General features: G+C 63.1%; 60 protein-coding genes, 1 tRNA gene and 1 other RNA gene (1 of these 62 running past the window's edge). 36 read left to right on the top strand and 26 right to left on the bottom strand.

Annotation, left to right across the window (positions count from 1 at the left end):
• Positions 1-533, bottom strand: partial view of an FAD-binding oxidoreductase gene (locus tag RLDS_RS34225; RefSeq protein WP_021224948.1) — the start only. The gene continues 907 nt to the left of window position 1, outside the view; 533 of the gene's 1,440 nt are visible here — the first part of the coding sequence; it begins with the start codon at positions 531-533; its stop codon lies beyond the left edge, outside the window.
• A gap of 78 nt (positions 534-611) precedes the next feature.
• Between RLDS_RS34225 and RLDS_RS34220 the strand changes: the two genes are divergently transcribed.
• The 8 genes from RLDS_RS34220 to RLDS_RS34185 all read left to right on the top strand — a co-directional run bounded on the left by RLDS_RS34220 (position 612) and on the right by RLDS_RS34185 (position 8,166).
• Positions 612-1,046 carry a hypothetical protein gene (locus tag RLDS_RS34220; protein ID WP_021224947.1) on the top strand — a complete coding sequence of 145 codons (435 nt, stop codon included), beginning with the start codon at positions 612-614 and terminating at the stop codon, positions 1,044-1,046.
• Between the two features lie 122 nt (positions 1,047-1,168).
• Positions 1,169-2,524, top strand: a complete 1,356-nt coding sequence (locus RLDS_RS34215) for a DEAD/DEAH box helicase (protein ID WP_021224945.1) — start codon at positions 1,169-1,171, stop codon at positions 2,522-2,524.
• A 112-nt stretch (positions 2,525-2,636) separates the two neighbouring features.
• Positions 2,637-3,512, top strand: coding sequence for a UDP-2,3-diacylglucosamine diphosphatase (locus RLDS_RS34210; RefSeq protein WP_021224944.1), 876 nt, complete (start codon positions 2,637-2,639; stop codon positions 3,510-3,512).
• Between the two features lie 11 nt (positions 3,513-3,523).
• The gene (locus tag RLDS_RS34205) at positions 3,524-4,552 is read left to right on the top strand and encodes a glycosyltransferase family 4 protein (RefSeq protein ID WP_031297555.1); all 1,029 of its coding nucleotides are present in this window, start codon (positions 3,524-3,526) and stop codon (positions 4,550-4,552) included.
• 127 nt (positions 4,553-4,679) lie between these two features.
• Complete coding sequence (locus tag RLDS_RS34200) at positions 4,680-5,363, top strand: DUF1013 domain-containing protein (RefSeq protein ID WP_021224942.1); 684 nt, start codon at positions 4,680-4,682, stop codon at positions 5,361-5,363.
• A gap of 137 nt (positions 5,364-5,500) precedes the next feature.
• The gene (locus RLDS_RS34195; protein ID WP_021224941.1) at positions 5,501-7,207 is read left to right on the top strand and encodes a long-chain-fatty-acid--CoA ligase; all 1,707 of its coding nucleotides are present in this window, start codon (positions 5,501-5,503) and stop codon (positions 7,205-7,207) included.
• Positions 7,208-7,250: 43 nt separating this feature from the next.
• Complete coding sequence (gene msrA, locus RLDS_RS34190) at positions 7,251-7,784, top strand: peptide-methionine (S)-S-oxide reductase MsrA (RefSeq protein WP_021224940.1); 534 nt, start codon at positions 7,251-7,253, stop codon at positions 7,782-7,784.
• 118 nt (positions 7,785-7,902) lie between these two features.
• A complete protein-coding gene (locus RLDS_RS34185) occupies positions 7,903-8,166 on the top strand; it encodes a hypothetical protein (RefSeq protein ID WP_021224939.1) in 264 nt (87 codons plus the stop codon).
• A 51-nt stretch (positions 8,167-8,217) separates the two neighbouring features.
• Here the strand turns inward: RLDS_RS34185 and RLDS_RS34180 are convergent, their stop codons facing one another.
• A complete protein-coding gene (locus RLDS_RS34180) occupies positions 8,218-9,174 on the bottom strand; it encodes an L-threonylcarbamoyladenylate synthase (protein WP_021224938.1) in 957 nt (318 codons plus the stop codon).
• A 113-nt stretch (positions 9,175-9,287) separates the two neighbouring features.
• On the opposite strand from RLDS_RS34180, the gene RLDS_RS34175 reads away from it, so the two are divergent.
• Entirely contained in the window at positions 9,288-10,106 is an 819-nt protein-coding gene (locus RLDS_RS34175) for an ATP-binding protein (RefSeq protein WP_021224937.1), read from the top strand.
• 16 nt (positions 10,107-10,122) lie between these two features.
• On the opposite strand, the gene RLDS_RS34170 is transcribed toward RLDS_RS34175, so the two are convergent.
• Both RLDS_RS34170 and RLDS_RS56455 read right to left on the bottom strand, forming a co-directional pair.
• Positions 10,123-11,448: a PQQ-dependent sugar dehydrogenase gene (locus tag RLDS_RS34170; protein ID WP_021224936.1), complete on the bottom strand. Its 1,326-nt coding sequence runs from the start codon at positions 11,446-11,448 to the stop codon at positions 10,123-10,125.
• 61 nt (positions 11,449-11,509) lie between these two features.
• The gene (locus RLDS_RS56455; RefSeq protein ID WP_021224935.1) at positions 11,510-11,683 is read right to left on the bottom strand and encodes a hypothetical protein; all 174 of its coding nucleotides are present in this window, start codon (positions 11,681-11,683) and stop codon (positions 11,510-11,512) included.
• A gap of 215 nt (positions 11,684-11,898) precedes the next feature.
• Between RLDS_RS56455 and RLDS_RS34165 the strand changes: the two genes are divergently transcribed.
• Positions 11,899-12,108, top strand: coding sequence for a hypothetical protein (locus RLDS_RS34165; protein WP_021224934.1), 210 nt, complete (start codon positions 11,899-11,901; stop codon positions 12,106-12,108).
• A gap of 7 nt (positions 12,109-12,115) precedes the next feature.
• Here RLDS_RS34165 and argC read toward each other — a convergent pair whose 3' ends face one another.
• The 4 genes from argC to RLDS_RS34145 are packed head-to-tail and all read right to left on the bottom strand — an operon-like array spanning position 12,116 to position 15,780.
• Positions 12,116-13,051, bottom strand: a complete 936-nt coding sequence (gene argC, locus RLDS_RS34160) for an N-acetyl-gamma-glutamyl-phosphate reductase (RefSeq protein ID WP_021224933.1) — start codon at positions 13,049-13,051, stop codon at positions 12,116-12,118.
• Positions 13,048-13,956: a C40 family peptidase gene (locus RLDS_RS34155; protein ID WP_021224932.1), complete on the bottom strand. Its 909-nt coding sequence runs from the start codon at positions 13,954-13,956 to the stop codon at positions 13,048-13,050. The genes argC and RLDS_RS34155 overlap by 4 nt, the downstream gene beginning before the upstream one ends.
• Positions 13,916-14,323, bottom strand: coding sequence for a MarR family winged helix-turn-helix transcriptional regulator (locus RLDS_RS34150; protein WP_021224931.1), 408 nt, complete (start codon positions 14,321-14,323; stop codon positions 13,916-13,918). Before RLDS_RS34150 ends, RLDS_RS34155 begins: the two co-directional genes overlap by 41 nt.
• 59 nt (positions 14,324-14,382) lie before the next feature.
• Complete coding sequence (locus RLDS_RS34145; protein ID WP_021224930.1) at positions 14,383-15,780, bottom strand: leucyl aminopeptidase family protein; 1,398 nt, start codon at positions 15,778-15,780, stop codon at positions 14,383-14,385.
• A 141-nt stretch (positions 15,781-15,921) separates the two neighbouring features.
• Here RLDS_RS34145 and RLDS_RS34140 point away from each other — a divergent pair, with 141 nt between their 5' ends.
• Together RLDS_RS34140 and RLDS_RS34135 are read left to right on the top strand one after the other, a co-directional pair.
• Entirely contained in the window at positions 15,922-16,128 is a 207-nt protein-coding gene (locus RLDS_RS34140; protein WP_021224929.1) for a hypothetical protein, read from the top strand.
• A complete protein-coding gene (locus RLDS_RS34135) occupies positions 16,128-16,949 on the top strand; it encodes a PdaC/SigV domain-containing protein (protein WP_021224928.1) in 822 nt (273 codons plus the stop codon). The genes RLDS_RS34140 and RLDS_RS34135 overlap by 1 nt, the downstream gene beginning before the upstream one ends.
• Positions 16,950-16,986: 37 nt before the next feature.
• Here the strand turns inward: RLDS_RS34135 and rimO are convergent, their stop codons facing one another.
• The 4 genes from rimO to serS all read right to left on the bottom strand — a co-directional run bounded on the left by rimO (position 16,987) and on the right by serS (position 21,882).
• Positions 16,987-18,369, bottom strand: coding sequence for a 30S ribosomal protein S12 methylthiotransferase RimO (gene rimO / locus RLDS_RS34130; protein WP_021224927.1), 1,383 nt, complete (start codon positions 18,367-18,369; stop codon positions 16,987-16,989).
• Between the two features lie 34 nt (positions 18,370-18,403).
• On the bottom strand, positions 18,404-19,462 hold the full coding sequence (locus RLDS_RS34125) for a potassium channel family protein (protein WP_021224926.1): 1,059 nt from the start codon (positions 19,460-19,462) through the stop codon (positions 18,404-18,406).
• Complete coding sequence (locus RLDS_RS34120; RefSeq protein ID WP_021224925.1) at positions 19,459-20,517, bottom strand: peptidoglycan DD-metalloendopeptidase family protein; 1,059 nt, start codon at positions 20,515-20,517, stop codon at positions 19,459-19,461. Before RLDS_RS34120 ends, RLDS_RS34125 begins: the two co-directional genes overlap by 4 nt.
• Positions 20,518-20,604: 87 nt before the next feature.
• Positions 20,605-21,882, bottom strand: coding sequence for a serine--tRNA ligase (gene serS / locus RLDS_RS34115; RefSeq protein WP_021224924.1), 1,278 nt, complete (start codon positions 21,880-21,882; stop codon positions 20,605-20,607).
• Positions 21,883-21,975: 93 nt separating this feature from the next.
• Here serS and RLDS_RS34110 point away from each other — a divergent pair, with 93 nt between their 5' ends.
• Complete coding sequence (locus RLDS_RS34110; protein WP_021224923.1) at positions 21,976-22,416, top strand: host attachment family protein; 441 nt, start codon at positions 21,976-21,978, stop codon at positions 22,414-22,416.
• Between the two features lie 65 nt (positions 22,417-22,481).
• Here RLDS_RS34110 and RLDS_RS55835 read toward each other — a convergent pair whose 3' ends face one another.
• Positions 22,482-22,580, bottom strand: a complete 99-nt coding sequence (locus tag RLDS_RS55835) for a PEP-CTERM sorting domain-containing protein (protein ID WP_152528002.1) — start codon at positions 22,578-22,580, stop codon at positions 22,482-22,484.
• A gap of 4 nt (positions 22,581-22,584) precedes the next feature.
• On the opposite strand from RLDS_RS55835, the gene RLDS_RS56885 reads away from it, so the two are divergent.
• The 4 genes from RLDS_RS56885 (at position 22,585) to RLDS_RS34090 (ending at position 24,657) form a co-directional block, all read left to right on the top strand.
• Positions 22,585-22,794 (top strand): hypothetical protein, encoded by a 210-nt coding sequence (locus RLDS_RS56885; RefSeq protein ID WP_021224922.1) that lies wholly within the window; start codon positions 22,585-22,587, stop codon positions 22,792-22,794.
• A gap of 6 nt (positions 22,795-22,800) precedes the next feature.
• Entirely contained in the window at positions 22,801-23,208 is a 408-nt protein-coding gene (locus tag RLDS_RS34100; RefSeq protein WP_021224921.1) for a hypothetical protein, read from the top strand.
• A 552-nt stretch (positions 23,209-23,760) separates the two neighbouring features.
• Entirely contained in the window at positions 23,761-24,225 is a 465-nt protein-coding gene (gene dksA / locus RLDS_RS34095) for an RNA polymerase-binding protein DksA (protein ID WP_031297551.1), read from the top strand.
• Between the two features lie 63 nt (positions 24,226-24,288).
• Complete coding sequence (locus RLDS_RS34090; protein ID WP_021224919.1) at positions 24,289-24,657, top strand: PilZ domain-containing protein; 369 nt, start codon at positions 24,289-24,291, stop codon at positions 24,655-24,657.
• 111 nt (positions 24,658-24,768) lie between these two features.
• On the opposite strand, the gene RLDS_RS55145 is transcribed toward RLDS_RS34090, so the two are convergent.
• A complete protein-coding gene (locus tag RLDS_RS55145; RefSeq protein WP_021224918.1) occupies positions 24,769-24,927 on the bottom strand; it encodes a YdcH family protein in 159 nt (52 codons plus the stop codon).
• 187 nt (positions 24,928-25,114) lie between these two features.
• Between RLDS_RS55145 and RLDS_RS0127755 the strand changes: the two genes are divergently transcribed.
• From RLDS_RS0127755 to RLDS_RS34065, 6 genes are all read left to right on the top strand, one after another.
• Entirely contained in the window at positions 25,115-25,294 is a 180-nt protein-coding gene (locus RLDS_RS0127755; protein WP_031297550.1) for a YdcH family protein, read from the top strand.
• 111 nt (positions 25,295-25,405) lie between these two features.
• Positions 25,406-25,885 carry a DUF1465 family protein gene (locus RLDS_RS34085; protein WP_021224916.1) on the top strand — a complete coding sequence of 160 codons (480 nt, stop codon included), beginning with the start codon at positions 25,406-25,408 and terminating at the stop codon, positions 25,883-25,885.
• A gap of 77 nt (positions 25,886-25,962) precedes the next feature.
• Positions 25,963-27,999, top strand: a complete 2,037-nt coding sequence (locus tag RLDS_RS34080) for an autotransporter assembly complex protein TamA (RefSeq protein ID WP_021224915.1) — start codon at positions 25,963-25,965, stop codon at positions 27,997-27,999.
• Complete coding sequence (locus RLDS_RS34075; RefSeq protein ID WP_021224914.1) at positions 27,999-32,195, top strand: translocation/assembly module TamB domain-containing protein; 4,197 nt, start codon at positions 27,999-28,001, stop codon at positions 32,193-32,195. The genes RLDS_RS34080 and RLDS_RS34075 overlap by 1 nt, the downstream gene beginning before the upstream one ends.
• 2 nt (positions 32,196-32,197) lie before the next feature.
• A complete protein-coding gene (locus RLDS_RS34070) occupies positions 32,198-33,592 on the top strand; it encodes an L-serine ammonia-lyase (RefSeq protein WP_031297549.1) in 1,395 nt (464 codons plus the stop codon).
• 176 nt (positions 33,593-33,768) lie between these two features.
• Positions 33,769-34,422, top strand: coding sequence for an outer membrane protein (locus RLDS_RS34065; RefSeq protein ID WP_021224912.1), 654 nt, complete (start codon positions 33,769-33,771; stop codon positions 34,420-34,422).
• A gap of 102 nt (positions 34,423-34,524) precedes the next feature.
• Here the strand turns inward: RLDS_RS34065 and RLDS_RS56235 are convergent, their stop codons facing one another.
• Complete coding sequence (locus RLDS_RS56235; protein WP_161626714.1) at positions 34,525-34,689, bottom strand: hypothetical protein; 165 nt, start codon at positions 34,687-34,689, stop codon at positions 34,525-34,527.
• Between the two features lie 210 nt (positions 34,690-34,899).
• On the opposite strand from RLDS_RS56235, the gene RLDS_RS34055 reads away from it, so the two are divergent.
• From RLDS_RS34055 to RLDS_RS34020, 10 genes are all read left to right on the top strand, one after another.
• Complete coding sequence (locus tag RLDS_RS34055; RefSeq protein ID WP_021224910.1) at positions 34,900-35,313, top strand: acyl-CoA thioesterase; 414 nt, start codon at positions 34,900-34,902, stop codon at positions 35,311-35,313.
• 69 nt (positions 35,314-35,382) lie between these two features.
• Positions 35,383-35,480: signal recognition particle sRNA small type (ffs, locus tag RLDS_RS55140), an RNA gene on the top strand.
• Between the two features lie 47 nt (positions 35,481-35,527).
• Positions 35,528-37,144, top strand: a complete 1,617-nt coding sequence (locus RLDS_RS34050) for a DNA polymerase III subunit gamma/tau (RefSeq protein WP_021224909.1) — start codon at positions 35,528-35,530, stop codon at positions 37,142-37,144.
• Positions 37,141-37,464, top strand: coding sequence for a YbaB/EbfC family nucleoid-associated protein (locus RLDS_RS34045; protein ID WP_021224908.1), 324 nt, complete (start codon positions 37,141-37,143; stop codon positions 37,462-37,464). The genes RLDS_RS34050 and RLDS_RS34045 overlap by 4 nt, the downstream gene beginning before the upstream one ends.
• 135 nt (positions 37,465-37,599) lie before the next feature.
• Positions 37,600-39,996 (top strand): endopeptidase La, encoded by a 2,397-nt coding sequence (gene lon / locus RLDS_RS34040; protein WP_021224907.1) that lies wholly within the window; start codon positions 37,600-37,602, stop codon positions 39,994-39,996.
• 189 nt (positions 39,997-40,185) lie between these two features.
• On the top strand, positions 40,186-40,458 hold the full coding sequence (locus RLDS_RS34035; RefSeq protein ID WP_009821372.1) for an HU family DNA-binding protein: 273 nt from the start codon (positions 40,186-40,188) through the stop codon (positions 40,456-40,458).
• Between the two features lie 213 nt (positions 40,459-40,671).
• Entirely contained in the window at positions 40,672-41,235 is a 564-nt protein-coding gene (locus tag RLDS_RS34030) for a septal ring lytic transglycosylase RlpA family protein (RefSeq protein ID WP_052034087.1), read from the top strand.
• Positions 41,236-41,319: 84 nt separating this feature from the next.
• Positions 41,320-41,396, top strand: a tRNA-His gene (locus RLDS_RS34025).
• A 63-nt stretch (positions 41,397-41,459) separates the two neighbouring features.
• Positions 41,460-41,831 carry a phosphoribosyl-AMP cyclohydrolase gene (hisI, locus tag RLDS_RS0127750; protein ID WP_031297545.1) on the top strand — a complete coding sequence of 124 codons (372 nt, stop codon included), beginning with the start codon at positions 41,460-41,462 and terminating at the stop codon, positions 41,829-41,831.
• The gene (locus tag RLDS_RS34020; RefSeq protein ID WP_021224905.1) at positions 41,818-42,348 is read left to right on the top strand and encodes a hypothetical protein; all 531 of its coding nucleotides are present in this window, start codon (positions 41,818-41,820) and stop codon (positions 42,346-42,348) included. Before hisI ends, RLDS_RS34020 begins: the two co-directional genes overlap by 14 nt.
• On the opposite strand, the gene RLDS_RS34015 is transcribed toward RLDS_RS34020, so the two are convergent.
• From RLDS_RS34015 to RLDS_RS33995, 6 genes are all read right to left on the bottom strand, one after another.
• On the bottom strand, positions 42,345-42,971 hold the full coding sequence (locus RLDS_RS34015; protein ID WP_031297544.1) for a YitT family protein: 627 nt from the start codon (positions 42,969-42,971) through the stop codon (positions 42,345-42,347). The genes RLDS_RS34020 and RLDS_RS34015 overlap by 4 nt on opposite strands.
• 156 nt (positions 42,972-43,127) lie before the next feature.
• A complete protein-coding gene (locus RLDS_RS34010) occupies positions 43,128-44,120 on the bottom strand; it encodes an RcnB family protein (RefSeq protein WP_021224903.1) in 993 nt (330 codons plus the stop codon).
• Between the two features lie 138 nt (positions 44,121-44,258).
• On the bottom strand, positions 44,259-44,744 hold the full coding sequence (locus RLDS_RS34005) for a GAF domain-containing protein (protein WP_021224902.1): 486 nt from the start codon (positions 44,742-44,744) through the stop codon (positions 44,259-44,261).
• Positions 44,737-45,936, bottom strand: a complete 1,200-nt coding sequence (locus tag RLDS_RS55135) for a glycosyltransferase family 87 protein (RefSeq protein WP_084514683.1) — start codon at positions 45,934-45,936, stop codon at positions 44,737-44,739. Before RLDS_RS55135 ends, RLDS_RS34005 begins: the two co-directional genes overlap by 8 nt.
• 58 nt (positions 45,937-45,994) lie before the next feature.
• Positions 45,995-46,399, bottom strand: a complete 405-nt coding sequence (gene arfB / locus RLDS_RS34000; RefSeq protein WP_021224901.1) for an alternative ribosome rescue aminoacyl-tRNA hydrolase ArfB — start codon at positions 46,397-46,399, stop codon at positions 45,995-45,997.
• Positions 46,386-47,063, bottom strand: a complete 678-nt coding sequence (locus RLDS_RS33995) for an RluA family pseudouridine synthase (protein WP_021224900.1) — start codon at positions 47,061-47,063, stop codon at positions 46,386-46,388. Before RLDS_RS33995 ends, arfB begins: the two co-directional genes overlap by 14 nt.
• 72 nt (positions 47,064-47,135) lie before the next feature.
• Here RLDS_RS33995 and RLDS_RS33990 point away from each other — a divergent pair, with 72 nt between their 5' ends.
• A complete protein-coding gene (locus tag RLDS_RS33990) occupies positions 47,136-48,092 on the top strand; it encodes an acyltransferase family protein (RefSeq protein WP_021224899.1) in 957 nt (318 codons plus the stop codon).
• Positions 48,093-48,095: 3 nt separating this feature from the next.
• Here RLDS_RS33990 and RLDS_RS33985 read toward each other — a convergent pair whose 3' ends face one another.
• The 4 genes from RLDS_RS33985 to RLDS_RS33970 all read right to left on the bottom strand — a co-directional run bounded on the left by RLDS_RS33985 (position 48,096) and on the right by RLDS_RS33970 (position 52,632).
• On the bottom strand, positions 48,096-48,959 hold the full coding sequence (locus tag RLDS_RS33985; protein WP_021224898.1) for a sigma-70 family RNA polymerase sigma factor: 864 nt from the start codon (positions 48,957-48,959) through the stop codon (positions 48,096-48,098).
• A complete protein-coding gene (locus tag RLDS_RS33980; protein WP_021224897.1) occupies positions 48,959-49,441 on the bottom strand; it encodes a carboxymuconolactone decarboxylase family protein in 483 nt (160 codons plus the stop codon). The genes RLDS_RS33985 and RLDS_RS33980 overlap by 1 nt, the downstream gene beginning before the upstream one ends.
• 506 nt (positions 49,442-49,947) lie before the next feature.
• Entirely contained in the window at positions 49,948-52,278 is a 2,331-nt protein-coding gene (gene clpA / locus RLDS_RS33975) for an ATP-dependent Clp protease ATP-binding subunit ClpA (RefSeq protein WP_021224896.1), read from the bottom strand.
• 156 nt (positions 52,279-52,434) lie between these two features.
• Positions 52,435-52,632, bottom strand: a complete 198-nt coding sequence (locus RLDS_RS33970; protein WP_031297540.1) for a DUF1192 domain-containing protein — start codon at positions 52,630-52,632, stop codon at positions 52,435-52,437.
• Positions 52,633-52,737: 105 nt separating this feature from the next.
• On the opposite strand from RLDS_RS33970, the gene RLDS_RS33965 reads away from it, so the two are divergent.
• Entirely contained in the window at positions 52,738-53,742 is a 1,005-nt protein-coding gene (locus RLDS_RS33965; RefSeq protein ID WP_021224894.1) for an NAD(P)H-quinone oxidoreductase, read from the top strand.
• Positions 53,743-53,757: 15 nt separating this feature from the next.
• Here RLDS_RS33965 and radC read toward each other — a convergent pair whose 3' ends face one another.
• Complete coding sequence (gene radC, locus RLDS_RS33960; RefSeq protein WP_021224893.1) at positions 53,758-54,453, bottom strand: RadC family protein; 696 nt, start codon at positions 54,451-54,453, stop codon at positions 53,758-53,760.
• Positions 54,454-54,589: 136 nt separating this feature from the next.
• On the opposite strand from radC, the gene RLDS_RS0127745 reads away from it, so the two are divergent.
• The coding region (locus tag RLDS_RS0127745) for an intermembrane phospholipid transport protein YdbH family protein (protein WP_456242886.1) at positions 54,590-55,346 on the top strand (757 nt) is incomplete at its 3' end.

Genomic DNA, 55,346 nt, shown 5'->3' with positions numbered 1-55,346 from the left:
ATGCTGCCGTCGGGCAGTACCGCCTCCAGCCCGTCCACCAGTGCGCGCATCGTGCCATGGCGCAGCACCTGCGTCCCGCCGGCGTTGGTGGATATGAGGCCACCGATCGTCGCGGAGCCTTTGGCGCCCAGGCTCAAGGGGAAACGCCGTCCTTGGGCCTGCGCGGCATCATGCAGCACGCTCAATATCACCCCGGCTTCGCAGACAGCGAGGTTATCCTGTGCGGAAAGGCTGCGAATCCGGTTCATCCGGCGTAGCGACAGGATGAGGGCGGAGCCATCGGACGGCGGGGTCGCGCCGCCGACCATGGACGTATTGCCGCCCTGCGGCACCAGCGGCACGCCCAGTTCGGCCGCGAGTTTCACGGTTTCGGATATAAGGCGCGTCGAATCAGGCGACAGGATCGCGGCGGCCGCGCCGTGATAGCGCCCGCGCCAGTCGCTGACCCAAGGCGCAATGTCGTCTGGGTTGGTGGTGACGCCCTTGGGTCCGAGCAGCGCCGTGAAGCGATCTATGATGTCTTGTCCAATCATGGGATAGGCTATGCCCCGGAATTCATCGACTGTTCAACCATCGCGCGCTAGCGTCCCCATCCCATAAAGGGGTTCGACTTGCTTCATTCCGTGTTGCTGCTTCTTGCTGCGCCTGCCGCTCAGCCCGTGCAATGGGCGCAGATGACGATCGAGCGCCGCGTCATCATCCGGGTGCCGATGGCGCGCAAGGGCAAGGCGCCGCCCCGCGCCAATCCGAACGCGCGAGACGATTGGGAGGAAAAGAAGGGGCCGCGCTGCATCGCGCTGCGCTCCATTCGCGGTGCCAGCATCGTCGTGCGCGAAGGCGTCGACCTATTGCTGGCGGACGACCATCGCTATCGCGCCCGGCTGGAGCGGGGATGCGATTCGGCGGGATTTTATTCCGGCTTCTATGTTGAGCCGCATGATGACGGGTCCTTGTGTTCGGGACGCGATGAATTGCAGGCACGCAACGGCATGAGTTGTGAGATCAACGATTTCCGGCGGCTCGTGGCCGCAGATGACGACGATTAACTTTTCGTCCGGGCGCGATGCGCCTGAATTTCTTGACATTGGTGCGATATTTCCGCAATGCGCGGCCGATTTCCGTGCTGCGGACGCGCAGCGCGCACTTTCCTCCTGTCCCGGGCTTTTGAATGACTTTTGCCGATCTCGGCCTATCCGACGAATTATTGAAGGCCGTGACCGAATCCGGTTACGACACGCCGACACCCATCCAGGCGCAGGCGATTCCGTCGGTGCTGATGATGAAGGACATTATCGGCATCGCGCAGACCGGCACGGGCAAGACCGCCAGTTTCGTGCTGCCGATGATCGACATATTGGCCCATGGCCGCGCCCGCGCGCTGATGCCGCGTAGCCTGATCCTGGAGCCGACGCGCGAGCTGGCGGCGCAGGTGGCCGAGAATTTCGAGAAATACGGCAAATATCACAAGCTTTCGATGGCGTTGCTGATCGGCGGCGTCCAGATGGGCGATCAAGTCAAGGCGCTGGAAAAGGGCGTCGACGTGCTGATCGCCACGCCTGGACGCCTGATGGATTTGTTCGAGCGGGGCAAGATCCTGCTCAACGGCTGCAACATGCTGGTGATCGACGAAGCGGATCGGATGCTCGACATGGGGTTCATTCCCGACATCGAGCATATCTGCACCAAATTGCCCGCGCAGCGGCAGACGCTGCTCTTTTCAGCGACCATGCCGCCCGTCATCAAGAAACTGGCGGATCGCTTCCTCAGCAATCCCAAGTCGATCGAGGTCGCGCGCCCGGCGACTGCGTCGACCAATATCGCGCAGCATCTGGTGAAAGTGGATGCGCGCAAGAAGCGCGAGGCGCTGCGCGCCCTGCTCGACGGGCAAAAGGTGCAGAGCGCTGTCATCTTCTGCAATCGCAAGACGACCGTGCGCGAACTCAACAAGAGCCTGCAACGCCACGGATATAAGTCCGGCGAGATTCACGGGGACATCGACCAGGCGTCGCGGATCGCGGAACTTGAGCGGTTCCGCGACGGCACGGTCAACATCCTGGTCGCATCGGACGTGGCTGCGCGCGGCCTTGATATCAAGGGCGTCAGCCATGTCTTCAATTTCGATGCGCCCTGGCATCCCGACGATTATGTCCATCGCATCGGTCGCACTGGTCGCGCGGGCGCGAAGGGGGTGGCCTACACCTTCGTTACCAAGGATGATGCCGAAGCGATCGACAATATCCAGAAGCTGATCGGCACGAAGATCGACTATGCCGATTTGCCCGGCGAGACGAAGGATGCCGAGCCAAAGGCTGAGGACAAGCCGGCGCCGACCAAGGCGCGCCGGCCGGAGCGGTCTCCGGATCGATCGCCAGATCGATCGAACGAGAAGCGGACTGACCGCCGCAGTGACGATCGCAAGCCCGCATCACGGCCTTCTCGCCAGTCGGCCACGCACGACGATGGCCCCGACGAGGGATGGAACGGCCCCGTTCCGGAATTTCTGTCCGTGGGCTTCAACGGTTGATCGCGGCGTGATACTGCCTGAACGGTAGTATTTCCGTCATATTCGGTGCGGACTTGTAACAATGCGGCGCTAAGGATTCGGTCCCAAGGACAGAGTTTCCGGGGACCGTAACATGAACGCCATCACGCGCTTGCCCTTCCTTGGCAATCTGGAACAGGGGGCGGACGACCCATTCCACATCCCTGAACGGGAAGGGGAGCGTCGCCGCTATCGCACCATCTGGATTTCGGACATCCACCTAGGCACGCGCGGCTGTAACGCGACGATGCTGATCGATTTCCTCGACAGCGTCGACAGCGAAACCATCTACCTGGTCGGCGACATCATCGATGGCTGGCGGCTTAAAAAGCGTTTCTACTGGCCGCAGGCACATAATGACGTGGTGTGGCGCATCATGAAGCGCGCCAAGCGCGGCACGCGCGTCGTCTATATTCCCGGCAATCACGACGAAATGTTCCGCCAGTTCACCGGCATGAATTTTGGCGGTGTCGAAATCCGGCGCAAGGCGATCCACGTCACCGCCGATGGGCGCAAGCTGCTGGTGCTGCACGGCGATGAATTCGACACGATCATGCTCGCGCACCGCTGGCTCGCCTTCGTCGGGGACGCGGCCTATACGTTGATGATGCGCCTGAATGTCGTCGTGAATGCGGTGCGACAGCGTATGGGGCTTCCTTATTGGTCGCTGAGCAAAATGGCCAAGCACAAGGTCAAGAATGCCGTCGAATTCATTTCCAAGTTCGAGGATGTGGTCGCGCATGAAGCCGCCACGCGTGGTGTCGATGGCGTGGTCTGCGGGCATATTCACAACGCCGAGATGCGCCAGATCGCTGGTGTAGACTATTATAATGACGGTGACTGGGTCGAAGGCTGCACAGCCCTGGTCGAGCATTTCGATGGCCGAATGGAAGTGCTGCACTGGGCGGACGAAATTGCCGCCCGAGCCGCCAAGGAGGCGGCGCGCGACTCCTCCCGGCTTGCCGCTTGACGGAGGAAAGCGTGCGGATCGCGATCGTCACCGATGCCTGGTCGCCGCAAGTCAACGGCGTCGTGCGGACGCTTCAGACAATCGAGGGCGAACTGACGCGGATGGGCCATCCGGTCAAAGTGATCTCGCCCGACCTTTACGGGTCGATCCCGTGCCCGACCTATCCCGAAATCCGGCTTGCCCTGGTGCGGTCGAGCGTCGTGGGACAGGATATTGCCGCCTTTCGCCCCGATGCGGTGCATCTGGCGACCGAAGGCCCCCTGTGCGTGGCCGCGCGCCGCTGGTGCCTGCGCAGCGGCGTGCCCTTCACAACCGCCTATCATACGCATTTCCCCGACTATGTGTCGCAGCGCACGGGCCTGCCGGCCGCCTGGTTCTGGCGCTATATCCGCTGGTTCCATGGCCCTGCGCAGGCGGTGCTGGTGTCGACGCGATCGGTTCGCGAGCAGTTGCGCGCCCATGGCATCGCCAATGTGCGGCCATGGGGCAGGGGGGTGGACCTTGCCGCTTTCACGCCCGACGCCGCCATGCCGGCGCAATTTGCCGATCTGCCGCGTCCGATCATGCTTTATGTCGGCCGCGTCGCGGTGGAGAAGAATCTGGAGGCGTACCTCGCCGCCGACCATCCCGGCACCAAGGTCGTCGTCGGTGACGGTCCCGCGCGCGCGGCACTTGAACGAGTCTGGCCGCAGGTGCGCTTTGTCGGGCCATTGTTCGGCAAGCATCTGGCGGGCGCCTACGCCAATGCCGACGTGTTCGTCTTTCCCAGCCGCACCGACACGTTCGGCCTTGTCATGATAGAGGCGCTGGCGTGCGGGACGCCCGTCGCGGCTTTCCCCGTGACCGGCCCGGTCGATATCGTGACCCAGGAAACAGGCGCCCTGTCGGACGATCTTGGCCAGGCCATCGCCGCAGCCTTGCAGCGCGACCGGGCGGCGTGCGCGGCCTATGGGCGCAGTTTTTCGTGGGACCGCAGCGCCAGGGAATTTCTCGCCGGCCTCCATGCGATCGACCCGGACGTGATCGAAAGCGCCGCCTGACGCAACGCACGCCGGATTGTCTTGCCGGAACCGGCGGGATAGACTATCTCTGCTCCGTCGTGGCCGCCCTGCTTGGGCGGCCCTTATCGTTTTTACGTGCCGGAGAAGTCCCGTGTCCCAGCCTCTCATGCCCCATGCGACCGCCAGCTGGCTGGTCGACAATACCGCGCTGAGCTTTGACCAGATCGCGGAATTCTGCGGGCTGCATATCCTTGAAGTGCAGGCGATCGCCGATGATACCGCCAGCATCAAATATACCGGGCGCGATCCTGTGCGCGCGCATGAAATCACCATGGAGGAAATCCATAAGGGTGAGGCGAACCCCGACTATAAGCTCAAGATGCTGAAAGGGCCGGAGCCTGTGCGCCGGACTAAGGGGCCGCGCTATACGCCGGTCAGCAAGCGGCAGGATAAGCCCGATGGCATCGCTTGGATCTTGCGCAACCATCCTGAAATCTCGGACGGCGCGATCGGCAAGCTGATCGGCACCACCCGCACCACCATTGCCGCCATCCGCGACCGCACCCACTGGAACATCAGCAACATCACGCCCAAGGATCCGGTGACGCTGGGCCTGTGTTCACAGCGCGAACTGGACGCGCTGGTCGTGCGGGCGGCGAAGAAGGCCGGCATCGAAGCGCCCACCGATTCGCGTCTGGACGGCGACCGCGAGGCGCTGATCGAGGAGTTGCGGCGCGAGCGGGAAGACGCCGTTCGCCGTGCTGAAGAGGCGCTTAAGAGCGAGTCCGACTTCATTTCCAGCGCCGCCACGATCATCGATCCTTTCAGCAGCAACAAGGGCGAGGTGTGATGCCGTAGCGTCAGCGGCGTTCCTGTTGCTGACGTTGCAAACTCAAGGTTTCCCAAGGGCTGCGTCCGCAAGGGACGTGGCCCTTTTTCATTGGTTGACGCTTGCGTAAAGTGCGGCTGCGCCATACACTCCTTGGCATGGAGAGCATCGAAAAGATCCTGAAGGACAAGTATCGCCATCCCACCCAGTGGGATCAAACCTTCCCGCCGATGTCGATGGGGCAGATGGTGACGGACAGCGCGCTGGCGCATCCCGACGCCCATATGGTCGACTTCATGGGGCGCAAATTCACCTATGGCGACATGTATGACCAGATCCGCCGGGTGGCGTGCGGGCTGCAGGCCATGGGCGTGCAGAAAGGGGACCGGGTTGGCCTCTATCTGCCCAACACCCCCCATTATGTCGCGGCCTATTATGGCGCGCTGATGGCCGGCGCGATCGTCGTCAATTTCTCCCCCCTCTATACCGCGGCCGAGCTGGAGCATCAGGTCGAGGATAGCGGGACGAAAATTCTCTTCACCCTGTCGGCAAAGGCTTTGCTGCCTACCGCCATGGAGGTGCTGGAGCACAGCACGCTCGAAACTCTGATCGTCGGATCGGTCGCCGAAGTGCTGCCGCCGGTCAAGTCGCTGCTGTTCCGCTGGTTCAAGGCAAGCGAGAGCGTGGCCATCCCCGATGATCCGCGGATCATCCGCTATGACCGGTTCATGACCAACAAGGGCGATTGCGCCGTGGCGCAGATCGACCCGGTCAATGACGTCGCGCTGCTGCAATATACCGGTGGCACGACCGGCACGCCCAAGGGTGCGATGCTGACGCACCAGAATCTGACCGCGAACGCCCGCCAGGCGCAGGCGATCGATCCGCGCCAGCATGAGCCTGATCGTATCATTGCGGTCCTGCCGTTTTTCCATGTGTTCGCCAATACCTGCACGCTCAATCGCACCGTGGTGAATGGTGGCGAGATGGTGATGCTGCCCCGCTTCGACGCGGCGCAGGTGCTGGCCGCCATTCAGCGCGTCAAGGCGACATCCCTGCCGGGCGTGCCGACCATGTTCCAGGCGCTGCTGGATCATCCCGCGATCCGCAATATCGACTTTTCGTCGCTGCGTGCCTGCATCTCCGGCGGTGCGCCCTTGCCGCTGGAACTCAAGCAGAAGTTCGAGGCGGCGACGGGCGCGCATCTGATCGAAGGCTATGGCCTGACCGAAACCAGCCCCATCGTCTGCACCAACCCCTATGAGGGGCTGAACAAGAGCGGCACCGTGGGTCAGCCGGTTCCCGCGACCCGCGTGAAGCTGGTCGATCGCGAGGACCCGACGCGGCCGCCGCCGCAAGGCGAGCCGGGCGAGCTTCTGTTTGCGGGACCGCAGATCATGAAGGGCTATTGGAACCGCCCTGACGCCGACGCGCAGGTTTTCGTCGGCGACTATATCCGCACGGGCGACGTCGGCATCATCGACGAAGATGGCTATGTGAAGATCGTCGACCGGTTGAAGGACATGATCGCGGTCGGCGGGTTCAAGGTGTTCCCAAGCCAGGTCGAATCCGTCCTCTATCATCACCCGGCCGTCAAGGAGGCGCTGGTGATCGGTGTGCCCGACCATTATCGCGGTGAGCAGCCAAAGGCGTTCGTGACCCTGAATGAGGGGCACGAGATTGATGGCCCTGCGCTCCGGGATTGGGTCAATCCGCAGCTCGGCAAGCATGAGCGTGTCTGCGATGTGGAGGTTCGCCTCAACCTGCCAAAGACGCTGGTTGGCAAGCTGTCGCGCAAGGAACTGGTGGCCGAGGAACGGGCGAAGGCGCAGGCCGCCGCGCTGGAGTCTGGAACCCCGGCCTGATCCTTCCTATCTCAACGCTTCACATAGTTGAGGAATGACAGGAATGACGGAAGAAGTCGCAACGCTGGCCGGCGGATGCTTCTGGTGCACCGAAGCGGTGTATCAGAATCTGAAAGGCGTGAAGTCGGTCGAAAGCGGCTATATCGGCGGCACGGTGCCCGATCCGACCTATGAACAGGTCTGTTCGGGCAACACGGGTCATGCCGAAGCCATCCGCATCACCTTCGATCCCGACGTCATTTCCTATGGCGATCTGCTCGACATCTTTTTCGCCACGCATGATCCGACGACACTCAACCGTCAGGGTAATGACATCGGCACCCAATATCGGTCCGCGATCTTTCCCCATTCTCCCGAGCAGGAGGAGGAAGCGCGCGCGGGCATTGAGCGCGCGCAGGAAGATCAGTCCGCGCCGATCGTGACGGCGATCGAGTCGGAAGCCCCCTGGTATCCGGCGGAGGATTATCATCAGAAATATTGGGACAGGGTCGGCGACAGGAATCCCTATTGCATGGCGGTCATTCCGCCTAAGCTGGCGAAATTGCGCAAGGGCTTTGGCGAACGGCTGGACGCCTGAACCTCGTCCGAGTGTCCCGCGCCCTAGCTCCAAGACGGCGCCGCCCCTCGGGTGGCGTCTGTCGGGCATATCCTCTATGGGCGACAGGCACGCAACGGCAATTGGCGAGGACGGGACGATGAAGAAGGCGATGATCTTGGCTGGGCCGTTGCTGATGCTGGGGCTGACGGGATGCGTTCGCACCGTCGCCAGCGTCGTCACCGCGCCGGTTCGGGCAGGCTCGCAGGTTGCCGACTGGGCGACCACCAGCCAGGATGAGGCCGATCGCAATTACGGCCGCAAGATGCGCGAAAAGGAAGCGCGCGAAGGCCGGGAAGCGAAAAAGGCCGAAAAGGCGCGGCGCAAACAATGTCGCGAGGCGGGGTATCAGGATTGCGGCTGAGGTTTGACGCTGGCGTGGTTTCCGGCCTGCGCTAGGTTGGCCATTGAACGATCAGGCGGCCGCACGCCTCAAGCGGTCGTTGATCGCGGCCCCTATGCCCTCCATCGGGATCGGCGCCACGGCGATCCGTTCTGCGGCGCTTGCATCGGCCATGTGCAACGCTGCGAAGAGATTGGCGCCTGCTTCGCGCAGATCGGCCTCGGGGCTGAGGTTGATGTGGCAGGGCATCAGGCCAAACCCGATCAGATATTCGTTCGTTTCGGCGCGCAGCGCGTCGAGGCGAACCGGCTTGGCTGGCGCATAATGGCTTTCAAGCTGGCCCGGCGCTTCGATCGCGGCATCCGCTTTCGCTGCGACCACGGGCAGCCCAGTCGCCTCCCCCAGCATGGCGGCGATGATCGGTCCCGGCCGCAATAGCCGTATCCGGTCCATTTCCGGCGCGGCGATGGTCGATTCCAGTCCCTCGCTCGTTGGCCCTTCGTCCAGCACCATGCGCACCTTGCCATTCAGGCTCGCCAGCACATGCTCCGCCCGCGTCGGGCTTATCGAGCCGCTGCGATTGGCCGAAGGCGCTGCCAGCGGGCGGCCGCTTTCGCGGATCAGCGCGCGCATCGCGGGATGAGCCGGCACCCGCAGCGCGACGGTCGGCAAGCCGGCCGTCACCAGATGCGACAAACCGCTATCGGCGCGCACCGGCAGCACCATGGTCAAAGGCCCAGGCCAGAAACGCTCGGCAAGCCTGTCTGCCGTCGCGGAGAAATGCGCAAGCGTACGCGCCATGTCCATATGCGCGACATGCACGATCAGCGGGTTGAAGCTGGGACGTCCCTTCGCACTATAGATCGCGGCGACGGCATGGGTGTCGGTGGCGTCCGCTGCCAGGCCATAGACTGTCTCGGTTGGCACCGCGACAGGCTCGCCCGCGCGGATCAGCAATGCCGCTTCTCTCAGCGCTTCGGCGCCATAGCGGCAGGATCGTGTGGAATAGACTGGATTTGCGATTGTCACGGCCCCCACGCTATAGTCCCCAAGCTGAGCGAGTAAAAGGCCATTGCGTCAGCACAATGACAGGACGTTCGCCGCGCTTTCCCTCCACTGCGGAAATGATCTAAGGGCAGGAAATGAACGATGCCCTTTTGACCCGCATTGCCGAAGCGCTGGAGCGGATGGCGCCGCCTCCGGCTTCTCCCGCTGACCTGTCGACTGCGTCGGCTTACGTCTGGGACGGTCATGTCGTCCACCCGGTCGAGGATTTTGCGCCAGTCGATTACGACTTGCTGACCGGGATCGACGCGCAGAAGGAGGCGCTGCTCGCCAATAGCCGTCGTCTGGCTGATGGCTATGCCGCGCATGACGTGCTGTTATGGGGGGCGCGCGGGACTGGCAAATCCGCGGCGGTGGCCGCTGTCGTCGGCAAATTGCAGCGGGAAGGGCGTGACATCGCCCTGATGCAATGCGCCATCGACCAGTTGGCCAGCCTGCCATCGCTGTTCGCGCTGCTGCGGGGCAGCGAGCGTCCTTTCATACTGTTCCTCGACGATCTGGGCTTTGATGAGCAGGGGGCTGGTGACGCCCGCGCGCTGCGATCGCTGTTGCAAGGCGGGACGGCCGCTCGGCCGGCCAATGTGCGGCTATATGTCACGTCCAATCGCCGGCACATCGTGCCCCGCCACCTGGCCGAGCAGGATGATCCTATCAATCCGCGCGACGTGATAGACGACAAGATGGCGCTGTCGGATCGCTTCGGTCTCAGCCTTGGCTTTCATGCGATCGATCAGGACGCTTATGTCGCGATTGTTGAGGGCTATGCGCAAACGCTGGGGCTCCCCGTCGATCGGCTGGAAGCGATTCAATGGGCGACGCAGCGCGGCAGCCGGTCGGGCCGCGTCGCCTGGCAATATGTCGTGGAACTGGCCGGCAGGAACGGGCTGACGATCTGATCGCCAGCCTTGCCGCTCATTGTGCCATGGTGACGCGCCAGACGATCCCGCCGACATCGTCGCTCACCAGCAACGCGCCCTGCGCATCGGCCGTCACGTCGACAGGGCGGCCGTGGGCGTCGCCATCCTCGTCCAGGAATCCGGTCAGCACATCGACCGGCTTCGCCTTGCCGGCCTCCCCGTCATCGAAGCCGACGAACACCACCTTGTAACCGGAGGCGGGCTTGCGGTTCCAGCTGCCATGGAGGCCGACGAAGGCGCCGTCGGTGAAGGGTGCGCCCAGTTTCATCTTGTCGGCAAAGGTCAGGCCGAGCGGCGCGACATGGTTGCCCAGCGCATAATCTGGCCGCTTGGTATATTCGCGAATTTCCGGGCGCTGCGGCTGGACACGACGGTCCTCATACCCGCCCCAATAATTCCACGGCCAGCCATAGAAGGCGCCAAATTCGATCCGCGTCAGATAATCGGGAACCAGGTCCGCGCCCAGCATGTCGCGTTCGTTGACGACACCCCAGAGCGCGCCGCTCTTGGGTTCGAAGGCAAGGCCCACAGGGTTGCGCAAGCCCGAGGCGAAGACGCGCTTATACCCGTTCCTGGGGTTCACTTCGAACACGACCGCGCGGTTGCGCTCGCGCTCCAGCCCATTTTCGCCGATATTGCTGTTCGATCCGACGCCGATGTACAGCAGCCCGTCGGGCGACGCGACCATGCTCTTGGTCCAATGCTGGTTGGGCGATTGGGCGGGCAGGTCGATGATCTTGCGCCCGGCGGCGCTGATCTTCGTGTCGCCTTCCTTATACGGGAAAGCCATCAGCGCATCGGTGTTGGCGACGTAAAGCGTGTCGCCGATCAGGGCCATGCCATAGGGGGAATTGAGCCCAGTCAGAAAGGCCGTCTTCGTGTCGGCCCGGCCGTCCTTGTCGGTGTCGCGCAGCAGTGTGATGCGGTTGGCGGAGGGAACGCCGGCGCCTGCCTTGTCCATCAGGTAATTCATTACCCGCTGGACAATGCCGTCCTTGGGACGCGGCGGGCTGTTGGTTTCCGCGACCAATATGTCGCCATTGGGCAGCCGCAACATGGATCGCGGATGCGCCAGGCCTTCGGCGAAGCGCTCAACCGCCAGCCCCTTAGCGGCGACAGGTTTTTCACCCGCTTTCCACGGCTTCACCTCGGCGATGTTGACGGTCGGGATCATCTCGCTGCGGGGGCTGGTGAAGACCGGTTCCCGGCCCGTATCCGCGCCTGCGGGCAATCGGGCCGTGTCGCCCTGCGCCAGATAGAGAAAACCACCGCCAACGAGCGCGATGGCGACAAGGGGCAGGATGATGAAATGCTTGTTCATGCGCCAACATCTATGCGGCGATCGGGTTTCGGGCAAGGTGATTGCCCGTCTGCGCCGCCGCTTATTTGCCGCGTTCGCCCAGATAAATCAGCAGAGCGATGATGATGCCCAGCGCGAGTCCGCTCAGCAGTCCGATCGTCGGCTGACCCAGCAGTCCGCCGCCGATCGTGCCGACGAGAATCAGCAGCGCGATGATGGCGCCCGATCCGGTCGGGGTGGAGCGACGATCCTTCATGGGGTGGTCCTTGCCATGCTATGCCCGGCGACGCCAGCGCCTTTGCGCCATTGTCCGAAATGGATCGAAGCGTCCTGAAACGGGATATTCGTCTCAGCGCGGGACATGCCTAAGGGCGTCTTCATCATGCTGTTCCAGCCTCTCGGCCAATCCGTATCTTTGGCACGATTCTTGGGTCGATATGGTCTCAACGATACGGGGAGCGGGGGCGCGCCATGCAATTGCCATATCTGTCGGACCGGAAAAGCATCGACGACGCGGCTGAACTGATCAGCCAATTTGGCGCCAATGCCGGCTATGAAGCGGCCGCTCGCGCCGGCCGAAGCCTCGACCAGGGCAACCATATCCATTTCTGCCACTGGCGGCAGATCGAACGTCTCATCATATTGCTGGCCGTCGACCAACCGACAGGCACCGTCCACTGATGTCAGCTTAAAGGCGTAGCCCCGCGGTTTCGGGCAATCCGGCGAGGATGTTGAGATTTTGCACCGCCGCGCCGGCCGCGCCCTTGCCCAGATTGTCGAGCGCGGCGACCAGCCGGGCCTGGCCGGTGTCCGGATTGCCGAACAGGAACAAGGCCAGACGGTCGCTCGCACCGACATATTCCAGTGGCACGCCCGACATGGCGGCGCTGTCTTCCAGCGTGACGATCGGGGACCCGGCATAGGCCGATGCCAACACATCGTGAATATCTGCGAGCGATGGCGCGCCGGGCATGGCGCGCAACTGCAACGGCACCTCCACGATCATCCCGCGATAGGCGTTGGCGACGGCGGGTGCGAAGAGGGGCGGGTGCGTCAGCCCGGAATAGCGTGTCATTTCCGGCACATGCTTATGCGTGAGATTCAGCCCATAGGGCCGGAACGCGCTGGGCTGCGCTGCTGACGCTTCATAGTCGGCGATCATCGTCTTGCCACCGCCCGAATAGCCTGATGCCCCCGATACGGTGACAGGCCAGTCGGCAGGAATCAGGCCCGCAAGCACCAGCGGGCGCATCAATGCCAGAAAGCCCGTGGGCCAGCAGCCCGGATTGGCGACATAGCGACTGGCCGCCAGGCGTTCCCGGTGGCCCGGTTCCAGTTCGGGAAATCCGTAGGTCCATCCATCAGCGACGCGATGGGCGGTGGAGGCGTCGATGACTCGCGTATGGTCATTGTCGATGAGCGCCACTGACTCGCGCGCGGCGTCGTCGGGCAGGCACAGGATGACGACGTCCGCAGCGTTCAGCGCGTCGCGCCGGGCGGCGGCGTTTCTGCGATCCTCAATGTCGAGCGCAATCAGCGAGAGTTCCGGGCGCCCGGCCAGCCGCTCGGCGATTTCGATCCCGGTCGTTCCATGACCACCGTCAATGAAAACCTTGGTCGTCATAAGCTTACCCTGCGCCGCGCGATGATAGGTGTGGGGTGGTCAGCCGCCAGGCGCGCGACGACGTCGGCCAGCGGTTCCTTGACCACGGCCATCCAATGGGCGTTGGCATGCAAGAGGGTGCTGCCGTCTGTCATGATGCCGACATGGCCGGGGAAGAAAATAAGATCTCCCCGCTCCAGCTTTGCGTCGCTGTCGATGGGCGTCCCGATCCCTTCACACTGCAAATCCGTGTCCCGGGGCACGCTCAGTCCCGCGCGGCCCAGTGCGACCTGGACCAGCCCGGAACAATCGATACCGCGATGTCCGCGTCCGCCCCACACATAGGGTTTGCCAAGATGGTCCTCGGCTACCGCAACCCAGTCTGACACAGGCGCGTCGATCGGCTCGATATGGCGCATATGCACGAAGCCTTCGGCGCAGGCCGCAAAGGCGCCGTCCATGTCACCGGCGAATATGGCGCCGAGCGGCCAATAATCCGCGATCGTCGACTTGATGTCGGGCGCGCTGAACAGGGGGGCAGTCAGGGCGGTTATCCGGTGGGTTGGCTGCTCTTCGGCATCGAGCGCGTCGCGCCGGATGTAGCCGACATAGCCATCATGCCCGCAAAATCCCCAGGCCCAATCGGTGGTCACGTCCAGAGCGTGAAATATTTCACCACGCACCAACTCGCTCACCGCTTCGGCCGTGGGGGACGCTGCCGCCAGCAAGGGAGTGCCGGGCGCGACGCAAGTCAGCGCGACGGCGCGCGCATAATGAGCCGAAAAAAGCGTGCCGGCCAGTGAGAGATCGGCAAGGTCGCCGCGCGCGGCATGAACGCGCCGGTCCAGCGCAACCGAACGGCCTTGCAGCCTGAACCGGGTTCTTTCAGGCGGAGCGCTCCGCAGCGGGGGTGTCAGTCCGTTCATCGCGCGCGGTTCCTGCGATGAAAAGGTTAAAGGCGTCAAGAAATTCCGCGCCCTTGGGGGTTCGCGTGATGAAAATATTGCGGCGGTCCGCAACATCGCGCTCCCGCCGCAGATAGCCGAGCGCCGACAATTTATTGAGCGCGCGGGTGATGACCGGCTTCGACACATGCAGCGTTTCGGCAAGGCCACGCACGGTATGCGGCCCGGAACTGATATACACGGTCATCATCAACGCCATCTGGCGATTGGTCAGGTCTGGTTTGCCCGAACGCACATAATCGACCAGCGTCGACATCCATTGACGCAGCGACGGGATGCCCGGGCGGTTGATCTCGGCGGCGGAGTGACTGGCTGAAAGGGCGTTCATGCCCGCTTAACGCGCGATGGCCAATCCGGTTGCGTAACGGATAGGCCTTTGTAAATGCGTCATCGTTGGGGGCGATAGCGCTCCTGAAGCAACTGGAATATGGCGCGCATGCCCAGCGCCTCTCCGCCCTTGGGCCGGCCTGGTTTTGCCGCCGGACGCCAGGCAAATGTGTCGAGGTGGAGCCAGGGTATATTGTCCGGGACAAAGCGTTTCAGGAACAAGGCTGCGGTGATCGCGCCGGCAAAGCCGCCGTCTCCGGCATTGTTGATATCGGCCAAGTCAGATTTCAGCATATCGGCATAGGGGTCCCACAAAGGCAACCGCCAGAGCGGGTCCTCAACGGCGGCGCCATGCGCCAAAGCCTGCGCGGCCAGCGCATCATCGTTGCAGAATAAGGCCGGCAGATCGGGCCCGACCGCGACGCGCGCCGCCCCAGTCAACGTCGCGAAATCTATCACCAGGTCTGGCTTTTCCTCGCCAGCGCGGGTGAGGGCGTCCCCCAGGACAAGGCGGCCTTCCGCATCGGTGTTGCCGATTTCGACGGTCAGGCCCTTGCGGCTGCGCAATATGTCGCCAGGGCGAAAGGCGTTGGCGCCAATGGCGTTTTCGGCCGCAGCGATCAGCAGGTGCAGCCGGACCGGCAGGCGGCTTGACATGATCAATTTCGCCAGGCCCAGCGCGTGGGCGGCCCCGCCCATGTCCTTCTTCATCAGGCGCATGCCCGATGACGGTTTGATGTCCAGCCCGCCGCTGTCAAAGCAGATGCCCTTGCCCGCCAGCGCTAGACGAGGGTGGGACGGGTCGCCCCATTCCAATTCTATCAGGCGCGGGGCGAAACTGCGGTCGGCCGCCTTGCCGACGGCGTGGATCATCGGAAAGCCCTGTTCCAGCGCGTCGCCCCGCGTTGTAGTGACGTGCGCTCCAAACAGTTGCGCGACGCGTTGCACCGCCTGCTCCAGGTCGGGCGGCCCCATGTCGGCGGCCGGGATATTGACCAGATCGCGCACCAAGGCGGTCGCGCGGGCCAGATGCAGCATCGGTTCGATGCGAGCGACGTCCTGGGTCAAAAGCACCCTGGCGCTCGTGCCATTGTCGTCCTGGCGATAACGATCGAAACGATAGTGCGCCAACAGCCAGCCAAGCGCCGCCTCACCCGCCCGTCCGTCGGCGAGGCGATATTGGCCTTCCGGCAGGGCTTCGGCCAGCTTGGCGAGGCACCATGGCCCCATTTTCTCCCGATCAGGCACGACGGCGACGACTGACCAGTCCTGCTGGCCTTCACCCCACAACAGCGCATGGTCGCCAATCTTGCCGCGAAACTTCTGTGCGGAAAGCATGCTGCGAATTGAGGCAGATTGCTCGCTGCTCCAGCCTTCGTAGCTGCCCGGATCCAGTAATTGGATCATGTGCGCTGGCTGTTGGTTGTCTGGCTTGAGCAGGTCGGAAAAGTCGATCATGCTGCCGGTGTAAGGGAAACTCCCCGAGGAGGGGAAGAGGCAATTTCCCGTCGCGCGCGCGGCACGGCCGACCCAATGTGACTTTGCCTCGCAAGGCCGATGGGCCTAAAAGGAACGCCAGAAGAAACAAGGAGATGGACGATGACTTATGCAGATGACCGCAGCCTGCAGGCGGCTCGCGCCAGGGCCTATGCGCTCGCCGAAACCGGTCGCTTCGACAATGGCAATGCCGTTCAGCAGGCTTTGATCGCCGAAGGCTGGTCCAATGCCGGACGCGCCCTGGAAAGCGACTATGCGCGCAAGGCCATTGGTGAGCGCTGCCGCGCCGCACAGGCGCAGGCTCACTGATGCGCGGCGGCGGGATGATCGCGGCGGCGGCGCTGCTTGCGGTGGCATGCTCGCCCACCGGCGACGAGGCTGCCGGCAATGCGGTGTCCAGCGCAGCAGCCACGCAATTCGCCAATAACATGGCGGGCGCGACGCCGCCGCCGTCATCCCCCGCAGCGCCCTTTTCACAGAGCGACAAGAGCGAACTGCTCGAATTTGCCTATTCTTATCCTGCGGAAGCCGCAGCCATCCCCGCTTTGGTCAACACGTTTCGCAAAGCAATGGAGAGCAGCAAGGCCGACGCGCTCAAAATGGCGCAGGAAGATAGCGCGTCGGCCAAGGCGTCCGGCTATCCGTTCCGGCCCCATAGTCTGGAGACGGAATGGACGGTGGCGGCCGATACGCCGCGATTCCTGTCCTTGCGATCGCAGACCTATGTCTATTCGGGCGGTGCCCATGGCATGACCGGCTATGACGTGGTTCTGTGGGACAAGGTCCGCCAGCGCGAAACCAGCGTCAAGGCGTTGATGACATCGCCCACGGCCTTTGCCGCCGCCATCCGGGACCGTTTCTGCGCGGAACTCGACAAGCAGCGTGCGGAAAAGCGCGGGGAGCCGGTCGTGGCCGGGGATGATGAATTCACCAAATGCATTGACCCGATGGAGCAAGTGCTCGTCCCCACCTCGAAAGACGGCAAGCTGATCGACAGCATGACCGTCATCATCGGTCCCTATAGCGCCGGCCCTTATGCCGAAGGCACCTATGAGGTCACGCTGCCGGTGGACGCCGCCATGCGCAAAGCCATCAAGACCGAATATCAGGACGCGTTCGCAAAGCCCTGATCGTCATGCGCAAGGTTTTGGCGGGACGGCCCGTGGTTCAGGCCGGAACGCCATAGAGATCGTGATCGTCGGCATCCTCGACCAGAATGTCGACGATGTCGCCGGCCCGGCGTCCCTCACCCACGTCGCGCAAAAAGACGTTGCCGTCGATCTCCGGCGCGTCGGCCTGCGAGCGCGCGGTCGCGCCGACGGAGCCGTCCTCCTCGTCGGGCTCGCCCACTTCGTCGATGATGACGGGCAGTATGCGGCCGATCTTCGCCTGCAATTTCGCGGCGCTGATCGCGGCGGTCTTTTCCATGATCCGCTGGTAACGTTCTTCCTTTACCTCTTCGGGCACGGCATCGGGCAGGGCATTGGCCGCCGCGCCCTCCACGGGTTCGAAGCGGAACGCGCCGACGCGGTCGAGCTGCGCTTCGTCCAGCCAGTCGAGCAGATATTGGAAATCGGCTTCCGTTTCACCCGGAAAGCCCACCACGAAGGATGACCGGATCGCGATATCGGGACAGATGGCGCGCCATTTGCGGATGCGATCGAGCACCTTGGCCTCATTGGCCGGCCGCTTCATCGCCTTGAGCACATTCGGTGCGGCGTGCTGGAAGGGGATGTCGAGATAGGGCGTCAGCAGGCCGTCCGCCATTAGCGGAATGACCTGATCGACATGGGGATAAGGATAGACATAGTGGAGCCGAACCCAGGGCGCGCGGCCTTCCGTCGTGCGCAATTGCCCCAGTTCGCGAGCGAGGTCCGTCATGTGCGCGCGGATATCGCGGCCCTTCCACTGGCGCACGTCATGCCGGGTATCGACGCCATAGGCGGACGTATCCTGGCTGATGACCAGCAATTCCTTCGTCCCCGCCGCGACCAGCTTTTCCGCTTCCCGGAGCACGGCATCAATGCGGCGGCTGACCAGATCGCCGCGGATCGAGGGGATGATGCAGAAGGAACAGCGGTGGTTGCAGCCTTCGCTGATCTTCAGATAGCTGTAATGGCGCGGCGTCAGCTTCAGGCCACCTTCGGGCACCAGGTCGACAAAGGCGTTGGGAATGGGCGGGGAGGCGTCATGTACGGCATTGACCACCTGCTCATATTGATGTGCGCCCGTGACGGCGAGCACTTGGGGGAATTTCGCGCGGATGACGTCGGCCTCGTCACCCATGCAGCCGGTCACGATAACGCGGCCATTTTCCGCGATCGCTTCGCCGATCGCTTCGAGCGATTCTTCCTTGGCCGAATCCAGAAAGCCGCAAGTGTTGACGAGCACGACGTCAGCGCCCGCATAATCTGCGGACATCTGATAGCCGTCGGATCGCAGCTTGGTCAGGATACGCTCGGAATCGACCAGATTTTTGGGACAGCCGAGCGACACCATGCCGATTTTCGGCGCGTCTGGAATTTTGGTTGCCATGATCGGCGCGCACATAGGGATTTTTGGCGCGAATGTCACGGGAAACGAATCAGACCGGGGGCAGGGTGTTCCCATGGCCGTCGCCTTCGGCGATTTCGATGATGACATCGCCTGTCTGCAACTGCTTGGAATCCTCCTCCCAGAAACCGATGGGGCGGTTGCCCCGATACACCCTCACACCAAGGCCGGTTCGGATGGCGGACAGCGGCTGGCCAATTTCCTGCGGCAGCACCGCCCGTTCGATCAGTTTCACCCGGCCCCCGGACGCGGCCAGATCCGCCATGTAATCGGCAATATGTTCGCCGGTCGTGCTGCCGGCCAGCAGCAGCCCGGCGAAACTTACGGGATTAATGACCGTCGTCGCGCCGGCCTGTCGCGCGGGCACTTCATTATCCTCGTTCCGCACGACGATGCTGATTGGCAGGCGAGGGGCCAGATGGCGGGCCGTCAGGGTGATCAGGATCGACGTGTCGTCACGCCCCGCAGACACGATCATGCTGCGCGCGCGGTGAATCGCGACATCCTTCAATGTCTTGTCGCGCGTCGAATCGCCGCACAATATGTTGCAGCCATGGGCTTCGGCCAGTTCCAGCGCCTTTTCGCTGCCATCGATGACGACGATTTCGCGCGGATCGGTGCCACGCGCCAGCAGTTCATGCACGGCTTCCTGCCCGCTGGTGCCGAAACCGGTGACGATGATGTGATTGTGCAGATCGGCCTGGATGCGTGCCATGCGCCACCTGTAAAAAATGTTGCGGAGAAAGAGATTATACGCCGTGCCGAGGAAGATCAGCCAGACAAAGAGCCGGATCGGCGTCACGAACAGGGCCTCGAACAGGCGAGCTTCCGGCGTGATCGGGACGATGTCGCCATAGCCCACGGTCGTGACGGTGACGGTCGTGAAATATAGCACGTCGATGAAGCTGATCTGGTTGTCGAGATTATCCTTCAGCCCGTCCCGCCCGATCCAGTGTAGAAGCAGGACCAGCGAGATGAGGCCGAAGAGGAGCAGGACGCGCCAGGTCAGGTCCATCCACATCGGCATGGACGATCTGCGTCGCAGAAAGCCCGCCATGGCCGACGGGGCGTTTGCCTTGTCGATCCTCATGCCGGGGGCAGCTTGCCAAGCGGGTCGACCGGCGCGCGGTCCTTGCGCAATTCGAAATGCAATTTGGGCTTGCTGGCGTAGCCGGTATCGCCCGACAGGCCGATCACCTGCCCCTTGGTCACTTTCTGTCCGCGCACCACGTCGACGCGGCTGGCATGGCCATAGGCGCTGACCCATCCGCTGCCATGGTTGATCAGCACCAGTCCGCCAAACACGGCCACCTTATCGCCGGCATAGGCGACGACGCCATCGGCTGATGCGCGGATCGGCGTGCCGGCCGGGGCGGCGATGTCGATGCCATTATTTCTGGACCCGCTTTGGCCCGGCCCGAAGCGGGAGAGGATGGTCCCGCGCAGCGGCCAGGCAAAGCTGCCCGCGAACGCCGTCGGCTGGGCGATCGGCGCATTGGAGGGGAGGGGCCTGGGCCTGCTGGACGCGGCCATCACGGGCGCATTGTCCCGCGCGGCAGGCTGGCCGCCGGTCAGCACATCGTCAATGTCGATGCGGAATGCAGCCGCTCGCTGCTCCAGCGATCGTGCATCGCCAGCCGGAGCATCGGGCAGCAACAGGCGCTGCCCGCGCCGCAGGACATAGGGTTCCTCCAGGCCGTTCGCCTCGACGATGCGCCTCCACGGGACGGCATAGGCTGCGGCGATGGCAATCCCTGTCTCCCCTTCAGCGACGAGGTGATAACGGCCACCGGGTATCGCGAGCGTTTGCCCGACGCGCAGGGCGTAGGGTGGTGACAGGTCATTGGCCTTCGCGATCATTTCCGATCCGGCCCCGGTGCGATTGCCGACCCCGCGCAGCGTGTCGCCCGGATGCACGACATAGCTGGACTCTGCGACAATGCGGGCGTTGGGGACGACCTGCTGCGCGGTCCAGACCGGCTCTGGTTCGGCCAGCCGCGCCGTGGTAGCATCCGCGCCAAGGTCGGGAGGCGGCGTCGGCGTGGATATCGCGGCGGTATCCCGCTCAGCCTGCTGCGGGATGCAGGCAGTGAGCGGTAGCAGCAGGCTGAGGGCGCAAACAAGCAGGCGGGGGGAAACAGGCATCCCTTTCTGTGTATCGCATCAGAGCCAGCTTTCCAGCCCTCATGCCACCTTCTTCATCAGGCGCCGAAGCCAAGACAGAAAAAGCCCCTATCGCGGCTCCAGCGTCGTAACCCCGCCCATATAGGGCGCCAAGGCATCGGGAATGATCACGCTGCCGTCGGCTTGCTGGTAATTTTCCAGTACGGCGACCAATGTCCGCCCGACCGCCAGGCCCGATCCATTCAGCGTATGTAGAAACATCGTCTGCTTTCCGCCGTCGGGCCGCATGCGGGCATTCATCCGCCGCGCCTGAAAGTCACCGCAATTGGAAACCGAACTGATTTCCCGATAGGTTTTCTGGCTGGGCAACCAGACTTCCAGATCATAGGTCTTGCGCGCGCCAAAGCCCATGTCGCCCGTGCAGAGCAGCATCTTGCGATAGGGCAGGGCAAGCGCCTGGAGAATGCCCTCCGCCGCCGCGACCATGCGCTCATGCTCGGCCTCCGATTCTTCGGGCCGGCAAATCGCCACCAGTTCGACCTTTTCGAACTGGTGCTGGCGGATGAAGCCGCGTGTGTCGCGGCCGGCCGATCCGGCTTCGGAGCGGAAACAGGGCGTGAGCGCGGTCAGGCGTAGCGGCAGGCGGTCTTCCGGCACGATCTGATCGGCGACCAGATTGGTCAGCGACACCTCGGCAGTGGGAATGAGCCAGCGGCCGTCTGTCGTCTGGAACAGGTCTTCGGCAAATTTGGGCAATTGCCCCGTCCCGAACAGCGCCGCATCCTTGACGAGCAGCGGGACGATCGCTTCTTCATAGCCGTTCGCCGTCGTCTGCTGATCGAGCATGAACTGGGCGAGCGCGCGGTGCAGTCGGGCCATCTGACCACGCAGCGCCGTGAAGCGCGCGCCCGACAGGGCGGCCCCGCCTTCAAAATCGAGGCCGAGCGCCGGGCCGAAATCGGCATGATCCTGCGGCTGAAACGCAAAGTCGCGCGGCGTGCCCCAACGGCTCAGTTCGACATTGTCCGTTTCGTCCGCGCCATCGGGCACATCGTCCGCCGGCAGGTTGGGAATGGCGGCCAGCAGCGCGGTCAATTGCTCCCCGATCGCGCGCTCTTCGCTCTCCAGCGCTGGCATGCTGTCTTTAAGGCGCGCGACTTCGGCTTTGAGCGCCTCGGCGGTATCGCTGTCCTTTGCGGCCATGGCCTGACCGATGGCCTTGCTCGCTTCATTGCGGCGCGCCTGCGCCTGCTGCCACTCCGTTTTGAGCGCGCGGCTTTTCTCGTCCAGCGCGATGATGTCTGAAGCCAGCGCATCCAGTCCCCGGCGCTTGAGGGCGGCGTCGAAAGCGGCAGGGTTTTCGCGGATGAAGCGTATGTCGTGCATGGCGCAAGCCTATGCCGCCAGCCTGCCGCTCGCGCAACCCCAGGCCCCGTCATCCGTTAGCGTTACGTCAGCCAATAACAAAGGAGACAGGCGATGCAGATCGAACATGATACGATGGTGCTGGTGGCCGATGGTCGCAAGATGTTGTTCTTCCGGAACAAGGGCGACGCGGCCTATCCCAATCTGGAAGCGGAAACGGTCAAGGAGCAGGACAATCCCGCCGACCGCGAACAGGCGACCGATGCGCCGGGCCGATCGCACAATTCGGTCGGCAGCCATCGCAGCGCCATGGACGAAGTGAACTTCCATGATCTGGAGGAGGCGCGCTTCGCAGCCGATGCCGCCGATATGCTGAAACGCCGTGCCTTGGCGCAGGAATTTGAAAAGCTGATCATCGTCGCGCCGCCGACTGCGCTCGGCGAAATGCGCAAGCATCTGCACAAGGAAGTGCAGAACCGCCTGATCGGAGAGATTGCCAAGGACCTGACCAATCACCCCGTGCCGGAAATCGAAAAAGTCATCGCCGCCAGTTGAGGCGGCAAAAAAAGGGGTGGCCCCCCGGAGCCACCCCTCGCATGCCCCCTTTGAGGGGAAAAGGGTCAGGCTGCTGCCTGCGCCTTGCGTTCGGCAAAGCGCCGGCGAGCGACCAGTGCCACGGCGGCCGCACCGAAGAGCAGAACCATAGGCGGCGCGGGCACGTCCGTGCCGCCGCTGCTGGTGCTCGATCCGCCCGTCGAGCTGCTGGTCGAAGAACTGGTGGACGACGAACTGCTGGTCGAAGACGACGTCGACGAACTGCCGCTGCTGCCCGTGCTGCCGAAGCTGGACGACGAACTGCTCGACGATGAACTGGACGAGCTGGACGAAGACGACGAACTGCTGCCGGACGAACCACCGGTCGAACCGGGATGATCGGGCTTGTCGGGTTTGCCCGGTTTCCCGCCGCTCGAACTGCTCGAAGACGAGCTGGACGACGAAGAGGAGGAGGACGAGCTGGAGCTGGATGAGGATGAGCTACTGGTCGCGCCGGATGACGTCGACGTGCTGATACCGCCGGTCGAGCTGCTGGTCGATGAGATCACCACGGACCCACCGCTGCTGCCACCGCCGCCGAAGAACCCGCCGATGAAACCGCCGCCGCCAAATCCGCCGCCGCCCATGACGATCGGCACTGCGCCGCCGCCGCCTGACATCATCGGCATTTCAGCTGGCGGCAAAGGCGCAGGCAGTGGAACGGGCGCGGGCTGGCTGGTGACAGTCACCGTTTGCGGTGCGCAGGCCACGGCGGTCTTGACGACCTTCCTCTTCACGGTGCGGACGGCATAGCGCTTCTTAGGCGCGGCCTTCGTGCTCTTGCTGCTATGAACGACAGCAGGGCGCGCGCTTTCGGCCACATGCACCGCGCCGCCACCGATGATCGCGCCACCGCAGGTGCAAGCGCATAGTTTAGCCAGGGCCATCCGAACCGACATAGGAATCCACTCTTGTCTTGTCGCCATCCGATCCGGGTTGGAACGGGTCAGGCTGCCTTTTCATAAAAGCGCAGAAGAAAAGGTTAACCGCAAGGTCGTTAACTCTGAATCCTGCCGACAAGTCCACCAAATTCAGGCCGTAGCGTCAGCGATCATGGTTAACGTCCCACTATGATACGACCCGGCGCCATAGGGTAAAGCGCTACTCGATCCGGCGCGGCAGTGCGTCCCGTTGCGAGTCGCGGCTGCCGCTTCGGCGGGGACTCGGTCGTGTGGCGGAAAACCCACCTTGCCGACGCCAATGTCCGCTTGTGTCGTTCCGCGCCGATGGCTATGAGGCGCCCTCAATGAAAAGTCATTGGTGCCCGGGAGCTTGAAGCACCGGGCCAACGAGTCGGAGAGCCAGATGGCGTCGGTGCTGAATTCCGATAAAGACGGCGTAAAGCCGCCCAAATCGTCGATAACCCTGCCTGTCGATTATCGCCCATCGGCCGACGAGGAGTTCATGAATCCGCTGCAACAGGAATATTTCCGGCAGCGGCTTTGGGACTGGAAAAAGCAGATCCTTGCCGAGGCGGAAGGGACGCTGGCGGTTCTTCAGAATGAGCCCCTGCGCGAACCCGACCTCAATGATCGCGCATCGAGCGAAACCGATTGGTCGATCGAGTTGCGCACGCGCGACCGCCAACGCAAACTCATTTCAAAGATCGATGCGGCCTTGCGCCGTATCGACGATGGCGAATATGGATATTGCGAAGTGACAGGTGAGCCAATCTCGCTCGGCCGCCTGGAGGCGCGCCCAATCGCCACCATGACCGTCGAGGCGCAGGAGCGTCACGAACGACAGGAAAAAATCTCGCGCGACGATTAACGGTTTTTCCATCGCCTGGAATTAGTGTCCGCGACGGAACACACTAGATTTTGCGGGTATGGAATGGACGACGAGCAGGGCATTTCGGATCGGGGACCGGCGCGATCGTCACCGCGCGACAGCCTGTTCCTGATGGCCAGCCTGCTTGCTCCCGACGGACGGTCGCTGGGCCGCGCACGCATCCGCAACTTGTCGGCTACTGGCTTGATGGCGGATTGTGAAATGCCGCTCGCGGCCGGGCAGAAGGTCGCGCTGGACTTGCGCGGCGTCGGCCGCATCTCCGGCACGATTGCCTGGTCGCGCGACAGCAAAATCGGCTTGGCTTTTGATGAGGTTATCGACCCGCAATTGGCGCGCAAACCCGTGTCTTCTGGCTCAGCACAGACCATGCCGGATTATCTGAGGGCGCCGCGCGCAGGCCGCTTGCGCTGACCGTCACGACATCGGTCACGGTATGTGGACATCCTGACACATCGATGGTGACGGGACGGGTCGGACCGACGCCATTGCGCCGGTCCGCACCCTGTATGGAGGCGCTTGCGCTTAATGCTGCGCAGCCATCTCTTCCTTCAGCCGCAATTTCTGCTTTTTGAGCGAGGCAACCAGGGTCGTGTCCGGCATGGGACGACTCGTCTCCGCCTTGATCCGGGCGTCGAGTCCTGCGTGCTTGGCCGAAAGAGCTGAGATGTGGCTGTTTTCCATGACATTCTCCTTACGAGGGCGATGGATTTCCGATTAGATCATGAAAGATGGCCCTTGTCTCGCGATGATTCCGCCTTTGCGATGGGCCGTTTGCAAATTTGCGGTGGCCCGCGCGAGCATCGGGCGCTACCACCGGTCGCACGATGTACAGGGGGTGCGAACAGCGACGGTGAGCCGGGAAGATATCATGCGCCGTCTGGAGTTGCTTCGGGTCGAACATCGCGATCTCGATAGTGCGATCGCGGCTCTGGTCGATGCGGGAAGCAGCGATCAGATGCAGATCGCGCGGCTGAAAAAGCGCAAGCTGCGCCTGAAGGATGAGATCAGCGCGCTGGAAGATGAACTGGTCCCCGACATCATCGCCTGAGTGCCAGCCAACGCTCTTGCCACAAGTGCGGCTCCGTAATGGGACATCGGGCGTCCATTCTTGCTGTCTTGCCCCGCTGACAAAGCCGTCAATCTGTGTCAGTCAGTGGCCATGCGTTATGCAGCGTCTCTGGATCCCGGCCTTCATCGCCGACTGGTCGATGGCCTTTACCTCGAAGCCATGATGATGGCCGATGAGGCGCGGGCTTATTTTGACGGTGACGTTCTGGGACGCGGCGAAGCGGTCGACCCTCTGCGCCGCGTATCCTTCGCCTGCGAATCGCTCAAGGTGACGACCCGGCTGATGCATGTCATCGCCTGGCTCCTCAGCCAGCGCGCCTGGCAGCGCGGGGAAATCAGCGATGCCGATCTGGGCGATGAGAAATATCGCCTGGGCCGCGCCAGCCTGACCGACGCCACGCTGACGGAGGGATTTCCCTTCGAGGCCCGCGCCCTGATCGAGGGCAGTCAGGATCTTTATGATCGGGTCGCGCGGCTGGAGGACCGGCTGGGGCATATGGGCAATGATCCGAAGGGCCATGACGCCGGCCCGGCGCGCGCCCTGCTGGATCGCCTCAACACGGCTTTCTGACATTTTGCCGAACAGCCCCTGATTGCCATGATGTTCGGTACTGGCGCTTTGCGCCATAGTTGGTCTAGACCGGCGCCATGACCCATGGTTTGCGGACCCGATGCCGCGCTTCCGGCCGACCGCATACCCGGCTGCTTCTCGCGCCGTTGCTGCTGCTTGCCCCTTGTCCGGCGCTGGCGCAGGGTGGAACCGCGCCGGCGCTGCCCGATGCCGACGCGCCATTGGACGCCATGCCCGACATCGGCCTCGACTGGCCCGACATGGATCAGCCCGATAATGTCGCGCCGCTCGTCCCCGATCCTGCCGATCAGGCGGGCGCTCCGGCCGAAGACTTCGACACCGCGCCGACCGATCTGGCCGAGGCCGTCGCGGCGTTCGCCGATGCGGGCGAGGAGCGCCGCTATACGGTGAATCTGACAGGGTTGGACGGCATCGCCGATACGACCTTCCGCCAGCGCTTCGACGAATTGTCCGTTCTGCATCAGGGCGAGGACAAGGCGGCGAACCTCGCGCAGATAAATCGTCGCATCGCCGAGGATCGCGAATTGCTCGACCGGCTGCTGCGGGCAAAGGGCTATTACGCCGCGCGGGTGCGCGGAAATGTTGCCGCCCCCGCGCCGGGGAGCGACCGGCTGGCGGTGACGTTTATCATCACGCCGGGCACCCGTTACCTCCTGTCTTCGGTCGACGTGACCGGTCTTGCCGAAACCGGCGAGCGGGAAGCAAAGCTGCGCGCCGCCTTTCCGCCCAAAGTGGGTGATCCGGTCGATGCGGACGCCATTATCGCCGGCCAGGGGCAGTTGGAAACGGCACTGGCCGAAAACGGATTTCCGTTCGCCAAGGTCGATGAGCCGGAAGTGCGGATCGACCATGAAGAGCGTAAGGGCGACCTGGATATCATAGTCGCGCCGGGAGGATATCGGCGCTTCGGGGCGATCCGCATGGATGACGAACGCCTGTTCGACGCCCATCATGTCCAGGAAATCGCGCGCTTCGACCCTGACGACACGTACATGGCGTCGGATGTCGAGGATCTGCGGCGAGCGATCGTCGCAACCGGTCTGGTGTCGTCCGTGTCGCTGACGCCGCGCGATGCAGGCGATGGCGAGCATGTCGACCTTGACGTCGATGTGCGCCCTGCGCCGCTGCGGACGATCGCCGGCGAACTGGGTTATGGCACCGGCGAAGGCTATCGCGCGGAAGTCAGCTGGCAGCACCGCAATCTTTTTCCGCCCGAAGGCGCCGTCACCGTGCGCGGTGTGGTCGGCACACAGGAACAGACCGCGTCCTTCACCTATCGCCGCAACAATTTTCACCGGCGTGACAATGTGCTGACCGGTCTGCTGTCCGTCAGCAATATTCGCCGCGATGCCTATGACGCCCGCACCATCACCCTGGCCGGTGCGCTGGAGCGGCAGACCAACATCCTGTTTCAGAAGAACTGGGTCTGGCGCGTTGGCGCGGAATTGATCGCGTCGGACGAAGCGGACGCCTTTTCCGGGGGCGCGCGGCGTACCTTCCTGATCGGCGCCGTTCCGCTCAGCCTGACCTATGACGGGAGCGATGATCTGCTCAATCCGACCAAGGGCTTTCGCCTGGGCGGACGGATCAGCCCGGAACTGTCTTTCCAGAACAAGACGTTCGGATATACGAAGGTGCAGCTGGACGGCAGTGCCTATCAGCCGGTGGGAGAGCGCGTCGTCGTCGCCGCGCGCGCGCGCTTCGGCACCATCCTTGGTTCGACCGTCGATCAGATTGCCCCGTCCCGCCGCTTCTATGCCGGTGGCGGCGCGTCGGTGCGCGGCTATGGCTATCAGGCGATCGGTCCGCGCTATGGCGAGGATGACGATCCGGTCGGGGGCAAAAGCCTGGCCGAATTTTCGCTGGAAGGCCGCATCCGTTTCGGCAATTTCGGCGTCGTGCCTTTTGTCGACGCGGGTAATATCTCCACCAGCTTCCTGCCCCGATTCCGCGACCTGCGCGTCGGCGCGGGCATGGGCGTGCGCTATTACAGCAATTTCGGGCCAATCCGCGTGGATGTCGGCACCCCGCTCAACCCGCAAGCGGGTGATCCCAAGATCGCAGTTTATGTCTCGCTGGGTCAGGCCTTCTGATGGCGGAGGATACGCCCCCGCCGCCCGTCATCCCGCCGCCTGCCAAGGCCGCGCCGCGCCGCGCCTGGGATGGTCGTTGGCAGCGTTGGGTGGCGGGGGTGCTCGCCGCCGTCTTCCTGATCATGGCGGGCGCGCTGACATGGCTTGATACCGATGGCGGGCATCGCTTTCTGACCAGCCGGATTGCCGCGATCCAGTCCGCCTCCGGGCTGCGCATTCACGTTGGTGCGATCGAAGGCAGCATTTATCGCAAGGCGGTATTGCGCGATCTCACCCTGTCGGACCCTACTGGCCCTTTCTTCCATGCACCCCGCGTAGAGCTGGATTGGTGGCCCTTCGCATGGCTGTCCAACCGGCTCGACATTGATCGCCTTTCCATCCCGCAGGCGCAACTGCGCAAGCTGCCCAAGCTCAATCCCACACAGCGGCGCGGGCCGATCCTGCCGGGCTTCGACATAAGGCTGATGCAATTTTCGGTCGGTCGCCTGTCCATCGCGCCCGCCATCACCGGACGTGCGCAGACAGCGACAATGGCGGGGGACGCGGATATTCGCGGGGGTCGCGCCATTATTGATCTGTCCGCCCGCACGATTGATGGCAGCGACGTCCTCACCATCGCTCTGGACAGCCGACCCGACGATGATCGGTTCAAGCTCGACGTGACGGTCAACGCCCCCAGCAAGGGGCTTCTGGCGACGATGGCCGGGCTGCGGCAGGACGCCAATCTGCGCATCAGCGGCAAGGGCAGCTGGAGCCAATGGGATGGCCGGCTGGACGCGACGCTGGACGGTGCGCCGGCGGCCGATCTGGTTCTGGCGGCGCGCAGCGGCGCCTATTCGGCGCGCGGCACGATCGAGGGACGGGCAATGGCAGGCGGCAGTCTTGTCAAGCGCCTGGCCGATCCGCGCCTGTCCGTGCGCGCCGACGGCCGCTTTGAAAACCGCATCATCGACGGCAAGCTGATGCTACGCTCGGCAGCCCTTGACCTCAGCGCAGATGGCGCGATCGACCTGCGCAACAATGCGCTCGACAATATGCTGGTGGAAGTGGCGCTCGCACGTCCCCAGGCGCTGGTCCGCACGATGGGCGGGCGGGACATTCAGGCCAAGATACGGCTTGACGGGCCGCTCGACCGGCTGGGCTTTGATTATCTGCTGACGGCGCAACAGCTGACATTCGACAAGACCGTGATTGCCGATGTTCGCGCCGAAGGCAGCGGACGGGGGGCGGGCAGTGGACCCTTGTTGATCCCTGTCAAACTGCGGGCGAGCAGGCTTGATGGTCATGGCGACCTGGTCGGCACCATCGCTCGCAATTTCGCGCTGGACGGCGTCCTTCAACTGAAGGGCCAGCAGCTCGTCAGCAATCCCATGCAGGTCCGGTCGGACAAGCTGCAGGGCAGGCTGGTGATGCTGCTCGACCTGAAGAGCGGTCGCTATGATTTTGGGCTGGATGGCCAGATTCGCAGCCTGTTCATCCGCGGCCTGGGCATCGTCGACCTGACGTCCAAGCTGCGCGCGACGCCGCGCCGGGATGGCGGCTTTGGCCTTAACGGCAGCGCAATGGCGCAGATGCGACGGCTGGATAACGGGTTTCTCAGTAGCCTTGGCGGCGGATTGCCGGTCGCCCGCAGCAACCTGGAATTGCAGCCCGACGGCCAATTGGCGTTCAAGGACCTCACCCTCCAATCGCCGCTGCTGACCCTCCGGGCGAACGGCATGAGGCGCCGCGACGGGAGTTTCCATTTCGAAGGCAGCGGCGAGCATGATCGCTACGGCCCGCTTCAACTCGTCCTTGACGGGCGGATCGAGCGCCCCACGATCGACCTTGTTCTGGAGCGGCCGCTCGATGCCCTGGGCCTGCGGGACGTGAAGGCGCATCTGGTTCCCGACAACGAAGGCTACAGCTACACCGCGCAAGGCGGATCGACGCTGGGGCCGTTCGACGGGCGCGGTGTCATCCTGCTGCCGCAGGGCGGCCAGGCGGTCGTTCGCGTGGCGCAGCTGTCGGTATCGGGCGTCAATGCCAGCGGCGACATCCGGCCCCTTCCTGGCGGGCTGGAGGGGCAACTCAGCGTGACCGGCCCGGTCACTGGATATGTCGGCTTCCGACCCGTCAACGCCATCCAGCAGGTGCAGGTCAAATTGACCGCCAACGGCGCGAGCTTTGCAGGGCCGACCGCGATCGAAGTGCGACGCGGATCGCTGGACGCTGCTGTCCTGCTTGATCCTGCCGGAACAAATGTCACGGCGACGGCGCAGGCGCGGGGACTGCGGGTGGGCGGCGCGCTGCTTGGCCGCCTAGCGCTCACCGCCAATCTGGTGGACGGCCGGGGCAAGGTCAGCGGCAGCCTGTCCGGCCAGCGGGGGCGTTTGTTCGATCTGCAAGGCGAAGCGCAGGTCGAACCGGACAGCATCCGCCTGTCCGCCAAGGGGACGATCGACAAGCGCCCCATTGGCCTGACCCGTGCCGCGCTTTTCAGGCGAACGGCCGAAGGCTGGCGGCTGTCGCCCGCGACGATCAGCTATGCCGGCGGGTCGTTGCAATTGGCGGGGGAATTGGGCGCCGGGGCGATCGGGATCGAAGCGCGGATGCAGGCGCTGCCGCTGTCACTGCTCGACATCGCTTATGACAATCTGGGGCTTGGCGGCATGGCGACGGGATCGCTCAGCTATGCGCAGCCGCGCGGCGGACCGCCGACCGGCAAGGCGGAACTGCGCATCCGGGGACTTTCGCGGTCGGGTCTGTCGTTAAGTTCGCAACCTGTCGATGTCGGCGTCAATGCGGCGCTGACACCCGACCGGCTGGCGACCCGGATGCTCTTCGTTGCGGACGGGCGCACCATCGGGCGCGGTCAGGCCTTGCTCACTCCGCTGGGACGCGAAGGCGGCCTGGTGTCGCGCCTCAACGCCGCCCCGCTCTTTGCACAACTGCGCTATGCGGGGACGGCCGATACGCTGTGGCGGCTGACCGGCGTGGAAATTGTCGATATTGGCGGGCCGGTCAGCGTGTCGGCCGATATGCGCGGGACGCTCGCCAATCCGCAGATCAGCGGCCAGCTCGCGACGGAAAACGCGACCATCAATAGCGCCGTAACCGGCATGCGCCTGCGCAATGTGAAGGCGCAGGGCCGCTTTTCCGGGGCGCAGCTGGTCATCAACAGCTTTGCCGCCAGCGCGCAAAATGGCGGCTCTGTGACGGGCAGTGGACGATTCACGTTCAACGGTATCGCCGGTGTTGGCATGGACCTGGCGCTTCAGGCGGACAATGCCGCCTTGCTGGACCGGGATGATATCGCCGCCACGGTCACGGGGCCGCTGACGCTCAAGTCCAATGGCGCTGGCGGGACGATTGGCGGCGACCTGATCCTCAACCGCAGCCGTTTCACCATGGGGCGTGCGGCGGCGGTGGCGCAGATACCTGAATTGCGCGTTGTGGAAATCAACCGGCGCGGGGATGAGATTGAGCGGCCACGCACCAGCGTTCCATGGGCCTTGGCGGTGCGGGCGCGGGCGCGCAATCGCCTGATGGTGACGGGCCTGGGGCTGGACAGCGAATGGCGCGCGGACCTGACGATTGGCGGAACCGTGACCAACCCCACCATCGCCGGGCGGGCGGAACTGGTGCGTGGGGGATATGAATTTGCCGGCCGCCGCTTCGAGTTGCGCGAAGGCCGTATTCAGTTTGACGGCAAGACGCCGGTCAATCCGACGCTCGACATCGATGCGGAAGCGGACGTCAGCGATCTCAGCGCGACAATCCATGTCGGCGGCACCGGATTGAAACCCGACATCAGTTTCAACAGCGTGCCGGCGCTGCCGCAGGACGAACTGCTTTCCCGCATCCTGTTCGGCACGTCGATCACCAATCTGTCCGCGCCCGAAGCCTTGCAACTGGCATCGGCCGTCGGATCCTTGCAGGGCGAAGGGGGGCTTGATCCCATCAACGCCGTGCGCAAGGCGGCGGGGCTGGACCGGTTGCGGATCATTGCGGCCGATCCTACGCAGGGGCAGGGGACATCGATTGCCGCGGGCAAATATCTGACCCGCAAAACCTATGTCGAACTCATCACCGATGGGCAGGGCTATTCCGCCACCCGCATCGAATATCAGGTGACGCGCTGGCTTTCGCTGCTGGGCGCCATTTCCACGCTTGGCCGGCAAAGCGCCAACATACGCGTTTCCAAGGATTATTGATCGTGACCAACAGCCGGATCGACGCTGGCACCGCCATCAGCATCACGGATCTCTTCACCATCGGCATCGGTCCGTCGAGTTCGCATACGGTGGGACCCATGCGTGCGGCGCTGCAATTCATGGACGGCCTGCCTGCCGCGCCGCAGCGGGTTCAGTGCGAATTGTTCGGGTCGCTCGCGCTCACCGGGCGGGGCCATGCGACGGATACGGCCGTGCTGCTGGGCCTGTCGGGACATAGCCCGGAAAGCGTCGATCCAGATGCGATAGCCGACATATTGGCCGGCATTCGCGCCGATGGGCGCATCCAGGCGGGCAGCGCGAAGGATCAGTGGGTGCCCTTCGACACAGAGCGCGACCTCCTCTTTCACATGGGCGAATTTTTGGAAGCGCACAGCAATGGGATGCGCTTTTCCGCATGGTTTGCGGGCGAAGACGCTCCGTTCGTCAGGGAATATTATTCGATCGGGGGCGGGGCAGTGCTGCCCGGAACGGTGCCGGTCAGCGACGATGTGGCGCTGGGCCATAATGTCGTTCCGCCTTATCCCTTTTCCTCCGGTGCCGAGTTGCTGGAGCAGGGGGAGGCGCATGGGTTTTCCATTGCCACATTGGTGCTGCGCAACGAAGGCGCCTGGCGAACGCAGGAAGAAACCGAGGCGTTTCTGGACCGGGTCATTGACGCCATGTCGCAGTCGATCGAGCGTGGTCTTTCGCAGGAGGGATTGCTTCCAGGCGGCCTTAAGGTGCGGCGCCGGGCGCGCGCCATTCACCAGCGACTGCGCCTTCAGCAGGATGCGCTGGGTCCCGCGCAGATTTTCGAATGGGTCAGCCTGTTCGCTCTGGCGGTGAACGAGGAAAATGCGGCAGGGGGCCGGGTCGTCACCGCGCCCACCAATGGCGCGGCCGGCGTCATTCCAGCGGTGCTCCATTATTATCGCCGCTTCGTTCCCGGTGCTGACCGGGACGGGGAGCGGCGCTTCCTTCTCACCGCCGCGGCGATCGGGTTCCTCTACAAAAAGCGCGCGTCCATCTCTGCGGCCGAAATGGGATGCCAGGGGGAAGTGGGGGTCGCCTGTTCGATGGCGGCTGCCGGCTTGGCTGCGGTATTGGGCGGCACCAACAGTCAGATCGAAAATGCCGCGGAAATCGGCATGGAACATAATCTGGGTCTGACCTGCGACCCTATTGGCGGCCTGGTCCAGATCCCCTGCATCGAACGCAATACGATGGGCGCGGTCAAGGCGATCAACGCGGCTTACCTGGCGTTGCAGGGCGATGGACGACATATCGTCAGCTTGGACGCCGTGATCGAAACCATACGCCAGACCGGGGAGGATATGGCGAGTCGCTATAAGGAAACGTCGCTGGGCGGACTGGCGGTCAACGTCGTCGAATGCTGAACAGATCGACAGCTTACCGTCGCAAACACACATGTCCGCGTCAAGCTGAAGCATTTTCGTGGCAATAATGCCACAGATTCAGGCGTTTATCTCCCGTTCATGAAACTCTTGCCGGTCGCATGGCTTCTGCGTCTCATCCCCAGCAGGGGAGAAGAAAGACGAATGGAGTATCTGTTATGCGCAAGTTGATGGTCGCAACTCTTCTGGCAGGCGCTGTCGTCGCCACCCCGGCATTGGCGCAGGATGTCGGCCCGACCTTCACGGGTCCGCGTGTGGAAGCGATCCTGGGTTATGACCATGTTGGCGCCGGCAGCGATGTCGACAATAATAATGGCCGCGATGACCAGTCGATCGACGGACTGCTCTACGGCATCGGCGCAGGCTATGACGTCAACCTTGGTAGCGCCGTCGTCGGCGTGGAAGGCGAATGGACAGATTCGACCGCCAAGAGCGACCGCTATGACCTGACCGATCAGTTCGGCTTCGGCCGTGTGAGCCAGGGCCGTGACCTGTATATCGGCGCGCGTGCCGGTATCCTCGCCAACCCAGCGACGCTGGTCTACGTGAAAGGTGGCTATACCAACAGCAAGCTGAATGTGCTGGCGGGCAACACCAATGAAACCACCGATCGCTCCTTCAAGCTGGACGGCTGGCGGATCGGGGCTGGCGTCGAACGCGCGATCAACACCAATACCTTTGCCAAGCTGGAATATCGCTATTCCAACTACACCGATGCGAACATCGACTATATGAATGGCGCGACCAGCGCCGATTTCGATGTCGACACGGATCGTCATCAGGTCGTTGCAAGCGTCGGCTGGCGGTTCTGATCACTCGGGGAAAGGCCGGTCGTAGGCCGGCCTTTTCTCGTTAATCTCCCATCACGAGTCGCACGCACGCCGCGGTCAGATGTCGCCCTCAGAACGGGCCTATCACCGATCCAATTGCTGCACTGCAACCAGCAATCGATTATAGATGGTAATTACCTGATCTTCGATCGGTTTTGCCGGGTCTGGCTTCTTCACGCCGGATCGAATAGCCCATGCCTGTGTCAACTGAGCCGCCACTTGTGCTGCCACTTCCTTGCTCATAGCCATGCTAATCACCGTCATTGTTACGGATACGACACAGCATGGTCATTGCCCTGACTGTGTCAATCATTTTCACGATTTTTTGCTGCGCTGCGGCATAGGTAATGTGACCATGTAACCGACATGGGCAAGGGTTCCTCGCATGCCAGACGCTCCGGCATTCTTTTCTGAAGTGCCCCCTATCTGCCGCCCTGCGGAAATGATATTGACATTCTTGTGAGTAACGCGATTCCCCACAGCTATCCCGTTGGCATCGACCCGGACGACATTGATTTCATGGGTCACGTCAATAATGCCAGCTATCTGAAATGGGTGCAGAATGCCGTGCTGGACCATTGGCGCGCGCTTGCCCCGGCCGAGGCCGTGGCAGAGCATCTGTGGGTCGCGCTCAAGCATGAAATTACGTACCGCAAGCCGACCTTCCTGGATGATGAAGTGATCGCCACCGTGCTTCTGGAAAAAGTCCAGGGTGCGCGAGCTTTCTACGAAACGATCATCCGCCGTGGGGAAGAGGTGCTGGCGGAGGTTCGATCCAGTTGGTGCTGCGTCGACGCGTCGACCCTGCGGCCGGTGCGGCTTGCACGCGACGTGATCCAGCATTTCTTCGATGACGGCGGCGAAAAGCGCTGAGCGATCGAAAAGGCGGTGCTCGACCCGGCTAGGGCCTTGCCATCCGATCGGCGAACCGTCATATGCGCGATCGGGAGTCGGGCGGACGAGGCCGTCGCGAACCTGGTCAGGTCCTGACGGAAGCAGCCACAGTGATTCCGCCGCGGGTCGTCCCGGCTCCCACCCTCCAGCATCTCGCTTCGACAATCCCTGCCTGAACGGGTAGGACCATGGCATGTCCGATTCACTCCAGCCCTACCGCGTTCTGGCGCGCAAATATCGACCGCGCAGCTTCAACGAACTGATCGGCCAGGACGCGATGGTCCAGACGCTGGGCAATGCGATCCGCCGGGGGCGGCTTGCGCACGCGTTCCTGATGACCGGCGTCCGCGGGGTGGGCAAGACGTCGACGGCGCGCCTGATCGCCAAGGCGCTTAATTGCATCGGACCCGATGGACAGGGCGGCCCCACCATCGACCCCTGCGGCCAATGTGAACCGTGCAAGGCGATCGCGGAAGGCCGCCATATCGACGTCGTCGAAATGGACGCGGCCAGCCATACCGGCGTCGACGATGTGCGCGAGATCATCGAAGCGGTGCGTTACGCCGCCGTGTCGGCGCGCTACAAAATCTACATCATCGACGAAGTGCACATGCTGTCCAAAAACGCCTTCAACGCGCTGTTGAAGACGCTGGAGGAGCCGCCGGCGCATGTGAAATTCCTGTTCGCGACCACGGAAGTGAACAAGGTGCCGGTCACGGTCCTGTCCCGGTGCCAGCGCTTCGATTTGCGCCGCATTCCCGCCGAATTGCTGGCCGGTCATTTCGCGCATGTCGTGGAGGCTGAAAGCGTCGCCGCCGAACCGGAGGCTTTGGCATTGATCGCCCAGGCGGCCGAAGGCTCGGCGCGTGACGGATTGTCCATCCTTGATCAGGCGATCGCGCATGCGGAAATGGACGACGGGCCATCGCTCGTGACCGCAGCGCAGGTTCGCGAAATGCTAGGATTGTCCGATCGCGGGTCGGTACGCCGTCTGCTGGCGCTGCTGCTGGAAGGGGAAACGGCTGATTTGCTGGCCGCCCTACGCGAGCAATATGCGCTGGGCGTCGAGCCGCTGGCGCTGATGCGTGGGCTGATGGAACTGGTGCATGCAGTGACGCTGATGAAGGCCGGTCGTGACATTGCCAGCCCCGGCCAGTCCGCCGAGGAGCGGGAGATGCTGGCGGACTGGGCCGCGCAATTGGGCTTCGCCCCGCTCCATCGCCTGTGGCAGCTGCTGCTCAAGGGGCATGACGAGGTCGCCAATGCGGTCCTGCCGATCGAAAGCTGTGAAATGGCGCTGCTGCGGGTCATGCATGCCGCTACGATGCCCGATCCCGGCGAACTTGCGCGGCTGTTGCGCGAAGGCGGGGCACCGTCGGCAGCAGGTGTTGATGCTGCGGGCGCCGGCGGAGCATCAGCGGCGCCGACATCCGCGCGACTGCCTGCCACCTTTGTCGCACTGATCGAAGCTTTCTGGCAGCGCGGGAAGGGGCAGTTGGCGCAGGAGCTGCATGATTGCGTGGGCGTGATTCGCTATGCGCCGCCGCAATTCGACTATCGCCCAACGCCGCAGCTTCCGGCTGACTTCCTTCCCCGCCTGCTGCCGGCCTTGCGGGAGGTGACGGGAACCGCGTGGCAGGTGGCGGCGGGCGACGGGCCGGCCGAGCCGACCCTGCTGGAGCAGGAGCAACGACAGGCGGCGGATTCGCGCGCCCGGATTTTGGAAACCCCGGTGGTCAAGGCGGCGATGGCCGCTTTCCCCGATGCCGAGCTGGACGACCGGCTCGAACGATGGAGTGCTGAAGCATGAAGGATCTGAACGAAATTCTGGGCATGGCAAGCCGCGTCCAGGAAGAATTGCAGCGCGCGCAGGACAATCTGGACAAGCTGGAAGTGGAAGGCGCCGCTGGCGGCGGGCTGGTCAAGGTGCGCGCGTCGGCGAAAGGGCGCATCTTAGGCGTTTCGATCGACGACAGCCTGCTCGCGCCATCGGAAAAGCAGATGTTGGAAGACTTGATCACGGCGGCCTTCAACGACGCGCGCAAGAAGGCGGATGAAGTCAGCAATACCGAAATGGGCAAGATGACGGCTGGCCTGCCACTGCCCCCCGGCTTCAAACTGCCATTCTGACCGGACGTCCGGGAGAACGATCACCTCTGGTTCATGGCTGCATTGTTATGACAGTGTCGATTGATTGACGTGCCGGGCATCCCCATAAAGGCGATGGACCGTTTTGATGGGTCGTTTTTCGGCCCCGGAGATTGAATGACTACGCATTATCCTCTTTTGCCGCTGCGCGACATCGTCGTATTTCCGCAGATGATCGTCCCGCTCTTCGTCGGCCGTGACAAGAGCGTCGCGGCGCTTGAAGCCGCGATGGAAGGCGACAAGGAGATTTTCCTGGTTTCGCAACTGGACCCGGCGGAGGATGACCCCGGTCGCGAGTCACTTTATGACACCGGCGTCGTCGCAGTCGTCTTGCAATTGCTGAAACTGCCCGATGGCACCGTTCGCGTTCTGGTGGAAGGCAAGCGGCGTGCGCAGCTGTCCGCGATGGAAACCAGGGACAATTATCTGGTTGCGGAGATCGCGCCCGTCGAGGAACTGGCCGCCGAAGGCCCCGAAGCCGCCGCCTTGATGCGGTCTGTGGCGGAGCAGTTTGAAAATTACGCCAAGCTTAACAAGAAGCTGCCGGCCGAAACGCCGGTGCAATTGCGTGAGATAGACGATGCAGGTCGGCTGGCCGATGCCGTCGCCGCCAACATCAATGTCAAGGTGTCGGACAAGCAATCGCTGCTGGTTGAAGCCGACCCGGTCAAGCGTCTGGAGATGGTCTTCGCCTTCATGGAGGGCGAACTTGGCGTGCTGCAGGTCGAAAAGAAGATCCGCGGCCGCGTGAAGCGCCAGATGGAAAAGACCCAGCGCGAATATTATCTCAATGAGCAGTTGAAGGCGATCCAGCGCGAGCTGGGCAATGGCGAGGGCGAGGAAGGCGACGAACTCGCCGAACTCACCGAAAAGATCGCCAAGACCAAGCTGAGCAAGGAAGCGCGCTCCAAGGCGACGGCAGAGCTCAAGAAGCTCAAGGCGATGCAGCCCATGTCGGCCGAAGCCACGGTGGTGCGCAATTATCTCGACGTGCTGCTGGGCCTGCCCTGGGGCAAGAAGGGCAAGGTCAAGACCGACCTCAAGAAAGCGCAGGATATTCTCGACGAGGATCATTTCGCGCTGGAGAAGGTCAAGGACCGGATCATCGAATATCTCGCCGTCCAGGCGCGCACCAACAAGCTCAAGGGACCGATCCTGTGCCTTGTCGGCCCGCCCGGTGTTGGCAAGACCTCGCTTGGCCGGTCGATCGCCAAGGCGACGGGGCGCGAATTCGTGCGTCAGTCCTTGGGTGGCGTGCGCGACGAAGCGGAAATTCGTGGCCACCGCCGCACCTATATCGGCTCGCTGCCCGGCAAGATCGTGTCGAACCTCAAGAAGGCGGGCACGATGAACCCGCTGTTCCTGCTTGATGAGATCGACAAGCTGGGTCAGGATTTTCGGGGCGATCCGGCCTCCGCTCTGCTGGAAGTGTTGGACCCGGAACAGAATAGCAAATTCCAGGACCATTATCTGGAAATCGACGTCGACCTGTCCGACGTCATGTTCGTCACGACCGCCAATTCGCTGAACCTGCCCCAGCCGCTGCTCGATCGCATGGAGATCATCCGGCTGGAAGGCTATACGGAGGATGAGAAGGTCGAGATCGCCGAGCGCCACCTGCTGCCAAAGCAGATCGACGCCCATGGGCTGAAGGACGGCGAGGTCGTCGTCACCGAACCGGCGGTTCGCGACCTGATCCGCTATTATACCCGCGAAGCCGGCGTCCGCACGCTGGAGCGGGAAATGGCGCGTCTGGCTCGCAAGGCGCTACGCAAGATATTGGAAGGCGAATATGATAAGGTCGTCATCACGCCCGACAATCTGGCCGACTTCGCCGGGGTGCGGAAATTCCGCCATGGCGTCGGTGAAGAGGAAAACCAGATCGGTGCGGTCACGGGCCTCGCCTGGACCGAGGTCGGTGGCGAACTGCTGACGATCGAAGCGGTGACGGTCCCTGGCAAGGGCCAGATCAAGACGACGGGCAAGCTGGGCGAGGTGATGAACGAATCGGTGCAGGCGGCCTTTTCCTATGTGAAGGCGCGCTCACCGGGCTATGGCATCAAGCCGAGCGTGTTCAATCGCAAGGATATTCATATCCACTTGCCCGAAGGCGCCGTGCCCAAGGATGGACCTTCGGCCGGCATCGGCATGGTGACGACGATCGTGTCGACGCTGACCGGCATCCCGGTTCAAAAGGATGTCGCGATGACGGGCGAAGTGACGTTGCGCGGCCGGGTATTGCCGATCGGGGGCCTCAAGGAAAAGCTGCTCGCGGCGTTACGCGGCGGGATAAAGACGGTGCTGATCCCCCAGGAAAATGAGAAAGACCTAGCGGAAATTCCCGCCAATATTCGGGAGGGCCTGGAGATCATTCCCGTCTCTCATGTCGATGAGGTTCTGGCGCGGGCACTGGTTTCGATGCCCGATGCGATCACCTGGACAGAAGAGGACGACCTGGCTGCCCAGCCGACGAATCTGGCGGGGCGTGATAGCGATCCCAGCCTGAGGCACTAAAAAGTCACTATAGTGAAACAAAGGGCGGAACTCCTCGATTTTGCTCCATATTGCGGGACAGGCCGTAATTTTGGAGCAAAGCCGGGGTCTTCGTCGCTTTCCCTTTGACAGGGGCCGGAATCCGCGCCTTATTGCCCCGCCTACGCCGCGATTCCTAACTAACCAATAGCACAAGGGGGTTCCCAAGGCATGAACAAGCAGGATCTGATCAGCACGGTTGCTGAAAGCAGCGGCCTCAGCAAGAATGACGCGACCAAGGCGGTCGAAGGTGTGTTCGACGCGATCACCGGAGCGCTGAAGAAGGGCGACGAAGTTCGCCTCGTCGGTTTCGGCACCTTCTCCGTGTCGCAGCGCAAGGCGTCGACCGGCCGCAATCCCCGCACCGGCGAAACCATGACCATCAAGGCTTCGGCTCAGCCGAAGTTCAAGGCCGGCAAGGGCCTGAAGGATTCGGTCAATTAAGGGCTAGGGCGTCCGCTTCGCACGGACGCCCGCTCTGGCTGACTTTGCCGGCGTCGCGGTCGGAAACGCATTAGGAGAGAGTGGCGGATCGGCAGGCCAAGCCTGCCGTCTTGCCCAGAAAGCCGAAAGCGAAGGGGTGAAGGCATCTGCCTTTGCCCCTTTTCCTTGTCCGGCGCCTCGACGCGATGGATTGCACGTTGTACGGAGGCCGCCATGACGGTTTGGACAAGGATGGCGTGGACTGCTCCTGCCTTGGCGCTGGCAGCATGTGGCGGTGGCAATTTCCGCCCGGTCAGCGATCATCCGGTGCGCATTGGCCGCCCCTACACGGTGCGGGGCGTTACCTATGTTCCCGCTGCGGACCCGCATTATGACATGCTCGGATACGCCAGCTGGTATGGATCGGAATCGGGGAACCGCACCGCCAATGGCGAACGCTTCCGCGCGAAGTGGATCACCGGGGCCCATGTGACCTTGCCGCTGCCCAGCTATGTGGAAGTGACGTCGCTTGACACGGGGCGCGCCATTTTGGTGCGGGTCAATGATCGCGGCCCGTTCGCCGGCCGGGGGCGGATCATCGACCTGTCGCGCGGTGCGGCTGAGGAACTGGGTATTCGCACCTTGGGTCATGCCGCCGTGCGGGTGCGGCTGGTCGATCCGCCGGAGAAAGACCGGGCAAGATTGCGCAAGGGGAAACCGGCAAGGGAGCGACCAAGGTTGTCTGAAACGGCGCTCGCAAATTTGCGGGCGCAGCTGGCCGGGGCAATGGAGCGATGAATTCCTCGCTCAACGAAATGTCGGCTTGACGGGCAGGGACGGGCCGCATATGTGCCCTGTCTCTCGGGGCCGCAGGCCCCTGTGGCGATCGTAGCTCAGTTGGTTAGAGCGCCGGTTTGTGGTACCGGAGGTCGCGGGTTCGGATCCCGTCGATCGCCCCATTTGGCTTCCGATATTCAGCCTTTTGGCTTCGCTTTCGGTCTGTCCCGGCCTATAGGGCGGCGATGACCGATGCGCGTGATACGGGCCTGACCCTCAATCCCAAATATGACCGTGACGGTCTGATCACCGCCGTCGTGACGGACGCCGCCACAGGTGAGGTGCTGATGGTCGCGCATATGAACGCGCAGGCTTTGGCAATGACGGTGGAGACGGGTCTAGCGCATTTCTGGTCGCGCAGCCGGCAGGCGCTCTGGAAAAAGGGTGAGACGTCGGGAAACATGCTGGAGGTGCGCGATATCCGCATCGATTGTGATCAGGACGCCGTCTGGGTGAAGGCCATTCCGGCCGGGCCGACATGCCATACAGGCGCACGATCCTGTTTCTTCCGCCGTGTCGGGTCCGAAGGTCTCAGTTCGGTCGATGCGGCGGAGTAGCCTGACGCTTTTCCTATTGCTGTTCGCTTGTCAGCGCCCGCCGGCCGAGCAGGCGTCATCACCCGTCGCGCCAGGCGGCGCTGCATCGCGGCTGGAGCAAGCAGCGATCGCCAGCGGCGCCATTGCAGACCCCGCCAAAATATCGCCTGTCGGCCTGTTTCAACGGAGCCACGAGGCTGGCCGCGACGCGCTGTGCGTCATCCCTGCGCGCAATGGCGATCTGCATTTCGGTCTGGAGGCGATCTTTGGCGAGGAACCGGCCTGTCGGGGACGTGGAACGGCGCGACGGGCAGGCGACAAGCTGATCCTCAGTTTCAAGGGCGGGGACCGCTGCATCATTGTCGCGCAATATGATGGCGACCAGGTGTCATTGCCCGGCGTGGTCGACCTGGCATGCGCTGACCTGTGCGAAGGCCGAGGGTCTTTGGAGGGGGTAAGCTTCCCCCGCATCGCCAATGACGCGGCCAGCGCCCTGCGCGCGCGCGATCGGTCCGGGGATCCGCTCTGCGCTGGCTAATGGCCGATATAGCGCCCGGGACGATGGTTGACGATCAGCACGGCATTGATCGCGGCGGCCGATACAACGGACAGGCCAAAGCTGTCGACGCTCAGGATCGGCAGCGAGGCAAGCACGATCAGCACATCGCAGCTCATCTGGGTCCTGCCAGCGTTCCACCCGCGTGATTTTTGCAGGATCAAGGCGACCACCCCGATGCCGCCCACGCCCGCCCCATGCCGAGCGATCGCCAATATGCCAAAGCCGATGATAGACCCGCCGAACAGGGCGGCAAAGACCGGGCTGACCCTGGCGACTTGCAGAGCGACGGGTATCGTCAGGCCCAGCACCATGATGGCGACGTTGGCGAACAATGTCTTGAGCCCGAAGGCCAGGCCCATCGCTCTGCCGCCAAATAGAAAGAACGGGATGTTGACCAGGATGAAAAGGGTCGCGGGCGACCAGGGGATCAGGTAGGAAATTAAAAGGGCAATGCCCGCCATGCCGCCCGTCACCAGACCGGCCTGTTTCAGCAGCATAAGCCCCATGGCGATGAAGGCGCAGCCGATCGCGATGGCATAGCCATCCTCAGCGAGATTATGCGGGCGGGCCGGCGGATGAAGAGCGGGCAGGGCGGGCGGCATGAAAAGGATCCGTTCGATGGAAAACGCCCTTGTCATCCTCTCCCGAAAACCAGATCGCGCTTCGTCCGCATGATGGCGGCCGGAGCATGGTCATACTGATTGCTATTTGATGCGACCCCTTGCCACGAACTCTTCGGCGCGCGCAAGATGCTGCCGCTATTTGCAGCGGCAGGCCCGCCGACTGCGCCGGACTGCTTTTCGCGGCGCAACGGTTTCCGTCACATAGGTCGTCGTCGTGGTGGTCGTCGTTGCCGGCTGCACCGTCACCGTCGTCACGATCGGAGCGGGATAATAATAGCCGCCCGATACATAGCCGCCAGCCATGGGTGCGCCGCCCCAATGCGGCGCGCCGTCATACGGGGGCGGCGGATAATCGACGCCCGCGCCGCGCACATCCCCTTCGAACCGGCCGTCATAGGTGCCCGAAACCGTCCGTCCGTCATCGGTCGTCCAGGTGCCGGTCCAGCGCCCTTCATATTCGTTGGAACTGGTCACGGCATCGTCGGCATAGCCATAGCCATCGTCATAGCTGACGCCAAGGCGTGGCGGCGGTGGGCCGTCCCGCCGGTCATCCTCCGCCTTGTCGATCGCCATGCCGGCGACCGCGCCGACGCCCGCGCCGATCAGCGTGCCGGCGGTCCGATTGCCGCGTCCGGCGATGCGGTTGCCCGCGACACCGCCAACGACCGCGCCGATCGCTGCGCCGCCCACGCCATTGTCGCGGCGATCATCCGCATAGTCGCCATAGCCGCCCTCATAGCGGTCCCAGTCGATGTCCGAGCGGTAGTCATAGACGCGCCCATAGCGATCGGTCATGACCGCATCGTCATAATAGCGCGACCAGCCAAAGCCGGGCGCGGGGGCCGGCAGCCCATAGGCCGGGTAATTGGCGATATAGTAGCTCGGGCTGATCCAGTAGCGTGGCAGGATGAAGCCGCGCACCGGGCGCTGATAGCCATTCCATCCACCTGGCGCGCGCCATCCCGCATACCAGCGGCCCTGCTGGCGCGGACCCCAGCGATGCATGTTGCTGTGAACGACGCCTGGGCGCACGACATGCGCTCCGTCACGACCATTCGCCCATGCGGGCGCTACCGCTCCGGCCGTTGCCAGAGCCGTGCCGATCAAAGCGAGGTTCAACATCCGCATGGACAGGTCTCCCGATAGTCTTGAGCGGGCACAGGCGAGCGCCGCGAAATTCCTAACGCGTTATTTAGCATGATGATCCGCGGCAATCCACGTAAGACCGCCGTCGCCGCTGTCCTGAAACGGGGCAGGTAGGGAAGGTCAGGCGATACGCGCGGCGATCAGGGAGGCCAGATCTTCCAGCCCCGCCGCATCATCCGCATCGAAGCGCGCGGCGACCGGGCTGTCGAGGTCGATGACGCCCACCAGCCTGCCGTCGTGGATGACCGGCACGACGATTTCCGACGCGCTGGCCGCGTCGCAGGCGATATGGCCGGGAAAAGCATGCACGTCCTCCACCAGTTGGGTTTCGCCTGTCGCAGCCGCCGTTCCACACACGCCGCGCCCCAATGGAATGCGAATGCAGGCCGGCTTGCCCTGAAACGGGCCGAGGACCAGTTCATCTTCGACAAGGCGATAAAAGCCTGCCCAGTTGAGGTCAGGCAGAAACTGCCAGAGCAGAGCGGATATATTGGCCATGTTGGCCACGCTGTCCGGCTCGTCCCGCGTCAGCGCGTCTGCGGCAGAGACGAGGTCGGCATACAGGGTGGTTTTGTCAGCATTGGCGGTGGGGGCGAAGTCATACATTGAGGTTTTCTTTCAGCTGTACCTTGTCAAATTGGGGTTCGTCCATCCTGTCTTTCTCGGCTTGTCGTACGAGGACTATTAACCCCAATAAAAGTGATATGGGTGCAACCGGTTGACTAACCATAACTAGTAAAGGCGAAGCAAATCCAAGCCAAAGAGCGATCCTTTCATATGAGGTCAAATCCGCCCACCGTTTGTAAATTGCAATCGCAAACCCAAGGCATGAAACTGTAAGGTCGTAATTAAATATATACGGTAGAATGATAGCGGTCGCCGTTGCAGTAATGAATGCAAGGTCTTTGTTGCCACAATGCCTTGATTTCCAACACAGGGACAGCGCGATGCAGGAAAATACAATTTGACCAATAAGTGCGATATGTAATGGAAGATTTCTTAACGTTATATATATAGATGGCATCATGATAAAGTAAAATTTTTGACCAGGATCGTTCATAATCTGTCGCTGTAAAGCAGATGTGTCTATCAGCCATTCTAGCCACAAATCACTGCCAAATGCGATCGAACTTGCTACAACAAGTCCAAGAGTAACAAAAATTGCAATATAAATGCTTCGCCACGATTTTTTTGTTATGAGAGAGAATGCGATCAATAATCCGAGATGGGGCTTTAGCGTCAAAAATCCCGCTAAAACTCCAGCACGGAATTTAGATTTTCCGAGATTAGAAAAAAACCACAGCCATAGCGCACCGATTACAAAGCCATAGTGGCCGCACCAAATATTTACAACGGCCGCTGGAGTCAGAACAGCCAAATATATCGGAAGACAATCCATGTATGGGCGTGCGGCATACGTAAAAATAATAATACCAAATATAGTCCATAATGTGAGAGATAGAGCATAAGGCATCGTTGCGAATGGTAAAGCTAAAAACAAGGTGTGTGGTGGATAAGAATAATTATAAGGATCTAATGTGCCAAATATACTCATCTGCCATGAACGGTAGGCGTCATATTTATAAATAATATCTAAGTGATTAGATAGGGCTAGGCTTCCGCCGCTCCATACGTTTAGAAAATCACGACCAATTACTAACCTTGAATTGACTAGTCGAAGACCGTCCAATTGCAGCAAGTCTGTTACTATTAGAATTACACCGGTGACCGTCGCGGATGCCCATAAAAACCAATTTAACGGACGCGGGACTGCTGACACGAGGACGAATTTTGACATACCCAAAAAACTCTCAATGGATCGCTCCAACCCTTCCCACACAATGGTTAACGGCCCGTCAGTCCATGCGTATCTTGCCGCGCCCCTGCTTGACGGAGCTGCGCGCCTTTTTGGCGTCGACGCGGCGGGCCTTGGCGGCTTTGCCGGGTTTGGTGGCGATGCGGCGGGCGTCGCGTTCATGGGCGCGGGCGATCAGGTCGGCGAGCCGGTCGCGGGCGTCCTGGCGGTTGGCCTCCTGCGTGCGGAAGCGGTTGGCCTGGATCAGTATTTCATTGGCGGCGGTCAGGCGCGATCCCGCCAGCTCCTTTATCTTGCGGTAGGCATGGGGGGGAAGGCCGAGGCGGAACAGGTTGACGCGCAACTGCACCGCCGTCGCGACCTTGTTCACCTTCTGCCCGCCCGGTCCCCCGCCGGTGATGAAGCGCTCCTCCAGCGCCTCTTCGGGTATGTCAAAGTCCGGCATCGTCCAGATATTCCGGGCCAAAGCCAGCGACGGCGAAGGTCTCGGGCAGCGGCGCGGTCGCCTCGGCCGCAGGCTTGTCGCCGCGCGGAACGCTGAGGAACCGGCTGTGGAGCAGCATCGGCCCGTCGCCCTTGCCATAGACAGGATCGCCCATGATGCCAAAGCCAAGGCCATGCTGGGCATGCACGCGGATCTGGTGGGTGCGGCCGGTTTCGGGCGTGAAGGCCACCAGCGCACGTCCGTCGCGCTCAGCCAGCTTGCGCCAGTGGGTGACGGCGGGCTTGCCCGCCTTGGCCGCGATCATCCGCCAGCCCTGTGCCGGGGTGCTGACCTTCTTGAGCGACAGGGCGATCGTCCCCTCGGCCTCCCCCGGGATGCCATCCAGCACGGCGATATAGCGTTTCGTCACTGTGCCCGCTTCGAAGGCGGCGGCAAACCGCTTGTGCGCTTTGGGATTGCGGGCGAGCAGCAGGCAGCCGCTGGTGTCGCGGTCCAGCCGGTGGACGGGCAGCGGCCAGCGCTGAAATCCGAAGGTGAGGGAGGCGAGATGATTTTCCAGGCTCATCGACCCGTCGCGCGGCGCATCGACCGGCAGGCCGGCGGGCTTGTCGAGGATCAGCGCCTCGCCATCAAGGAACAGGACATGGTCGGTCAACAAAGGCAAGGGGTATCATCCTAACGGGAACAAGGGGCGGCGGATTGACGCGCGCGCGCCATCCTATAGGGCGGGCGGGCGATGGAAAACAGGGGGCATGACGCGGCGACCACGCAATTTCGGCTGGACTGGGTCGATGTGGCGCGCGGCATCGGCATCATCGCGGTGGTGGCGGGGCATATATGGACGCGCGGCCCGGTGCGCGACGCGCTCTACAGTTTCCACATGCCGCTTTTCTTCCTGCTGTCGGGCCTGTTGTCGCGGCCGCGCCCGATCGGCAGCTTCACCCGGCGGCAGATCACCGGCCAGATGCGGCCCTATGCCGCCTTCCTGATAATGTTGCTGATCGCCGACCAGATTATCGAGCCGATGAAGGGCAATGCGCCAATCTATCGTCACTGGCCGCAGGATGCCGGCCCCATATTGCTGGGCGGAACATGGCTTGGCGGGCCGTTCATCATCTTCTGGTTCGTGCCGTGCCTGATGGTCGCTCGGATTGCGTTCAACATTGCGCTTAATCGCTGGCCCGATCCGCTGGACCGGCGCTGGGTGTTGCTGATCGCGCCGCTGGCGCTGCTGGCCTATGGGCTCGGCTGGCAGTTCGATGCTTCGCCGCTCGGCCTGCTGACCGTGCCGATGGCGATGCTGCTGCTGTGGGTCGGCGCGGCGTGGCCGCATGTCCGCTGGCGCAATGGGCTGATCCTGCCATTGGGCCTGCTGGCGGGGGCGGGGCTTTCGGGCCTGGTGCCCACGCTCAACATGAAGGTCGCCGATTATGGCTGGCCGCTGCTGTCGATCGGTGCGGGGGTGGCGACATCGCTGCTGCTGCTCCGCCTGTCGGCGCGGGTTGCGCGCTTTGCCTGGCCGCTCCAGCATATTGGCCGTGCGTCGCTGGTCATCATGTACCTCCATGGCGCGATCATTCATTATGCCGGCCTGTCCTTTCCCAAAGTCTGGCTGTTCGTCTTGGCTCTGGTCGCTCCCTATCTCGTGTGGCAGCTGCTGCGGCTGACGCCGCTGCGGCGCGTCTTCCTCTAGGGGTCAGTGCAGATGGCGCAGCTTGTCGGGGTTGCGCATAACATAGATGGCGCTGATCCGCCCATTCTCGATCGCCAGCGCGGTGGTCTGGATCTCGCCATCGGCCTCTTGCGTGACGAAGCCGGGCAGGCCGTTGATCCGGCAGGTGCGCAGCAACGTCGACCCATATTTGCCGAACAGTACGCCCAGCGCCTTGTGCACCTGCATGACCTGCGAAAAGCCAAGCGCGGGACGGACGGTCGCGGGGCGCTTTCCGCCGCCGTCGCTGTGCAGGCTGACATCCTGCGCCAGCATCGCGCCGAGCGCGCGCATGTCGCCGCTGCGCGAGGCGGCGAAGAAGGCGCTGGCGATCTCCAGCCCGCGTGCCTGCTCCATGCGGTAGCGGGGCCGCGCGTCGCGGACATGCGCGCGCGCCCGGGCCGCGAGTTGCCGGCAGGCGGCGGCGTCGCGGCCGATGGTGGTGGCGATTTCGTCAAAACTGAGGCCAAACACATCGTGCAGCAGGAAGGCGGCGCGCTCCAGCGGAGACAACCGCTCCAGCGCCAGCATCAGCGGCAAGGTGATGTCATCGCTTTCTTCGTCCCCGTCCTCCACCAGTGGTTCGGGAAGCCAAGGGCCGACATAGGTTTCGCGCCGCACCCGCGCGGATTTGAGGTGATCGAGGCACAGGCGCGTGACGATGCGGCGAAGAAAGGCTTCGGGTTCGCGCACGGCGTCATGATCCGCGCTCATCCAGCGCAGGAAGGCGTCCTGCACCACATCCTCGGCGTCCGCCACGGAGCCGAGCATGCGATAGGCGATGCGGGTGAGGCGGGGACGCAGCGGAGCAAAGCGCGCCGCCGCGTCCGTCCGCGCCCCCGACGCCATCAGGCCGCCGCCTTCATTTGCGCGGCGTCGCGCGCCTTTGTCGCGGCGGTTTCAATCCACATGCCAAAACCGACCGCGAGCCGGTTCCATCCGGTGATGACGTTGATCATCAGCGTCAATTGCACCTGTTCCTCTTCGCTGAACTCCCATTTCAGCGCATCATAGGCCGCCGCAAGCTCCGGCCCTTCGGACAGGCGAGTCATCGCTTCAGCCCAGCCCAGAGCGGCGCGTTCCCGATCGGTATAGCAGGGCGCTTCACGCCAGGCCGAAAGGAGAAAGAGCCGCTGTTCGCTTTCCCCATGCGCGCGGGCGTCGGCGCTGTGCATGTTGAGGCAGTTGGCGCACTGGTTGATCTGCGACGCGCGGATCTTGACCAGTTCGACCAGCGCGGGGTCCAACGCATCGGCGATCGCGGTGCTGGCGGCATACCAGGCCTTCATCTGCTGGGGTGCGGCGGTGAAGGGATCGAGCTTGGCAGTCATGATGCAGTCCTTTCGCTTGGGGTGTGCAATCATGACGAGGCGGCGGCGCGCGATGTGACATGCGGGGGCGAATTTTTTTCGTGCAATAGGCGCATCGGACCGCAAGGCGAAGTTCACACTGTTATCGGGCCGGAAGCGACCGGGAGGCGACCATGAAGCGACCCATAGGCGACCACGAAGCGACAATTGTCGCCGTTGCTCAACACGGCACTGCACATTGGCGACGTGGCGAGAATGGGAAGGGCGAACCACTGTCATCCCGCAGGATAGACCAGAAGAAATCCTACATTGAAAGGGGGTAGCTTATCCCATGTTTCTTGTCATGGTCCGTCCCGGATTAATGCCCCGTTCGCCTGCCTCGTTCGCAAGCGGCGTCAGGTTTGACAGCGAGATACGGGCTTTAGCGAGAATGCACCTTCAGTGCCCATGTCAGTCCTCTGGTAAGCAAGGCGAAGAAAAAAGGCGACCCTCGCGGGCCGCCTTTCTCTTTCGTCCTGCAATGTCGTTTATTTTGTGCCGGCGGGCGCCTTCGCCTTGCCGCCCTTCTTGCCCTTCTTGGGGGCGGCGGGGGTGATTTCGAAGGCGAGGGCTTCGACGCCGTCGCTGTCCTTCATATGGACATGGACTTCGCCGCCATGGACCAGCTTGCCGAACAGCAGTTCCTCGGCGAGCGGCTGCTTGATCTTTTCCTGCATCAAACGGCCCATCGGTCGCGCGCCATAGAGCTTGTCATAGCCCTTCTTCGTGAGCCACGCCTTCGCGTCGTCGTCCAGCGTGATGTGGACGTCGCGGTCGGCCAGTTGCAGCTCCAGCTGGAGCACGAACTTGTCGATGACGCGCGCGACGATTTCGGGCGGCAGATAGCCGAAGGGCACGATGGCATCGAGGCGGTTGCGGAATTCAGGCGTGAAGAGCTTCTTGACCGCATCTTCCTGCACATCGTCGCGGGTCAGCTCCCCAAAGCCGATCGATTCCTTCGCCATGTCCGACGCACCGGCATTGGTGGTCATGATGAGGATGGTGTTGCGGAAATCGACCGTCTTGCCGTGATGATCGGTCAGGCGGCCATTGTCCATCACCTGTAGCAGGATGTTGAACAGGTCGGGATGCGCCTTTTCAATCTCGTCCAGCAGCAGCACGCTGTGCGGATTCTGGTCGACCGCATCGGTCAGAAGGCCACCCTGATCATAGCCGACATAGCCCGGAGGCGCGCCGATCAGGCGGCTGACCGAGTGACGTTCCATATATTCGGACATGTCGAACCGCTGGAGCGGAATGCCCAGCAGGGTAGCGAGCTGGCGCGCCACCTCCGTCTTGCCGACGCCGGTGGGGCCGGAGAAGAGATAGTTGCCGATCGGCTTGTCAGGATCGCGCAGGCCCGCGCGCGACAGCTTGATTGCCGACGACAGAACCTCGATCGCCTTGTCCTGACCAAAGACCACGCGCTTGAGGTCCGTGGTCAGAGATTCCAGCACGCTCTTGTCGTCGGACGACACCGTCTTGGGCGGAATGCGCGCCATGGTGGCGATGACGGCCTCGATCTCCTTGGGCGTGATCGTCTTCTTGCGCTTGGACGGCACGACCAGCATCTGCATCGCGCCAACCTCGTCGATCACGTCGATCGCCTTGTCGGGCAGCTTGCGGTCATTGATGTAGCGCGCCGAAAGCTCGACCGCCGCCTTGATCGCGTCGGGCGTATATTTGACGCTGTGATGCTCCTCGAACGCCGACCGCAGGCCCGCAAGGATCTTGATCGTGTCGTCGATCGTGGGTTCGTTGACGTCGATTTTCTGGAACCGGCGCAGCAGCGCGCGGTCCTTTTCGAAATGATTGCGGAATTCCTTGTAGGTGGTCGACCCGATGCAGCGGATCGTGCCGCCCGACAGAGCGGGTTTCAGCAGGTTCGACGCATCCATTGCGCCGCCACTGGTCGCGCCCGCGCCGATAACGGTGTGAATCTCGTCGATGAACAGCACCGCATGCGGCATTTTTTCCAGTTCGGTGACGACCGCCTTCAACCGTTCCTCAAAATCGCCGCGATAGCGGGTGCCGGCCAGCAGCGCGCCCATGTCGAGCGAATAGATGACCGCTTCCTTGAGCACGTCGGGCACGTCGCCTTCGACGATCTTGCGCGCCAGCCCTTCGGCAATCGCGGTCTTGCCCACGCCCGGATCGCCGACATAGAGCGGATTATTCTTCGACCTGCGGCAGAGGATCTGCACGGTGCGGTCCACCTCGGCCGACCGGCCGATCAGCGGGTCGACCTTGCCCCGGTCCGCCTTCTCGTTGAGGTTGACGGTGAACTGATCGAGCGCGCTGTCCTTCTTGCCCTTGCCGTCCTGCACCTTCTTTTCCTCCTCGGCGGCGCCCTTCGTCTCCTGACGCTCGGGCGTGGGCGTGCCCTTGCCGACGCCGTGGCTGATATAGCTGACGGCATCGAGACGGCTCATATCCTGCTGTTGCAGGAAATAGACGGCATAGGATTCGCGCTCGGAAAACAGCGCGACCAGCACATTGGCGCCGGTCACTTCATCCTTGCCGGAGGATTGGACATGCAGGATGGCGCGCTGCACGACGCGCTGGAAACCGCTGGTGGGCGAGGGGTCGGACGACCCCTCGACCTTCAGGCTGTCCAGTTCGGTGTCGAGATAATGGGTGACGGCGTCGCCCAGTTCGCCCAGTTCCACGCCGCACGCCTGCATCACCTTCGACGCATGTTCATCGTCGATCAGCGCGAGCAGCAGATGCTCCAGCGTCGCATATTCGTGCCGGCGCTCCGACGCGTGCGTCAGCGCGTTGTGCAGGGTGGTTTCAAGGGCGGCTGCGAAAGAAGGCATGTCTGTTCTACTCCATGCTCCCTGTCATAGGAGCGTCATCGAACCCCATGTCGGCATTGCTCGACGCTGGATCAAGGCGCGACCCCCGATCAGCGGAATTGCCAGACTGCCCTAGCCCGAAGAAGCCCTGAAGGGCGCTGGGGGCGGGGCGTCGGTTCATCGCTTGAATAGCGCCTCGGCACTTGCCTTATGGTTAACGGCGCTATCCTTGTGGCGTCTGGTCCGTTCGATCTCCGCCTCCAGCGAAGCGATGCGGTTGTCCAGTTCGCTCATGGACAATGGCCCCAGATCCTGTTTGATCAGGCGGGCCAGCGGATCATCGCCCTTGCGTGGCAGATCGTCATCCAAGTCCATGTCGACAATGTTGACCCTTGGCATCAGTCTGTCAATAAGGGCGCCGCAACGGCCGGCCGATTTCGGGCTGCTGACGGATATAAGCCACAAGCGGGGGACAGCGAGATGGCGGACGGTTATTCCATTCCGGCGGAAATGACGGCGATCGGCATCGCCGCGCCGGGCGGGCCAGAGGCATTGGTGGCGCAGCGCCGCCCGGTGCCGGCGCCGGGGGAGGGCGAAGTGCTGATCCGGGTCGCCGCCGCCGGGGTGAACCGCCCCGACGTTCTGCAACGCCAGGGCAAATATCCGCCGCCGCCGGGCGCTTCGGACATTCCGGGACTGGAGGTTTCGGGCACCATCGTCGCGGCGGGCGACGGCGCGGACCAGTTGATCGGGCAGAAGGTGTGCGCGCTGCTGGCGGGCGGGGGCTATGCCGAATATGCGGTCGCGCCAGCGGGTCAGTGCCTGCCGGTTCCGCAGGGCTATGACCTGGTCGAGGCCGCCGCGCTGCCGGAGACGCTGTTTACGGTATGGACCAATTTGTTCGAGCGCGCCTATGCCGCGCCCGGCGACACGGTTCTGGTGCATGGCGGCACCAGCGGCATCGGCACCATGGCGATCAGCCTGTGCCGCCTGTTCGACGTCAGCATCATCGTTACCTGCGGCAGCGACGACAAATGCGCCCAGGCGCTGGAATGGGGCGCGACCCATGCGGTGAATTACAAGACGCAGGACTTTGTCGCGGAGGTGAAACGCATCACCGACGGCAAGGGGTGCCAGGCGGTGCTCGACATGGTGGGCGGCGACTATGTGCCGCGCAACCTCGACTGCCTGGAAGAGGATGGCCGGCATGTGTCGATCGCGGTGCTGGGCGGGGCGAAGGCGGAAATCTTCATTCCGCAAATCATGCAGCGCCGCCTGACATTGACCGCGTCGACGCTGCGCGCGCGATCGGTGGGGTTCAAGAGCCTAGTCGCGGACGAGCTGGTCCGCACGGTTTGGCCGTTCGTCGCGGAGGGTCGGCTGCGCCCGGCGATGGACCAGCGATTCGATATGGCGGACGCGGCCAAGGCCCATGCCCGCATGGATTCGGGCGCGCATTTCGGGAAGATCGTGCTGACGATGTAAGGCGCGGGGCCGGCGCTATAGCAAGCCCTTGGCGCGCAGGCTGACATGGCCCTGGCCCGCGATGATGACATGATCGTGGACGCTGATGTTGAGCCGCTTGCCCGCGTCGATGATCTGGCGGGTGACGTCTATATCCTGCCGGCTGGGCGATGGGTCGCCGGACGGGTGATTATGGACCAGGATGAGCGCCGCTGACCCCAGGTCAATGGCGCGGCGGATCACTTCGCGGGTATAGATCGCCGCCTGGTCGATCGATCCGTCGCCCATATGATCGTCGCGGATCAGCATGTTGCGGCTGTTGAGATGCAGCACGCGCACCCGTTCCACCCCCAGATGGGCCATGTCGGCGCGCAGATAGTCGAGCAGCGCCTGCCAGTTGGCGAGCACCGGACGCGCCGCCACGTCGTTGCGCAGCATCCTCAGCGCGGTGGCCTGCACGATCTTGATCGCCGCGACGCTGGTGTCGCCCATGCCCGGCACGCGAGCGATCGCTTGCCAGTCGGCGGTCATCAGGCCGCCGATGCCGCCAAATTCGCGCAGCAGCAGCTTGGCCAGCGGCTTGGTGTCGCGGCGCGGGATGGCGAGCGCCAGCAGATATTCGATCAGTTCATGATCCAGCAGCGCTTCGCCGCCCGCATCGGCCAGTTTCTGCCGCAGCCGGGCGCGGTGTCCGGCCCCGTCATGCGCGGCTTTCGCATCCTGTTCGGCCAAATTCCTGTCCCCTGACCCTGTGGGCCCGACGCTATGCGTTGCGGAATCGCGGGGCAAGGATATTTAGGAGCGGCGGGACGTTATGATCCCGTTACGGATCATCAGTGTCGCAGCGAAGCCGGGGTTGGCCATAGGCATGGAAGAAGAAGACGGCGAAGAAGCGGTTCGCCGGGCATGGCTGCGGTGGCTGGGCGTTGGCACGGGGTCGCTGGCTTTGCTGCTGGTTGGCCTGTGGACGCAGCGCGCGCCGATCGCCGAAAACTTCGTCACGCGCGAACTCAACCGGCGTGGCGTGCAGGCGCGCTATGACCTGGTCGATGTCGGCCTGCGCACGCAGCGGATCGAAAATATCGTGCTGGGCGATCCTGCCCGGCCCGACCTGACCGCGCGATGGGTGGAGGTGGACATCGCCTTCGCTGGCCTGACGCCCAAGGTGGCCGCCGTCAGGGCGGGCGGCGTGCGGCTGCGCGGATCGCTGCATGACGGGGTGCTGAAGCTGGGCGAACTGGACCAGTTTCGCGATCCCGCTTCGACCGCGCCGTTCAGCCTGCCCGACATCAAGGTGGCACTGAACGATGCGCGCATGACGCTGGATACCGATGCCGGCCCGGTCGGCATGGAAATTGACGGTGCGGGCAATCTCCAGTCGGGCTTTCGCGGGCAGTTGGCGGCGGCGATGCCCCGCGCGGCGATGGCGGGATGCGCGCTCACCATGATGCGCGCGTCGCTCAACATCGCGATGGATGACGGCAAGCCGAGGCTGGCCGGGCCAGTCGCCGCCGATGCGCTGGCCTGCCGGGATGCCGGCGCGGCGCTGGCGCAACCGGTCGGCCGCATCGACCTGACTCTGGGACAGGCGCTGGATCGCTGGAGCGGGCGTGCCGACCTGGCGG

This window comes from Sphingobium lactosutens DS20 (assembly GCF_000445105.1).
Taxonomy (GTDB): Bacteria; Pseudomonadota; Alphaproteobacteria; order Sphingomonadales; family Sphingomonadaceae; genus Sphingobium; species Sphingobium lactosutens.
Note: the sequence above shows the minus strand (reverse complement) of the source record. Positions and strands in the feature narration are given on the sequence as shown.

Bases quoted from the DNA above. Each gene is read 5' to 3' on its own strand.
- RLDS_RS56235 (WP_161626714.1), bottom strand. From the start codon at position 34,689: ATGGCTATGAGCAAGGAAGTGGCAGCACAAGTGGCGGCTCAGTTGACA.
- RLDS_RS34195 (WP_021224941.1), top strand. From the start codon at position 5,501: ATGGAGAGCATCGAAAAGATCCTGAAGGACAAGTATCGCCATCCCACC.
- RLDS_RS34150 (WP_021224931.1), bottom strand. From the start codon at position 14,323: ATGAACGCCCTTTCAGCCAGTCACTCCGCCGCCGAGATCAACCGCCCG.
- dksA (WP_031297551.1), top strand. From the start codon at position 23,761: ATGGCGTCGGTGCTGAATTCCGATAAAGACGGCGTAAAGCCGCCCAAA.
- RLDS_RS56455 (WP_021224935.1), bottom strand. From the start codon at position 11,683: ATGAAGGATCGTCGCTCCACCCCGACCGGATCGGGCGCCATCATCGCG.
- RLDS_RS34075 (WP_021224914.1), top strand. From the start codon at position 27,999: ATGGCGGAGGATACGCCCCCGCCGCCCGTCATCCCGCCGCCTGCCAAG.
- RLDS_RS33980 (WP_021224897.1), bottom strand. From the start codon at position 49,441: ATGACTGCCAAGCTCGATCCCTTCACCGCCGCACCCCAGCAGATGAAG.
- hisI (WP_031297545.1), top strand. From the start codon at position 41,460: ATGACCGATGCGCGTGATACGGGCCTGACCCTCAATCCCAAATATGAC.
- RLDS_RS34170 (WP_021224936.1), bottom strand. From the start codon at position 11,448: ATGAACAAGCATTTCATCATCCTGCCCCTTGTCGCCATCGCGCTCGTT.
- RLDS_RS33990 (WP_021224899.1), top strand. From the start codon at position 47,136: ATGGAAAACAGGGGGCATGACGCGGCGACCACGCAATTTCGGCTGGAC.
- RLDS_RS0127755 (WP_031297550.1), top strand. From the start codon at position 25,115: ATGCGCCGTCTGGAGTTGCTTCGGGTCGAACATCGCGATCTCGATAGT.
- argC (WP_021224933.1), bottom strand. From the start codon at position 13,051: ATGACGACCAAGGTTTTCATTGACGGTGGTCATGGAACGACCGGGATC.
- RLDS_RS34030 (WP_052034087.1), top strand. From the start codon at position 40,672: ATGACGGTTTGGACAAGGATGGCGTGGACTGCTCCTGCCTTGGCGCTG.
- clpA (WP_021224896.1), bottom strand. From the start codon at position 52,278: ATGCCTTCTTTCGCAGCCGCCCTTGAAACCACCCTGCACAACGCGCTG.
- RLDS_RS34085 (WP_021224916.1), top strand. From the start codon at position 25,406: ATGCGTTATGCAGCGTCTCTGGATCCCGGCCTTCATCGCCGACTGGTC.
- RLDS_RS34165 (WP_021224934.1), top strand. From the start codon at position 11,899: ATGCAATTGCCATATCTGTCGGACCGGAAAAGCATCGACGACGCGGCT.
- RLDS_RS34020 (WP_021224905.1), top strand. From the start codon at position 41,818: ATGCGGCGGAGTAGCCTGACGCTTTTCCTATTGCTGTTCGCTTGTCAG.
- RLDS_RS34135 (WP_021224928.1), top strand. From the start codon at position 16,128: ATGCGCGGCGGCGGGATGATCGCGGCGGCGGCGCTGCTTGCGGTGGCA.
- rimO (WP_021224927.1), bottom strand. From the start codon at position 18,369: ATGTGCGCGCCGATCATGGCAACCAAAATTCCAGACGCGCCGAAAATC.
- RLDS_RS34125 (WP_021224926.1), bottom strand. From the start codon at position 19,462: ATGAGGATCGACAAGGCAAACGCCCCGTCGGCCATGGCGGGCTTTCTG.
- RLDS_RS34120 (WP_021224925.1), bottom strand. From the start codon at position 20,517: ATGCCTGTTTCCCCCCGCCTGCTTGTTTGCGCCCTCAGCCTGCTGCTA.
- RLDS_RS34065 (WP_021224912.1), top strand. From the start codon at position 33,769: ATGCGCAAGTTGATGGTCGCAACTCTTCTGGCAGGCGCTGTCGTCGCC.
- msrA (WP_021224940.1), top strand. From the start codon at position 7,251: ATGACGGAAGAAGTCGCAACGCTGGCCGGCGGATGCTTCTGGTGCACC.
- RLDS_RS34200 (WP_021224942.1), top strand. From the start codon at position 4,680: ATGCCCCATGCGACCGCCAGCTGGCTGGTCGACAATACCGCGCTGAGC.
- arfB (WP_021224901.1), bottom strand. From the start codon at position 46,399: ATGCCGGACTTTGACATACCCGAAGAGGCGCTGGAGGAGCGCTTCATC.
- RLDS_RS34215 (WP_021224945.1), top strand. From the start codon at position 1,169: ATGACTTTTGCCGATCTCGGCCTATCCGACGAATTATTGAAGGCCGTG.
- RLDS_RS33985 (WP_021224898.1), bottom strand. From the start codon at position 48,959: ATGGCGTCGGGGGCGCGGACGGACGCGGCGGCGCGCTTTGCTCCGCTG.
- RLDS_RS34090 (WP_021224919.1), top strand. From the start codon at position 24,289: ATGGACGACGAGCAGGGCATTTCGGATCGGGGACCGGCGCGATCGTCA.
- RLDS_RS34110 (WP_021224923.1), top strand. From the start codon at position 21,976: ATGCAGATCGAACATGATACGATGGTGCTGGTGGCCGATGGTCGCAAG.
- RLDS_RS34015 (WP_031297544.1), bottom strand. From the start codon at position 42,971: ATGCCGCCCGCCCTGCCCGCTCTTCATCCGCCGGCCCGCCCGCATAAT.
- RLDS_RS34080 (WP_021224915.1), top strand. From the start codon at position 25,963: ATGACCCATGGTTTGCGGACCCGATGCCGCGCTTCCGGCCGACCGCAT.
- RLDS_RS34210 (WP_021224944.1), top strand. From the start codon at position 2,637: ATGAACGCCATCACGCGCTTGCCCTTCCTTGGCAATCTGGAACAGGGG.
- RLDS_RS55145 (WP_021224918.1), bottom strand. From the start codon at position 24,927: ATGGAAAACAGCCACATCTCAGCTCTTTCGGCCAAGCACGCAGGACTC.
- RLDS_RS34140 (WP_021224929.1), top strand. From the start codon at position 15,922: ATGACTTATGCAGATGACCGCAGCCTGCAGGCGGCTCGCGCCAGGGCC.
- lon (WP_021224907.1), top strand. From the start codon at position 37,600: ATGACTACGCATTATCCTCTTTTGCCGCTGCGCGACATCGTCGTATTT.
- RLDS_RS34145 (WP_021224930.1), bottom strand. From the start codon at position 15,780: ATGATCGACTTTTCCGACCTGCTCAAGCCAGACAACCAACAGCCAGCG.
- RLDS_RS33965 (WP_021224894.1), top strand. From the start codon at position 52,738: ATGGCGGACGGTTATTCCATTCCGGCGGAAATGACGGCGATCGGCATC.
- RLDS_RS34175 (WP_021224937.1), top strand. From the start codon at position 9,288: ATGAACGATGCCCTTTTGACCCGCATTGCCGAAGCGCTGGAGCGGATG.
- RLDS_RS34185 (WP_021224939.1), top strand. From the start codon at position 7,903: ATGAAGAAGGCGATGATCTTGGCTGGGCCGTTGCTGATGCTGGGGCTG.
- RLDS_RS55135 (WP_084514683.1), bottom strand. From the start codon at position 45,936: ATGTCAAAATTCGTCCTCGTGTCAGCAGTCCCGCGTCCGTTAAATTGG.
- RLDS_RS34050 (WP_021224909.1), top strand. From the start codon at position 35,528: ATGTCCGATTCACTCCAGCCCTACCGCGTTCTGGCGCGCAAATATCGA.
- RLDS_RS33970 (WP_031297540.1), bottom strand. From the start codon at position 52,632: ATGGACTTGGATGACGATCTGCCACGCAAGGGCGATGATCCGCTGGCC.
- RLDS_RS34045 (WP_021224908.1), top strand. From the start codon at position 37,141: ATGAAGGATCTGAACGAAATTCTGGGCATGGCAAGCCGCGTCCAGGAA.
- RLDS_RS34010 (WP_021224903.1), bottom strand. From the start codon at position 44,120: ATGCGGATGTTGAACCTCGCTTTGATCGGCACGGCTCTGGCAACGGCC.
- RLDS_RS34035 (WP_009821372.1), top strand. From the start codon at position 40,186: ATGAACAAGCAGGATCTGATCAGCACGGTTGCTGAAAGCAGCGGCCTC.
- RLDS_RS34005 (WP_021224902.1), bottom strand. From the start codon at position 44,744: ATGTATGACTTCGCCCCCACCGCCAATGCTGACAAAACCACCCTGTAT.
- RLDS_RS34155 (WP_021224932.1), bottom strand. From the start codon at position 13,956: ATGAACGGACTGACACCCCCGCTGCGGAGCGCTCCGCCTGAAAGAACC.
- serS (WP_021224924.1), bottom strand. From the start codon at position 21,882: ATGCACGACATACGCTTCATCCGCGAAAACCCTGCCGCTTTCGACGCC.